At 42.9% G+C, this 57671-nt stretch carries 39 protein-coding genes (1 of these 39 running past the window's edge); 9 read left to right on the forward strand and 30 right to left on the reverse strand.

Going from position 1 to position 57671, the window contains the following annotated elements; translation table 11 throughout:
• Window positions 1–462: 462 nt before the first annotated feature.
• From B050_RS0119750 to B050_RS0119830, 15 genes are all read right to left on the reverse strand, one after another.
• Window positions 463–1986: a sulfatase family protein gene (locus tag B050_RS0119750; RefSeq protein ID WP_229802482.1), complete on the reverse strand. Its 1524-nt coding sequence runs from the start codon at window positions 1984–1986 to the stop codon at window positions 463–465.
• Window positions 1987–1989: 3 nt separating this feature from the next.
• On the reverse strand, window positions 1990–3327 hold the full coding sequence (locus B050_RS0119755) for a sulfatase (RefSeq protein WP_018475691.1): 1338 nt from the start codon (window positions 3325–3327) through the stop codon (window positions 1990–1992).
• A 54-nt stretch (window positions 3328–3381) separates the two neighbouring features.
• Entirely contained in the window at window positions 3382–4908 is a 1527-nt protein-coding gene (locus B050_RS0119760; protein ID WP_018475692.1) for a sulfatase family protein, read from the reverse strand.
• A 29-nt stretch (window positions 4909–4937) separates the two neighbouring features.
• A complete protein-coding gene (locus tag B050_RS0119765; protein ID WP_018475693.1) occupies window positions 4938–8009 on the reverse strand; it encodes a glycoside hydrolase family 2 TIM barrel-domain containing protein in 3072 nt (1023 codons plus the stop codon).
• 15 nt (window positions 8010–8024) lie between these two features.
• On the reverse strand, window positions 8025–9461 hold the full coding sequence (locus tag B050_RS0119770; RefSeq protein ID WP_157492912.1) for an arylsulfatase: 1437 nt from the start codon (window positions 9459–9461) through the stop codon (window positions 8025–8027).
• An 860-nt stretch (window positions 9462–10321) separates the two neighbouring features.
• Entirely contained in the window at window positions 10322–11773 is a 1452-nt protein-coding gene (locus B050_RS0119775; RefSeq protein ID WP_018475695.1) for a sulfatase family protein, read from the reverse strand.
• 152 nt (window positions 11774–11925) lie between these two features.
• A complete protein-coding gene (locus B050_RS0119780; protein WP_018475696.1) occupies window positions 11926–13437 on the reverse strand; it encodes a sulfatase in 1512 nt (503 codons plus the stop codon).
• Between the two features lie 27 nt (window positions 13438–13464).
• The gene (locus B050_RS0119785) at window positions 13465–14583 is read right to left on the reverse strand and encodes a hypothetical protein (RefSeq protein WP_018475697.1); all 1119 of its coding nucleotides are present in this window, start codon (window positions 14581–14583) and stop codon (window positions 13465–13467) included.
• Window positions 14571–16496 (reverse strand): FAD-dependent oxidoreductase, encoded by a 1926-nt coding sequence (locus B050_RS0119790; protein ID WP_018475698.1) that lies wholly within the window; start codon window positions 16494–16496, stop codon window positions 14571–14573. Before B050_RS0119790 ends, B050_RS0119785 begins: the two co-directional genes overlap by 13 nt.
• A 96-nt stretch (window positions 16497–16592) precedes the next feature.
• A complete protein-coding gene (locus B050_RS0119795; protein WP_026236040.1) occupies window positions 16593–17060 on the reverse strand; it encodes a DUF5018-related domain-containing protein in 468 nt (155 codons plus the stop codon).
• 12 nt (window positions 17061–17072) lie between these two features.
• The gene (locus tag B050_RS0119800; RefSeq protein WP_044203115.1) at window positions 17073–18869 is read right to left on the reverse strand and encodes a RagB/SusD family nutrient uptake outer membrane protein; all 1797 of its coding nucleotides are present in this window, start codon (window positions 18867–18869) and stop codon (window positions 17073–17075) included.
• A gap of 17 nt (window positions 18870–18886) precedes the next feature.
• Window positions 18887–21982 carry a SusC/RagA family TonB-linked outer membrane protein gene (locus B050_RS22710; RefSeq protein WP_044203117.1) on the reverse strand — a complete coding sequence of 1032 codons (3096 nt, stop codon included), beginning with the start codon at window positions 21980–21982 and terminating at the stop codon, window positions 18887–18889.
• Between the two features lie 754 nt (window positions 21983–22736).
• Window positions 22737–24203 carry a RagB/SusD family nutrient uptake outer membrane protein gene (locus tag B050_RS0119820; RefSeq protein ID WP_018475703.1) on the reverse strand — a complete coding sequence of 489 codons (1467 nt, stop codon included), beginning with the start codon at window positions 24201–24203 and terminating at the stop codon, window positions 22737–22739.
• Window positions 24204–24227: 24 nt separating this feature from the next.
• Complete coding sequence (locus B050_RS0119825) at window positions 24228–27359, reverse strand: SusC/RagA family TonB-linked outer membrane protein (RefSeq protein WP_018475704.1); 3132 nt, start codon at window positions 27357–27359, stop codon at window positions 24228–24230.
• 285 nt (window positions 27360–27644) lie between these two features.
• Entirely contained in the window at window positions 27645–28829 is a 1185-nt protein-coding gene (locus B050_RS0119830) for a polysaccharide pyruvyl transferase family protein (protein WP_018475705.1), read from the reverse strand.
• 410 nt (window positions 28830–29239) lie between these two features.
• Between B050_RS0119830 and B050_RS0119835 the strand changes: the two genes are divergently transcribed.
• The 9 genes from B050_RS0119835 to B050_RS0119875 all read left to right on the forward strand — a co-directional run bounded on the left by B050_RS0119835 (window position 29240) and on the right by B050_RS0119875 (window position 39748).
• The gene (locus tag B050_RS0119835; RefSeq protein WP_018475706.1) at window positions 29240–30769 is read left to right on the forward strand and encodes a lipopolysaccharide biosynthesis protein; all 1530 of its coding nucleotides are present in this window, start codon (window positions 29240–29242) and stop codon (window positions 30767–30769) included.
• A 2-nt stretch (window positions 30770–30771) separates the two neighbouring features.
• On the forward strand, window positions 30772–31734 hold the full coding sequence (locus tag B050_RS0119840; RefSeq protein WP_018475707.1) for a glycosyltransferase family 2 protein: 963 nt from the start codon (window positions 30772–30774) through the stop codon (window positions 31732–31734).
• Window positions 31735–31744: 10 nt separating this feature from the next.
• Window positions 31745–32809, forward strand: coding sequence for a glycosyltransferase (locus tag B050_RS0119845; protein WP_018475708.1), 1065 nt, complete (start codon window positions 31745–31747; stop codon window positions 32807–32809).
• Between the two features lie 29 nt (window positions 32810–32838).
• Entirely contained in the window at window positions 32839–34047 is a 1209-nt protein-coding gene (locus B050_RS0119850; RefSeq protein ID WP_018475709.1) for a glycosyltransferase family 4 protein, read from the forward strand.
• A complete protein-coding gene (locus B050_RS0119855; protein ID WP_018475710.1) occupies window positions 34047–35255 on the forward strand; it encodes an O-antigen ligase family protein in 1209 nt (402 codons plus the stop codon). Before B050_RS0119850 ends, B050_RS0119855 begins: the two co-directional genes overlap by 1 nt.
• Window positions 35252–36241 (forward strand): glycosyltransferase family 4 protein, encoded by a 990-nt coding sequence (locus B050_RS0119860; protein WP_018475711.1) that lies wholly within the window; start codon window positions 35252–35254, stop codon window positions 36239–36241. The genes B050_RS0119855 and B050_RS0119860 overlap by 4 nt, the downstream gene beginning before the upstream one ends.
• 12 nt (window positions 36242–36253) lie before the next feature.
• Window positions 36254–37981, forward strand: coding sequence for a right-handed parallel beta-helix repeat-containing protein (locus tag B050_RS0119865; RefSeq protein ID WP_157492914.1), 1728 nt, complete (start codon window positions 36254–36256; stop codon window positions 37979–37981).
• Entirely contained in the window at window positions 37971–38891 is a 921-nt protein-coding gene (locus tag B050_RS0119870; RefSeq protein WP_018475713.1) for a glycosyltransferase family 2 protein, read from the forward strand. The genes B050_RS0119865 and B050_RS0119870 overlap by 11 nt, the downstream gene beginning before the upstream one ends.
• A 137-nt stretch (window positions 38892–39028) precedes the next feature.
• The gene (locus B050_RS0119875; RefSeq protein WP_018475714.1) at window positions 39029–39748 is read left to right on the forward strand and encodes a sugar transferase; all 720 of its coding nucleotides are present in this window, start codon (window positions 39029–39031) and stop codon (window positions 39746–39748) included.
• Window positions 39749–39913: 165 nt separating this feature from the next.
• Here the strand turns inward: B050_RS0119875 and B050_RS0119880 are convergent, their stop codons facing one another.
• From B050_RS0119880 to B050_RS22720, 15 genes are all read right to left on the reverse strand, one after another.
• A complete protein-coding gene (locus tag B050_RS0119880) occupies window positions 39914–41485 on the reverse strand; it encodes a family 43 glycosylhydrolase (RefSeq protein WP_018475715.1) in 1572 nt (523 codons plus the stop codon).
• A gap of 527 nt (window positions 41486–42012) precedes the next feature.
• Entirely contained in the window at window positions 42013–42933 is a 921-nt protein-coding gene (locus B050_RS0119885; RefSeq protein ID WP_018475716.1) for a hypothetical protein, read from the reverse strand.
• A gap of 9 nt (window positions 42934–42942) precedes the next feature.
• On the reverse strand, window positions 42943–44394 hold the full coding sequence (locus B050_RS0119890) for an MBOAT family O-acyltransferase (RefSeq protein ID WP_018475717.1): 1452 nt from the start codon (window positions 44392–44394) through the stop codon (window positions 42943–42945).
• A 392-nt stretch (window positions 44395–44786) separates the two neighbouring features.
• Entirely contained in the window at window positions 44787–45716 is a 930-nt protein-coding gene (locus tag B050_RS0119895) for a nucleotidyltransferase family protein (RefSeq protein ID WP_083923309.1), read from the reverse strand.
• 81 nt (window positions 45717–45797) lie between these two features.
• Window positions 45798–47522 carry a capsule assembly Wzi family protein gene (locus B050_RS0119900; protein ID WP_018475719.1) on the reverse strand — a complete coding sequence of 575 codons (1725 nt, stop codon included), beginning with the start codon at window positions 47520–47522 and terminating at the stop codon, window positions 45798–45800.
• Window positions 47523–47732: 210 nt separating this feature from the next.
• On the reverse strand, window positions 47733–48605 hold the full coding sequence (rfbD, locus tag B050_RS0119905; RefSeq protein WP_018475720.1) for a dTDP-4-dehydrorhamnose reductase: 873 nt from the start codon (window positions 48603–48605) through the stop codon (window positions 47733–47735).
• A gap of 161 nt (window positions 48606–48766) precedes the next feature.
• On the reverse strand, window positions 48767–49042 hold the full coding sequence (locus B050_RS23825) for a dTDP-4-dehydrorhamnose 3,5-epimerase (RefSeq protein WP_205745010.1): 276 nt from the start codon (window positions 49040–49042) through the stop codon (window positions 48767–48769).
• Between the two features lie 127 nt (window positions 49043–49169).
• Window positions 49170–50057 (reverse strand): glucose-1-phosphate thymidylyltransferase RfbA, encoded by an 888-nt coding sequence (gene rfbA / locus B050_RS0119915; RefSeq protein WP_026236042.1) that lies wholly within the window; start codon window positions 50055–50057, stop codon window positions 49170–49172.
• Entirely contained in the window at window positions 50054–51136 is a 1083-nt protein-coding gene (locus tag B050_RS0119920; RefSeq protein WP_018475722.1) for a DUF1972 domain-containing protein, read from the reverse strand. Before B050_RS0119920 ends, rfbA begins: the two co-directional genes overlap by 4 nt.
• Window positions 51129–52727: a glycoside hydrolase domain-containing protein gene (locus B050_RS0119925; RefSeq protein ID WP_018475723.1), complete on the reverse strand. Its 1599-nt coding sequence runs from the start codon at window positions 52725–52727 to the stop codon at window positions 51129–51131. Before B050_RS0119925 ends, B050_RS0119920 begins: the two co-directional genes overlap by 8 nt.
• Before the next feature lie 46 nt (window positions 52728–52773).
• Window positions 52774–53898 (reverse strand): glycosyltransferase family 4 protein, encoded by a 1125-nt coding sequence (locus tag B050_RS0119930; RefSeq protein WP_018475724.1) that lies wholly within the window; start codon window positions 53896–53898, stop codon window positions 52774–52776.
• Complete coding sequence (locus B050_RS0119935; protein WP_157492915.1) at window positions 53867–54994, reverse strand: hypothetical protein; 1128 nt, start codon at window positions 54992–54994, stop codon at window positions 53867–53869. Before B050_RS0119935 ends, B050_RS0119930 begins: the two co-directional genes overlap by 32 nt.
• 18 nt (window positions 54995–55012) lie before the next feature.
• A complete protein-coding gene (locus B050_RS0119940) occupies window positions 55013–56296 on the reverse strand; it encodes a glycosyltransferase family protein (RefSeq protein WP_018475726.1) in 1284 nt (427 codons plus the stop codon).
• 8 nt (window positions 56297–56304) lie between these two features.
• On the reverse strand, window positions 56305–57435 hold the full coding sequence (locus B050_RS0119945; protein WP_018475727.1) for a glycosyltransferase family protein: 1131 nt from the start codon (window positions 57433–57435) through the stop codon (window positions 56305–56307).
• A gap of 76 nt (window positions 57436–57511) precedes the next feature.
• Window positions 57512–57671 carry the 3' end of a lipopolysaccharide biosynthesis protein gene (locus B050_RS22720; protein ID WP_044203120.1) on the reverse strand. The gene runs 1106 nt beyond the window's last position, so the window shows 160 of its 1266 coding nt (coding positions 1107–1266); its start codon lies beyond the right edge, outside the window; it ends in the stop codon at window positions 57512–57514.

Raw genomic sequence — 57671 nt, forward strand, 5'->3', positions numbered from 1 at the left:
CTTGCGACCACTTGATGAGAGTCGGACATTTTTGATTAGTTCTTCGATCATTTTGTTCCTAGTTTAGGCAACAAAACCAGTCCAGTTATTTAAGCAGTTAGGAACAAATCCTTCAACGCTGAATGATCTTTCTTTCGAATAATTTGTGAAACCAATCTAATACTACCAATGAGGAACATGTGATTTTGGCCCAAACTCAAAGGAACTATTTTGGGCAAAAAGTATAACCCCCTCCTATTTCTCACCTGATACCCCTATTATAAACTATCAATTACCTACCTGTTGACGGGGGCTTTCATCATCTAAAAGCGCTTTCCCTGCCCTTGATTACTGGCATTTATAATAAGCGCTGCCCTAGTTTTTGGGGCGAAAGGTAAAAAAATGAATCTAGGATAAGTGTCAGAAAAAATCGCCCCACAGATATGAATTTGGGAAGAATCCATCTCATCAATAGTCACCTCGCTATTTCATTTCTTTCCTTTTCTGAGCTTTATAGAGACTGGTATATTTCTTAAAGCCTACTTCCTCACCGGCTTGCATTCGGGCATAGACCTCTGGCTCTGACGCTTTGATCCATGCCAGGACGTCCACCGCCCCGGGATGTTCTATCTCCAAGGTGGTGTCATTGGATTGGTATTGCGTTTCCAAAGTCTTTAATTCCTGCCGCATCTTCTCCTTTACCGCTTGATAATCGGGCATCAAGGCCAGATTATTCATTTCGAAAGGATCATTTTCGAGGTCATATAATTCTTCCGGAGGCTTGGACTCTGCAAAGAACACCCCTTGTCCGGCGCTGAGCTGTCCTTCAGTTTTGAGGCTTCTCATGATATGTACTGCCGGACGATAAAACTCTAAATAGGCCTGCCCTGCATCATAAGGAACCTCAGGCTTGTCATTTCTGATGTACTTCCATTTGCCGGAGCTTATAGCCCTGGACTTCTCCATCACCTCATCCCAAAGATCCCTGGAGGAATACACCTGTGCACGATCAAAATCCTCTCTAAATATAGGCTGGCCGCTAAGGTAATCAGGGAGGCTAATACCGGCATAGTCCAGGACCGTGGCGGTAATATCGGTGGCGCTGACCAGCTGCTGATTCACTTTTTGCTGCTTGACCCGAGGATCATAGATGATCAGCGGGATATGCACTCCTGCCTCAAATAGGTATCCTTTACCCCGTATATTGCAGCGGCCATTATCTCCGATAAAAATGATTATGGTATTATCCGCCATACCTTTCTCCTCCAATTCCCTGCGGATCATCCCCACCTCAGCATCGATAAATTCCATTTGGTCCAGGTACTTAGCCCAATCCAATCGAATCACAGGGTCATCCGCCATATAAGGAGGCAAAACCACCTCATCAGGATCCACGGGGTCTGAAGATTGCTCACGCACCTCATCCCACCAGTCGCCACGATGGGTAGCCTTCAGCTGTATCTGGGCAAAGAATGGCTGGGCAGATACCTGAAGTGAGTCGTATTGGTCAAAGATTCCAAACTGCGATTCCCCATCCCAAGGTCCGATCGCCTCATGCTTAAAGTTCACATCAATCTTCCGCCCCTGATCCATCACGCCATGATGCCCGAGAATGGTGGTATATCCAGCCTCCCGCAGCCAATAGGTAAAAGGCTTAAAGCTGCTGTCCAATGGAATATTGCGATTACTTCGATGATGTTGGGTATTGGTTTGGTTTTGATGCACGCCCACCATCATGGCCGACCTGCTCGGTGAACAAATCGAATTGGTCACGTAGGCATTTTCAAATTTCACCCCATGCTCTGCCAGCCAGTTTAAATTGGGAGTCTGTACGCCAGCAGTCCCGTAGCATTCCAGATCCGTACTGATATCCTCGGCCATGAGCCAAATGATATTTGGACGGTCCTCCTTCACCTTCTCCTCTGGGGAGCTGCAGGAAAATGTGCTGAGTCCAGCTACCAGGCTCATCATCAGTGCGGGACAGGCTATTATTTTGTTAATCCACATAAATTATTGGTTAAAAGGTACCGCATCGGCTTCCCAGGCTGACAAAGCCTCCCCTAATGAGGTGGCCATCTCCCTATTACTTTCCATCAGATCAGTCTGCTCACTGATGTCTTCTTCGATATTATAAAGCTCCATTTTTCCTGATCTATACTTTTTCAGCTTCCATGGTCCACGGATGATAGCGGCATATTGGTCTTCGTAGGCTCTGTAGAAGAACAGGTTCCTTTCGGGAAGAACTCCTCCCTTCATGGCCGGCAGCAGGCTGATGCCATTGTATTGGGAGGCAGGTTTTCCTTTGATTCCTGCGAGCTCCATCAGCGTAGGATATACATCTATGGTCTGTATAGGTTCATCATAGACCGCTCCAGCCTTGATCATCTGGGGGTACCAAGCGATAAAAGGCACCCTAGCCCCTCCTTCTCCCAAGGTATCTCCGCCACGTTTGCCGCCTGACAGGGGAGCATTGGAAAACAATCCTCCCTGATCGGATATCAGTAAAATCACGGTATTATCGGCAAGGCCATTTTGCTCCACCGCCTGCCTGATACGGCCGACGGAGGCATCCATCGCCTCCACCATGGCGGCATAATTGGCCTCTGCTTTTGGTAATCCCTGATCCAGGTACTTCTGTAGCAGCTCCTTGGGGCCCTCATGAGGTCCATGGACATTATAGTACCAAAATGACAATTGAAAGGGCTTCTCCTGATCATAATTCTCCAGAAAGTCCACCGCCTTATCCGTAAGGATATCCGTCAGATAACTATCCTCAGGAGCATCGACCAGCACGGATGAATTTTTGAAATAAGGGGGATAATAGCTTTTGGGATGTCCAAAATTACTGGTACCATATTGCTCCAAAAATCCTTGGTGAATCGGATGAAATGGCTCATGTCCCAGGTGCCATTTGCCTATTAAATAATTGGAATACCCACCATCACGGAGGCTTTCGGCATAAGTAACTTCCTCCAGAGGCAGCCAGTTGATGGAAGGAGTCTGGGAGGGGTCGGTCTCCCAATAGCTGTATTTGGAGGTGTTTGAGCCATCAGGATTTTCGTTGGGGATATGCCGAGGCATTTCCAGTCTGATCGCCTCCTTGCCCGTCAGTAAGGAAGCTCGGCTAGGACTGCAAGTGGGAGTGGGTACATAGGCGCGCGTAAACTCCATCCCCTCGGCCTTTAGCTGGTTTAGGTTTGGAGTCTGAAAGTGACTATTCCTATACCCCACATCGGACCATCCATAGTCATCGATGAATAGAATGATAATATTAGGCTTGCTTGTTTCACTGGCTTGGCTGCATGCTAAGCAGCTTACTAGCAAATAAAGGCTCAGTAGGTATTTCATAATTTTTTCTTTTTTGGCACTATATAAACAGACTTTTAGAAATCCGCAGGTTTCTTAATTACTCATAAATTGATGGTATTCAGGGTTTACATCCTGGCCTTTGAACTGCGGTCTGTCTTTCCACAACTCATATACCGCCTTCAGTTGGCCGGCATCTTCGGGGTATTGTCCCTGATCATCGGTGTCCTTCACCCAGTTTTCCAGCACATTTCTATGCTCCTCGAGTATCTTTTGGTACTCAGGATTTTCGGCCAGATTATTGATTTCATGGGGATCCTCAGATAGTAAATAGAGCTCTTCCTTTGGCCGCTGGCCAAACCAAAATTCTTCCTGATAAGCCGTCAATTCTCCCCTCTCATGTAGGATCTTCATATCCTTCACGATGGGTTTATTGTCCCTATAGCCGGGCTGCATCATGGTTCTTTCCGGGAAATAATTTCTGATGTATCGGTATTTATCAGAGCGTACCGTTCTGATCCGATCTATGGTAAAATCACACCGGTCTCTGGCCCCGATCACATAGTCTCTCGCCTGATACTCCTCGCCAAACAGGGACTGTCCATCCAGATAATCCGGCAAGGTCACCCCGCCCATGGCCAAGGTAGTGGCGGCCACATCAAGTAGCGATACCAAGTCGGTATTTCTGCTTCCCTTTGCTATCTGCGGATGGTCTCCACTGATGATCAATGGCACCTGCATTCCCCCCTCATAGCAGAACTGCTTATGACGAAGGGAGGTATTGCTGCCATGATCGGAGAAAAAGTAAATGATGGTATTTGCGAGTTCGTCATCGGCTTCCAACTGCTGTAGGATGGCCTCCACCCTAGCGTCTGTGCCCCGATTGGCATTATAATGATTGGTCCAGGCCTCCTGCTGTGAGGCCACTTCAGGAAAATAGGGAGGCAAAGGCACTGCATCATCAGCCAACAGTTCCCCTTTTCGAACATGTTTATTTCCAGCCTTGCCTCCCATTAATTCTATCTGCCCAAACCAAGGTTGGTCCTTTTCAGTTCGGGCGTTCCAGGTATCCTCAGTGATAGACAAGGTATGCTCAGCGGTATTACCCTGCCAGCCATTCATCCCTACTTTATAGCTTGGATCGGTCCCCACCGTGTAAAGAGCCCTTCGATCATAGTGAAAGTTATAATCATCCTTGCCGCTATTGAAGGTAAAGTAGCCCGCATCTCGCATCAGTTCCGGGATGGTCTTTAGGGCCTGCGGCAATTTTATTTTCAGGCTATCGGGAACCACTATGCCTTCATCCGCACGACTGGATCGGTGATTATGCAGACCTAGGCTGCTCTGCATCCGGCCGGTGATGATAGCAGATCGGCTGGCTGAGCAGACGGGTGCAGAAGCATAAGCCCGCTCATAAAGCACCCCATTGGCTGCTAAGCCATCAATTATCGGCGTATGGCCCGCATTGATGGTGTCTCCATAGCAGCCCATAAAGGGGGAAAGGTCCTCCACAAATATCCATAAAATATTAGGCTTCCTCGGCGCCTCCTCCTGCTTCGGTGAAGAGGAGCAGCCCATCATGCCCACTATAAGCACGATCCAGATTAATGTTAATTTTTTCATTATTTGCTATTAAAGGGTTTTTTCTTTTATCAATTGACCTTCAGCTGATCGATGGCAAAACCATCATCATCCATAGGAATAAATCGGATGGTATTAGCACCAGCACCGAGCTGCACGGTTATTTTCTCCACCGCCCAGTCGGTGCGGTAGTTGGCGGTGGCTGGCAGAAGCAGATTCTTCTCCATCCCATTGACCATCAGCCTGACACGATACTGGTCCCGAATCTTTGGCGAGGCGCTGTACCTGAGCTCCAGGGTAAACTCACCGGCACTGCCATCATTTTCCTGGTACCAGTCCACATATCCCCCAGCATTCCTTCCAAAGTCCAGATAGCCCTCTCCCGAATATCCTTTTCCATCCGCAGAAACGATGGCCTGCACATAGCTCGCGTCCTCTGCCTGATCTCCTGCCAGTATCTTAGCCGGTGCTTTGGAGTCCCAGACCATGCCTTCTCCTGTGCCGAAGCTTTCTTCAAGATGTACTACTGGCATCCCGTCCAGGGTCACCAATGCCCGGACAGTAGTCCCTTTTTCCACCTCAAATGGCTGCTGATAACGGGAGCTTCCTTGACTTGGATTCCTGCCATTGGTGGTATAATATACCTCTATCCTTGGAGAAATCACCTTGCCCCGCAATCCTAACACCTTTACGTCAATCGCAACTTTCCTGGAAGTGATCTGTCGTTTTTCTCCCAATATGGAAGCGGCCACCACACTTATATCCCCTTCCGAGGCAGTGGATTCTATATAGGCTCTAGTCAGACCAAAAAATGCACTCCTGCTGCTGGCCTCCACATGATTGGCGGTATCGATGGGGCTGCCGTTGTCCAGTGCCTTTATTTTCCCTGGACCCAGTACCACAAAGGATGTTTTATTTTCACCATAGGGATAAAATTCCCCCTTGGCATCCCTGCTACTAATGCGGATCTGAGCAATATCCCCCTTTTTGGCTTGCAGTGCTTCACCATCCACGCTAATGGAAAGCTGTGAAGGAGCCTCTGCGGTGCGAATTGTTTCACGGGTCATCTCCTTGCCCTCCTTATAGCCGATCGCCTGCAAGCTACCCGGAAGATAAGGCACCATCCACTGGCATTGCATCTGGTCCCATGATTTGCTAGGGGACTTCTTCCCAAGGGATTTTCCATTATGGAGCAGCTCCACCTCATCACAATTACTATAAACCCATACAGGAACCAGGCTGCCCTCGGCCAAGGTGGGATGGGTCCAATGTGGCAAAATATGAACCATAGGATCGGTAGTCCACTGGCTTTGGTAGAGGTAAAAAAGGTCCTTCTCGAAGTTGGCGAGGTCTATCGCTCCCCCCATAAAGGCCTTAAAAGGCCATCCCCCATGCACATAGGTAGCCTCTCCTATATAGTCATGACCCGTCCAGCGGAAGGTCCCCGCGTAGTTTGGAATATCTCGCAATAGCTCGATGCTCTGACGGGAATTGAGCCGCACCATGGCATTATCATAGCTGGAGTTAAAGACTTGCTTATAGTGATTTTTGCCCGCTGCATCGGTCCAATCATAGGTAAAAAGCTCCTCCTCAGTAAGATCAGGGTAGTCATAGGGCTGCTGACGCTGATTGGGATAGCCATCCCTATACCAGGTTTTGGTACGATAAAAGCCCCTCACCTGCCAGGTATGGGTATTCTCTGTACCAATAAACACCCGGTCAGTAGGCATCTCATCAAACCACCCCTTCTTTTCGCTAGCACCATTTACCCCTAGTACATCCATATATTGAGATTCGGAATGCCCGGAGGTCAGCGGCCTGCTTGGGTCTAGCGCATGGCATTTGGCCACCAAATCCTTGGCTATCTCCCCATGCGTTTCATTGCCCAGGCTATAAATGATAATGCTGGGATGATTACGATCTCTCTTGATCCAATCGCTAAGGTCTCGCTCCCACCACTCCTGAAAAAAACGGGCGCCATAATCCTGATCAGCCTTCTGCTCCCAACCATCAAAAATCTCATCCATCACGAGCATCCCCATCTCGTCGCACATATCATAAAACTGCGGAGTCTGGGGATTATGAGCCGTCCGAATGGCATTTACACCCATATCCTTCAACTGTCTGATGCGATATCGGAGGATCTTATCGGGCACGGCAGCCCCCAGGGCCCCAGCGTCCTGATGATTGCAGACTCCTCGTAACTTAATATTCTCTCCATTTATCCATATCCCCGTCTGAGGCTTCCACTCCACCTCCCTAATGCCAAACCTCACCGTATCTCGATGATAGACCTTATTCCCATGGGAAAGATCTATCACCTGGCGGTAAAGATAGGGCTGGTCTGGTGACCATTTGTTGGCGCCAGCCACTTCCATTTCCTCCAGAATCTCCACTGTCTGTCCTCCCACAAGCTGGATATCCTGCGATCTAGTGGATACCACTTCATCCTCTTCGTTCAGGATGCGGCTGGTCACCTTTACCTTCTCGCTCCTGCTGCCTTCATTCTTTACCAAGGCCTGAACTTTCACCGTATTGCCATCCGTGCGGATGAAGGTTTCATTGGGGACAATATGTATATCCTCGGTGAGAAATAGCCAGGTATTCGCATAAATACCACTTCCAGTGTACCACCGAGCTGCTGGCTGAGGAGTATTGTCCACTTTTACCAATACCGTCAGGGTAGAATCAGGCTTCACCAGGGGACTTATATCATAGGAAAATGAAATCCATCCATAGGGCCTATTGCCAAGTTTCTTTCCATTTACCCAGACGGTGCTATTCATGAATACCCCATCAAAACCGATGGCAACTTGCTTGCCTATCATGGCTTTGGTCACCGGGATCTGCTTCCAATACCATCCTATCCCAGCCGGCAGGTATCCCGCACGCCCACCCATGGGAGCATCCTTATCATAATCCCCCTCTATGCTCCAGTCATGGGGCACATCCAGCGTGCGCCAGTGGACAGGCGAAAAACCCTCCTCCAATGCCTCTGGATGGTCTCCAAGCATAAACTTCCAATCATCATTGATCGAAATCCTCTCCTGGCCATAAGAAGAAACCCTGCCTGCCAAAAGAAAAACCAGCAGCAGTACGCCCTTTATTAGCTTAGGAAATTGATTTATATAGGTATGATTCATTTGGTCCCTGATTTATCACTGATTTTTAGTGGCTTCGCCAAAGTATTTCTTCAACTCCTGGATCAAGCCGGGTTTGGAGGCCGCGAGGTTTTGCGTTTCAAAGGGATCAGTGGCCAGATCATACAATTCATAAATGGGGCTAGCCCCTGATTTTTCTGGATTGAGATAGAGAAGTTTCCATTTATCTACGCGGATGGCCTGCATATTCTCCCATTCCCAATAGAGGTAATCATGCTTGGTCTGCTTGGACTCCTCTCCGAGGAAAGTCGGTAATAAGCTTAGGCCATCCGTATCTCTGGGGCTCTCAATACCAGCCAGATCACAGGCTGTGGGTAAGAAATCCCAAAAAGCAGATGGCAAATCACTGACCGTCCCAGGCTGAATCTGCCCTTCCCACTGCACTATAAATGGGGAGCGGATGCCACCTTCATAGATATCTCGCTTACGTCCTCTCAGCCCTGCCGTGCTATTAAAAAAGGCCAGGTTATTTCCACCCGAATCATCCGGGCCATTATCACTGGCAAACATAATGATGGTATTTTCATCTAATCCCAGCTCACTGATCAGTTCGCGGATCGCTCCGATGTCGCGATCCATCCTAGACATCATTCCAGCATAGGTGGCATTGGGATGCGATTGGGCGCAGTAACCGCCATGATACTGACTACCAAAGCCCTCATTGCCGTGGACTCCTCCTCCACCCCCTTCTTTCTTCTTCCTTTCGGGCCAGCCTAGCGCCAGATAGGGATCTAGAGAATCCTCAGGCACCGTCATCTCTGCATGAGGAATGGTATAAGGCAGATACAGAAAAAATGGCTTTTCTTTATTTTCTTCAATAAACCAAAGAGCCTCTCTGGTGAATTCATCATGGGAGTAAGTCCCCTTGCCGGGAATATAAGCTCCCGTTTCGTCCCTGCTATTGAGGTTTTTAGGATATTCTACCTTCTCTTGGTTCCTGTACATATATTCAGGATAATAAAAATGAGCAAAACCCTGATTTTCATAGCCAAACCAATGGTCAAACCCCTGTGAGTTTGCGCTATTTGGGGTATCCACTCCTTTTGACAGGCCCCATTTGCCAATGGCAGCGGTGGTATATCCGGCGGTTTTTAGGAGTTCGGCCACCGTCACCTCCTCTGGATCCAGCAGTTCCCCATTACGCTTCACGGAGGAATTGCCCATATGCTTGCCCGTCATAAGGGAGCATCTTGAGGGGGAGCAGACCGTTTGGCCGGAGTAATGGTCGGTAAATTTCATTCCCGAGGCAGCCATCGCATCTAGATTGGGCGTCTGAATCTTATCCTGTCCATAACAGCCCAAGTCACCATAGCCCATATCGTCCGCCAGGATATAGATGATATTTGGCTTTTTGCCAGTAGTGCTTTGCTGCGCAATTCCTGTCCCAACTAAGAACAGCATTAGGAAAAATAGCGTGTAAAATTTGTGAGTCATTTTAGCATTTATTTTGAGTTTACTAAACCAAATATCCTAATAAGGCCATTCTGAGTTGTTTGTAAGCGTTTTTATTATGTAGCCCATAGTACATTCAGCAGGCTTTAGCCACCTGATCCTTCTCTNATAGTAATCAGCTTATAGGTTTTCTTTTATGGAGATAAAAATAAGGGTACAGCTGAAAGTGCCTTGCTTTCTCCGCCTCAGTGCAGGGGAAATAGTAAGACGGTATAACAATGAATAAGCGAATAAGCCAAGGCGGTCTTCAGTAAAAAAAGTGAGAAGCGTTTTTATTATGTAGCCCATAGTACATTCAGCAGGCTTTAGCCACCTAATCCTTCTCTAATAGTAATCAGCTTATAGGTTATCTTTTATGGAGATAAAAATAAGGGTACAGCTGAAAGTGCCTTGCTTTCTCCGCCTCAGTGCAGGGGAAATAGTAAGACGGTATAACAAAGAATAAGCGAATAAGCCAAGGCGGGCTTCAGTAAAAAAAGTGAGAAGCGTTTTTATTATGTAGCCCATAGTACATTCAGCAGGCTTTAGCCACCTGATCCTTCTCTAATAGTAATCAGCTTATAGGTTTTCTTTTATGGAGATAAAAATAAGGGTACAGCTGAAAGTGCCTTGCTTTCTCCGCCTCAGTGCAGGGGAAATAGTAAGACGGTGTAACAAAGAATAAGCGAATAAGCCAAGGCGGTCTTCAGTAAAAAAAGTGAGAAATATAGCCTGGCAGCCAGGAGAATGAGTAGTAGGAAGCCAGGAGGAAACCTTCCACGGTCCTCCGATTTTCTAAATCCCCCATGCCTCAATTATGAGCTTGCGGCTCTTTGGCCTCTGTAGAAGGAGGATGCCTCGATTTATAAACCTACGCCAGTTCCCTGGACCGCGGTATCATGATCCCACATGATCACCCAGGGGTCTTTGGTTTGTACCTGATAGTTTCTGAGTTTATCCTTTAGGCGATGGAGGGTGGAGCCATAGCCTTCCTGTCCTGCCAGGTTCCTGAGTTCCTGAGGATCAGTGCTCAGGTCATACAGCTCAAATTCCGCACGCTGGATATAGGCCTCTCTGAGTCTGGGACCAAAATTCAATTGCTGCTCTCTTTCACTTTCCTGCCAGCTGGAAGACCACCATAGGTCTGAGGCAAAGGGATAAGGCAACTGGTAAGCGAGGTTCCAAATCAACTTCATATCCCCTTCGATCACCGCTCTCATGGGGTAGTACATGGTGATCTCATGAAAAGTATGAGAGGCATAGATGTCTTTTTCATACACAGAGGAAGGCTGCTCTATCGCATTGCGAAAGGATCGGCCATGAAATTGCTCTGGGGAGAAAGGAATTTCTGCCAGGTCCAAAATGGTGGGCATCAGGTCCACCCAGGAGATCGGCGAATGGCTTAGGCTAGAAGGAGCGATTTGGGCGGGATATTTGATGATGCAGGGCAATTTTATTCCTGCTTGGTAAAGGGTGGTTTTTGCTCCGGGAAAGGCTATTCCATTGTCCGAGATATAAATGATGATGGTGTTTTCCGTCTTGCCAGCTTCATCCAGGTACTGCATCAGGCGTCCCAGACCTTGATCCAGTCGGGAGACACTTTGGTAATATTGCGCCAGCTCCTCCCTGACGACCTGGGTATTAGGCAGAAAATCCGGTACCAAAACCTCCTCGGCCTTATACTTCACCTCTTGCACCCCGGGATAGGGATTGGGTTTATTACCAAAATTATTGGGGTCAGACCATTTCTCAGGCTTGAAGGGGCTACCACGATGGGGATCGCCAGGGCAGAAATACAAGAAAAATGGCTCCTCTCCCTCTATCACCGCTTTGCTTTGATCGGCCATCTCCACGGTACTCCTCTCATCAGCATCCAATACCGTATCAAAAGCATACACCTGCTCAGGGGCAAGATGATATTTGCCCACCCGGGCAGTCTTATACCCATGCTGGCTTAAGGCCACAGGAAGGGAAAGTACCCCCTCATAAGTGCTGAAATGATGGTAATCATGCGTATGACCGTAAGATCCTGTAGCATGGCCATAGTGTCCTGTCAAGATCACCGACCTGCTGGCAGCACAGCTGGCGCTGGTACAGTAAGCATCCGTAAACCTCGTACCCTCCTTAGCCAATTGGTCAAGGTGAGGAGTGCGAATCACCGGATTGCCATAGGCTCCTAAGGCATCGGTGCCGTGGTCATCCGATACGATCAGGATAATATTGGGCTTGGAGGACAACTGCTGTGCCCTCCCCTGCGAACTCATAAATCCTGCCCACAAGGCCAGGAAAAGTGTTATTTGAGATAAATTATGCATGACACGAATAGGTTTTTTGGGTAATGAACTTGGCTGATTTTCCTTCGATTATTTACAAATCCCTCAGATTTTAGAGGCCTAGACTGGCAATATAAAATCATTTGGGGATAGTAACACCACCAGTCTTCGGGTAAGTCGGGCGGCCCCGGATTTTAAAATTCTAAGATGGAATTTGGTGGTAAGGGCACTTGATTTTCCTGCCGCCATTGCAGGAGGCTTTGCAGAAGTTCCTCCCGGATTTCGGTTTTTGTCTCTGCAATATTTTTTGTTTCCAGAGGATCCTGCTCCAAATCATATAATTCTATTTGGCCATCCTTGAGAAATTGTATCAATTTATACTTCCCGACCAATACGGCGGAGCAGGTCCCGTGCTTATTGATGCTTGCGAGATGCCAGAAGATTGGGCGTTCTTTCAGTTGCTCCACCTCTTCCTTAAAGATCGGCTTCAGGGAAATACCATCCTCGGAGGTTTTTGGGCCCAGGCCAGCCACATCCAGGAAAGTTGGGTAATAATCTACCACCTGAATGGGGATTTCAGACCTTCGCGCCTGGATTTTGCCCGGCCAGTTGAAGAATGTTGGCACGCGCACTCCGCCTTCGTATATCTCTCCTTTGGCGCCTCGAAGGGCGTGGTTGCTGCTTTGACCACCGTTATAGCCATTGTCTGAGCTGAATACTATGAGGGTATTTTCTCTCAAACCCTCCTCGTCGAGGTACTGGAGGATACGACCGATATTCTCATCCAAGGAAGCGATCATCGTGGCATAGGCGGCCATAGTTTCCTTTCCCTTGCCCATTCCCTGCCCCGAAGCGGGGTCTCCCGATTTGTCCATAAAGTGCTTATATAGCGTCTCATTGCGGGATTTGATAGGTCTATGAACAGTGTAATAGTGTAAATTCACAAAAAACGGCCCCTCTTTATTCCGCTTCATATGGCTAATGGCCTCATTGGTAAGGCGGTCGGTTAGCCATTCATCATTGGGTTTTGGATCGATGAAGGGATTGCTGAATGGTGCTCGGTAGCCGCCATTTTCGCTGGAATACCCACCCTTCTCGAAAGCAGGATCCCCACGGAAGGTCCCCCCGACATTCTTCTCAAAACCTCTTCCCTCCGGATAATAGGCTCTGACCTCGGCAGACTTATGGTTTGCGACCCAGGAGAAATCCCCCGGATCGGGCTGGCTAAGCTTATGATCGATAGGCCATTCCATCGCCAATTCGGCCTGAGGATATGGCCCCACAATATGCCATTTCCCCAAATGAATGCTCTGATAACCCAATCCCTGCAATGCTTCAGAATAGATGGGATGCTCCCTGGAAAGGGTCCATCTGGAAAACACATTCTCCTCCGCATCGCCTTTTTCCAGCACTGGGACGGTATATACCCCCGTCCGGAAACTCTGTTTGCCCGTAAACAGGGCCGTTCTGGAGGGAGAACAGGTCGGATACATATAGGATTTATCAAAAATTAGACTTTCACTGGCCAGCTGGTCTATATTTGGGGTTTCATAGTATTGGGATCCGTTGAAACCCACATCGCCGTAGCCCAGATCATCTACCAGAATAAAAATGATATTCGGCTTCTGGGTCGGTTGACTATTAGCACATCCAAACTGGAGGAGCACTATACCAAGCAATGAAAAAAGAGAGGATAATTTTATCATTATATTTCGTTTTGCTACGTTGGTTTACTATAAATAATGGGAATTTTGACGATAGAAATCATCCATCACTGATTGTTGGCTGGCTGATAATTTTTGGTTTTGCAAAAAGTAAAACAGCCGACGGGTGATCAGCAAATCTTTCTCTTTTAGGATTTCTTGCATCGCATCCACCTCAGTGGACATTAGTGGGCCATATCTCCCCAAGATATTAAGGACCTTGTCTGCCTCAGGTAAAGAGCTGATAGTCTCGAGATGATCAAATAATAGAGGTTTAAATTCCTCCTCCTGTTCATTCTTATCTATGGTTTCCAAACTTATCAGCCTCACCGCTTCTGCGGGATTGGTGAGCAGCGATTGGGATAGCTGCACCCGAAAATCTAGGGGCCACTTCGCTTGTGCAGTGCAGATGATTCTAGCCTCCTCCAAGGTCAATCGGGGCGCCTGAGCAAGCAGGGCCCACTCTGTATCCTCCTCCAGATCTTCCCGATACGCAAGTGATTCATAAGCAAACAATTTCATTTCCTCCTCCTTAGAGTCTAACATTTCTCTGAGCTGGCGCTGCTCCAGCGTAAGTGCATAAGCCTCTCTGATCTTGTTTTTCATCTCCCCATGCACCCAGTGCCAAAGCGTAAAGCAGGTCCAGGTGGCACCTTCTATTGATTCCTGATCAGAAAGGATGAGAGCGGTGGCTCCAGACATGGCGTCCACCTCTCCATGCACTTTGGTCTGAGTGATGTCGGCGTAGGATAGCTCCCGCAAGGCCGATTCCTCATTGGCCAGGATCCGGTCCAGCTGCTCATAATCCTCCTTCTCAAAAGGTAATCCCTCGCCCTTCTCCAGCTCCACCCCTGGCTCCAATTCATAGCGCTTATACCGACCATAATTATCCCAAAACAATCGCACGGGGACCACCTTGCATATATGATCGGCACAAAGGACGGACTCCACCTCCAGGAAGAAATAGGAGGATGCGCCCCCTTCAAACACCTGCCTCAGGCTCATCTCCTCAGGGCCATCCTCCAGGGCAGGATGATCCACTGTCACGGCGATCGTCTTGATATCAGGCCCAGCAGCATCGGTCCATTGCCCTGGTGCTGAGCCCCAGAATGAAATTATAACTAAAATGACGGATCTTATGAATAGCATCTTACCTCGTATATCTTGACTTGGTCAGCACCCCAGGTGTCCTTAAATTTTATGCGCAGGGCGCTGGTCTGCACGGGTGCAAAGGACAGCTTTATCATCCTCCTGCGGTTATCGCTAAGCTGTGCGATTTCCTTCCAGGCCCCAGCGACCCTAGCTTCCAGCACTAGTTCCCTTACCAATTCTGGTGGGACGGCAAGGATCTGTTCCTCATTTTTATCTGGGTTTTTATGCATCATTATTTTCCGCTGCAGGTTGGTATCCGCCTTGATCAGCACCTCACTTATTGGTTGAGCTTCGAGCCATTCCAATTGCAGCTGAGCCGGCTTGGACGAGGAGCTCCAGTGGTGTATCTGGTCGATCTCATCCCGAGATATTCCGTCCAGCAGTAGTTTGGCATCTCCGGTGGCGGTGCTATCGCCAAAGATCACCTGACATTGGCGAGCCAGGTCCTTAGGGTCACGCGAAGGGCGGTTGGGAATATAGACATCGTCTCGTAGCAGCTGCTCTTGTAGGAGGTCGATATTATTTTGCGCCAGCATCCTAGGGCTAAGCTGATGACTCAGACATAAGGCTGCTGCGGTGCCCACCGCCTGGCCCATCAGTGCGCAGGTGCCCTGGATCCGTGTGGAGCTCAGCGCAATATGCGTCACACTCACATTCCGCCCTGCAAACATTAGATTTTTGATGTTTTTGCTGTATAAACTCCTGAAAGGCACCTCATAGGGCTTATTAAAGCGATCATGAAAATAACTAGGTGGCTCGCTGAGGTTTTCTATTCCTCCGGGATTGTGCTCATCCAGAGACCATCCACCATATCCGATGGCATCTTCGAAATGCTTATAAGTCTCCATGTCTTTTTGGGTAAGAATATAGTCACCCATAAATCGGCGCGACTCCCTTCTACCGGGCAGGGATCCTACCCAGTCCAGCACCAGGTTATCGGCTTCAGGAAATTCCCCTGAATTCTTGATATAATTCCATACTCCATGCATATAGCCCATGAGCTTATGGCGATTGGTTTCCTGATCTGCGATGATGTCATCATCACTGCCCAGCTCCACCCACCAGTATCCTTCTTTGAACTGGTTGATTTTACGATCATGGGCTTTTTCTGCCTGATAAGGGATCATAAATGAGGGAGGATAATAAGGCATGGGTTTTTCCATATCCTTGGTGATCATCATCAGGGTGGCTCCCATCTGCCAGCCATCGGCCACTTCCGGAGCAAAGGACTCATCAAACTCTGATCTAGCCTCTCTGCCGGTGCGGTATTCGGCACCCGCAGTGGCGGCGAGCAAGCCATCCCCTGAGCAGTCGATGAAGTATTTGGCATTTATGGTAAAGGCCGTCTCGGTGGTCAGCTGCCAGCAGATGGCACTTTTGATCGTTCCCGAATCATGCATCACCGCATCTATCGCCTGAGTATTGAGCATAATATCCAAATTGGACTGCTGGCTGACATAATCATAGACCACATGGTCCCATACAGGATAGCTTTCCTGGGGGTTGAAGTACCAATTGTCAATGAGCATCTCCTCGATGATCCCTGTTTCTCTTTCCACACGATGCTTGTTTTGCAGGGATTGCACACCATTTACGGTCACCCGGATTTCGCTACTTGCATTTCCCCCCAGCACGGGCCGATCATTGATGAGGACCGTTTTGGCACCATTCCTTGCGGAGGCCACAGCAGCACTGATTCCTGCCATGCCAGCCCCGATTACGGCCACATCATATTGGACGGTCTTTTGTCTTTTGGGAATGCCTATTTTGCCCTTGCCCATCTGCTCCCAGTGGTCATTGCTTCGCTTTCCCAGGTTTACAGGATCATCATTTACACGGATGCTGAGTGGCAAAAGACCGGATAGCAATCCTGCCCCGGCAGTTTGCTTAAAAAACTTTCTTCTTTTCATGGTACAATTGTGCTAAGGTCTATTTTGGATTTGGAGAGGGTGAGAATAAAGGCCGCCTTCCCGGAAGGGAGCGGCGGCCTTACAGCACCAAAAGAATTACTTGGTGAAACTGGTAATTTCCAGCGTCCAGATTTTTTTGCTTCCATTGGCGGCGGTGATTTCATACTGGTAAGGACCGGCAGAAAAATCAGCGATTTCTCCCAATTTGGGACTTCCCTCGATCGGCCTGATCGTGGCTGCAGTTGATATATCTGCAAAACCCGCCAGACTGGTCAGGCTAACCTGATTTCTGATCGCTTCGGGAAAATCCTGATTTGCCGCAGGCACCGTCAATACGCAGGCCATGGTCCCGGCCTCCACATCAATGGATAGCTTCGTATCTATTCCTTCTACATTCAGCTGAGGATAATTTCCCTCCGCATTGATCCATCGGTATTCAAACCTAAAATTATTGATATCCGCCTCCTCAAAAGAAGGGAGTTCCTCCAGGCCTGCTTCCAGACAAGAGGAGAAGGCCATAGATATGGCACAAAATAGGCTAATGTATATTATAAGATTTCTCATGTCTATAGTGGTTTACCATCCAGGGTTTTGATCCAAATTTTGATTTAGCACTCTCTCATTTTCTGGCACAGGAAATAAATACCTTCTAGGAGAAAAGCGTTTTTTGTGATTGGCGGCGTTGAGGAATACATTTTTGATTTCGAAGGCTTTGCCATCTTCAGAGATTTCAAAGAACTTATATTGCTTATCATTCAATTCAGGGATCACATTTCCTCCTTCTTCCAGTCCCCAACGGAGCAGGGACCAGTAGCGGTCATTCTCGAAGAAGAGCTCCACCCTTCTTTCGATTTTATAATACTCCCAGGCTTCTTCCAGAGAGATCCCGGCAGATAAGGCTGGCAGGCCACCATGCTCCACACGTGTTTTATTTATATATTCCACCGCGGTGGCAATGTCATTTAGTCTGAGCATCACCTCTGCATAATTCAGGTAAGACCTCCCCAGCCTGGCAAGGGCCTGAGCGTAAGAAGAATGCAGGTCAGCCTTAAAGCCGGGAATATCATAGATGAATTTCTTCATAAAATACCCTGAAGGGGTGGACCTGTTGGTTCCTTTGGTACTTTCGGTATAGTAGAGATTCCCCCCTACCCTGGTGGTGACTAGATTGGAAAACAGGTACGTGGAATCATAGAGGATGGATGCCTCAAAGCGATCGTCTCGTGCTTCATTATAGATTGCCTCAGAAAGGTACCCTCCATTGGACTGAAAGTCCTGGAAATAGGAAGTTTCATCCCATCGCTTGGCTGTACCGTCCACATCTGCCACGAGGTAATCGGCAATGAGGTCATGGGTGGGCCATATTTCTGTCCATCCCAAAAAGGACTCCTTCAGGCCGGGATTCCCGGTGGTGGCAGACACCTCCATATTAGGCACCAAACCCTGCATCAGGGTCTGCTGACACCAGGTAGCATTGATATTCTTAAACTGGCCAAGGATAATTTCCTCCGAGGCAAAAGCATGGTCAAAATCATTGAATAAGGCATCATAATCAGCGTCCAGGGCATAGCCAAGACCGAAGAGATCTTCACTGGCCTGCTTAGCGATCTGGTAATATTCCTGCTGGCCTGTCTCTATATAGGCGGCTCCATGTAAGGCCACCTCAGCGAGCATCGCATAGGCAGCACCTTGCGTCAGCTGTCCTTTCTCGGCCGCTCCTGCTGATGGCAGGTCCACCGCCGCTTCCTGCAGGTCATTGACGATAAAATCATAAGTATCCTTGATCGTCGCAGACCTGGGTAGCTCCAGATCATCCTCTGGTGTCAGCACCTTATCCACAATGATATATTTACCAAATATCCTCGCTTTGGAGAAATACATCAATGCGCGCAGCATCTTACCCTGGGCTATTAGGCCCGGCTTGAGGTTTGCAGGGATCCCTTCGGAAGCCTGCACCTGCTCGATGATCAGATTACAATCTCTGATGACCTCAAAGGAATTTTGCTTCACGGGCGCCTTGTTTCCCAGTGGGGCCTTGCCGAAGAAATAATAAGAATTATTGGTGGACCATCCCGCATCAAAATACTTATCGATGAGGTCCTTGGCGATATTATTGGACTGACGAGTCAGTACATTATCGGTAAAGTCATCATTGCCAATTCCTCCAAACCGAGACTGGGGGTCGCCAGGGTTGACCATCAATTCAGGTATCACCGAGGCATAGGTATTATAAATGAAACCTTGAGCAAGGTTGACATCATTCCACACATCGAGCTCCGTGTATTTGTCCAGAGGCTTGGTATCCAACAAATCGTCATTGCAGCTGCTAAAGCAGATGGCCGACAAAAACAGTACTATTATATATCTAGTCATTTTGATCTATTTATTTATTAAAACCCTACATTAAGACCTACCGCGAAGGTTCTCTGCACCGGATAGCCATAAGTCTGCACGCCACTTCCCGTCTCTGCCTGCTCTGGATCGAAGTAATCCATTACTGGAGAAATGGTGAATAAATTGGTGCCATTGACGAATATCCGGCAGTTGGAAACCCAGTCCACCCCGTCTAGCAAAGAATGCTTAAGGTCATAGCCAACCTGAAGATTTCTCAATCGGAAATACTTGGCATTCTTCAGGTAGTAGTCTGAGGGATAGGTAGCATTACTATTATTTCCCCCGTTGATCTGCTCGATATGGGAGACTCTGGGAAATAAGGAATTGGGATTATCCTCTGTCCAATAGTCCTGTTGGAACTGGTAAGTCCGGCGTTTGGCTTCCACAATCATAAAATTATCAAAGGCCAGGTAGCGGTCGCCAGTGCCTTGGAAGAGGCCGTTCATAGACCATCCCTTATACTTCAAGGAGAAGTTTAGCCCATAGGTGCCATGAGGTAAGGAAGGCAGGCCTACGGTGCGCTTGTCCTGCTCATCGATTTTCCCATCACCATTGGCGTCAGTATATTTGATATCTCCCTGCTGGGTGGCGGTGGAACTGAGCAGGCGTGGATTATTTAGGATTTCCTCCTCGGTCTGATAGAGCCCTTCCGTCACTAATACCGCTCCTCCACCCCAGTAATCTGTACGGTGTGTTTCTCTGATATAGGGATTCATGAGGGTCGCTTCATTCTCGGTATCCAACTGCTCCCAGAGCTGATTGAAATAGGAGTAATTACCACCAATCTCATATTTCAGCGCTCCCAGCTGTCCACGGTAATTCATCGACAGCTCAAACCCTGCTCTTCGTTGTGCGGAGTTTGACTTGATCTGCGGCAGATCTTTTCCCAATGGCAGGGCATAGATATCTTTTGGGCTTACCAGAAATCCTGTGGTGCGGTAATAAAAATATTCAAAGGTACCGGTCAATTTTCCTCCCAGGGAGGAGAAGTCCACACCATAATTCAGGGACCTTCTGGTGTACCAGGTGAGTTCCAGCGGATTTACCAAATCTCCTTCAGAATAGCCATTTACCAGGTTTCCTCCGATGTTATAGGCATTGGGTTCAAGGTTATAGACCGGGATATAGCCAAATCTATTGACGCCCTGGGTGATTCCTGTTTCCCCATAAGACACTCGCAGTTTGAGGTCATTCACAATATTTCTATTGCTAAGGTTTTTCATAAAGGGCTCATCGGTCACATTCCAAGCGGCGGATAAGGCGGGGAAAAAGCCCCATCTTTGTTCAGGCGCAAAATTATCATTGCCATCATACCGGCCACTAAACTCCAGGATATACTTATAGTTGAAGTCATATTTTACACGCATCACATAGCCGGCATTGGCCCCTTCGGCTTCTGTACCGTTATTATCCTTGCCATCGGCAGGACCGGCAAAGAGCTGATCCACCGCGCCAGAAAGGTAGCCCCTTCTGAAAGCAGACATATCCTCCATGCGATTGGTATTGAGGTTATAGACGAAAGTGGCATCCACCCCATGCAGCCCAAAGGTACGCTGATAATTGGCGCTGGTCTCGAAATACACCCGTTGGTTATAGTAAGAAGCCACGGTGAGCTGCGGAGGAGGCTGATTCATGACCGAGCCATCCTGCATATATAGTGGCACATTCTTTTCCCAAAGTTTACCCCATCCATCGCCATTACGATAATTGGCCATGGCACCAAACTTCAGGCCTTCCACCTGGGGCACGGCCCAATTCAGCGAAAGCTGGGTATTGATAAACTTATCTCTGTTTTTATTATACCCCGCATCAGGGCTGGTGAGCGCCAGAGGATGATCTCCATTCCCTCCACCGGCAAGGGTGCCGTCTTCATTATAGGCACGGTACATTGGGTTGGTATTTTGATTTACCGCTCGCCAGATGCTGTACATTCCTGCGGAAGGTTCCTGGTAATTCTCAAAACTAGCATTGATATTCATCCCTACTTCAAGACCTATCTCCTCAAACTTAGAGACCACATTCGACCTGATATTGAGACGGTTATAGTTGACCACATCTTCTTTCAGGATCCCCCCCTGGTCGGCATATCCCAGCGATACGAAGTAGTTGGTACGCTTGCTGCCGCCATTAAGCGATAGATTATGTCGCTGCTCAGGAGCAAAATTCTTAAGCGTCAGATCGGGCCAGTTATTATCCGGATAAGTATCGAGGTCGCCATGGTTGCGGATGATTTCCAGCTGCTCACTGGTGTACGTCGCGGGCGTTCCATCATAGGCGTTGGCTTGATTTTGTATTAAGGCATACTCGTAAGAATTCAACATTCCCGGTAATACGGTAGGCTGACTCATCTGATAATTATAGGAATAATTGACATTTATTTTACCTTCCTGACCCCTTCTAGTGGTGACCAGGACGATGCCATTACCCGCCTTGGATCCATATACCGCGGTGGCGGCTGCATCCTTCAGGAAGCTGATGGTTTCTATATCATTGGAGTTTAGGGTATTGAAATCCTGCTCGGTGGTGATGACCCCATCGATCACATATAAGGGACTTCCTGCCCCCCTAATGGATATATTGGGGCTGCTTCCCGGGCCTCCACCGTTATTCTGCACCACCAACCCCGGCACCTGGCCCTGGAGGGAGGAACCTACATTATAGAAGGGCGTTTCTTCCAATTTTTCTTTTCCCAGACTGGACACCGCACCCACCATTTTGGCCTTGGTGGTGGTGCCATAGCCGATCACGACCACCTCATCCAGCCCGATATCCTCGGCTTGCATGATCACATCGATCACCGATGCATTGGCCACACGGCTGATTGGCTGCATGCCGAGATAGCTAAACATCAGGGTGTCTCCCTGCTCCGCAGCAATGGTATATTTACCATCAATATCAGACACCGTCCCCGTGGAAGTCCCCTTCCTCAATACGCTCACTCCAGGAATCAACTCCTCCGTGGTCCCATCTTTGATGGTCCCGGAAATCTGCATCTGCTGCGCCATGGCCGGAAGGATATAGCTATATCCCAGAACGAAGCACAGTAGCAATCCCCGCAATGGGGTCCTTACTTTAGTAATTATTTGTTTCATGAAAATAGGTTTATGTTAACTATTAGGTAATTCGCTTAGTATGATTTGATGAATGAAGAAAATGAACTCCTCCACTAGCTAGACTTGTACAGTATATAGGATAAGCGCCCAGGCTTAGGCCAAAAAAATCCATCCCTACGACACCAAAAAAATTCATATTCTCTGCTAATATTCGCAGCGATGCTAGCCAGTAATAGGGTGAAAGTTATGCTTGATAATTTGCTTTGAATCCTGTTTTTCATGGTCATCCTGGGTTAGATTTCAGGAGGCTAATTTATCCGCATGGGTGCTGAGGGGTGTGTTTAGGGGTAAAAAGGATGTATCTCAGGATAATTTTCAGCAAAATCCGCCTCTTCCTTGCTGGTATTCGGTGTATATGGAGAGGGACAATCAAAATCACCTGGGCAAATCGCTCATGGAAATGGCGATAGTGAATTTCAGGAAGGAATACTATTCACCCAAAATCGAATTTTCCCAATACCGCATTTAAATAAAAATCTTCCTCCAGAGAGAAAATCTGGAAGGCTGGGAGACCCATCCGCCTTGGGAAACGAGTGGAGGTCTGAATTGAACACAGAAAAAAGTCACTTTCAATTCTCGCCCCCTCTATAAGCAGAGATTAGTTCCTGAGAAATAAATTTCATTCGATATAGTATACTACTAGCGACAACTTTACGGCAGCCTCAAAAAAAAAAGGAGCTTATCGCTCCTTTTTACTCTACTCTATTTATACTTTGACTGCCTCCGCCAATCATCAGTATCCTGGATTTTGATCGGTATCGTCCATGGCTTGGTTATAGTTCAATTCATCCTGAGGGATGGGCCACAGGTAATGCTTTTCGGCAATGGTGATTCCTTTATTTTTTCCTATAAATTCCTGAGCTCTTCCCGTCCTCTTGAGGTCTAGCCACCTTTTTCCCTCAAACTGTAGCTCATAGGCTTTCTGCTGAAGGATCAAATCGTAAAACTCGTCAAGCCCCAACAGGCTTCCAACGATATCTCTGTCAGAAGCGATGGTAGGGTCAAGGCCATAAGCTCTGCGCAGCACCTGATTATACGCTTCTGCGGCCTCGGGAGAAATGGCCATAGTGGCTCTCGCTTCCGCCTCTGCAAAGATCAGCAGCACTTCAGCATATCGATAAATGGGCAGATCATTTCCGGCTCCGGTATTATCCACGGCGTTGGGTTCCACATATTTGCCATTCACCAGCGTGGTACTTCCGAGACCAAAATCCACCTGTTGCCATAGCTGCTTCCGCAGATCTCCCTCTTCCCACTCACCGTAGAATGGGTTGGCTGCGTCTCCATAATGAGCATAAGCTCCGCCAAAATTATATAATCCCGTGCTTGGATGATTCATGATCCATGGCAGTCCATTTCCTTGTCCAGTCTGTCGGGTAAACTTAAAGGAGAAGACCTCCTCCGGGCTACTTACCAAATCTGGCCCAAACAGCTTCCACTGCAGGTCCTCCACGCTGGTGATTTTCACTAGTGAAAACTGAGTGGAATTCATTATTTCCTGTGCCTTTGTGGCTGCCAAAGCGTAATTTTCCAGTTCTAGATAGACATCTGCCAATAGGGCCTTGGCGGCCCAGACGCTGGGTTTTCCAGCAATCGCCGCAGTTTCAGGCAGCTGCTGCTCGGCAAGCTCAAGGTCTGCAAGGATCTGCTCATAGACCTGCTCCTCTGTGGCTCGGCTGACATTTACCTCTTCCATATTTTCAGTGATTCTCAGGGGCACTCCTCCCCAGTTTCTCACCAAGTCAAAATAGGTCAAGGCTCTCAGGAAATATGCCTCCCCCATTAGTTCTTGTACCTTTACCTCAGAATCCAGCCCATTGGCGACGCTATAGAAGAGCACCAAATTGGCATTTCTGATCCCCTCATAAAACTGTCTCCATCGCTGTGCGGCGGCATTGGCATTGGTGGCATTGAGCCCATTGAAGTCATTGTACTGGGCACGGCTGCCACGTCCATATCCCCAGTCCGTGTGCGCACTTAGCACTGCCACCTGCTCCGACCTTACCGATCGTAGCGGACTATAGATAGCATTGGTGGCGGTCTCTATCTCATCCACCGTCTGGTAATAGTTTTCTGCGACCACCGTCTTTGGCTGCTCCTCCAGCCTATCGTCACAGCTGGTAAATAATACTCCGGAAGTGAGGGCAGCGAGCGCTAAGAGCCCGGCGCTCTTTATATAGTGTTGATTGAATTTTTTCATGATTATCAGTTCTTTAGGTGAGTATCAAAAAGTGGCTCTAATGCCCACAGTATAGGATTTTGGGATGGGGTAAGTATAGTGGTCTATCCCCATGCTGGTATCGCCTCCTTTACTATTGACCTCTGGATCCCACCAGCTATAGTTGGTGAAGGTCAGTAGGTTTTGACCACTTATATACAGCTTGAGATTGCTGATCCAAGTGGACTGTGGAAACATAAAGTCATAGGCCAGCTGGATATTTTTCAACCTAACATATGATCCATCCTCCACAAACCTGTCCGAAACTCTCACATCTGTATTTCTACTGATCTGCGGGTATTTTGCATTGGTATTCTGCGGAGTCCAGTGATTGTCCAGCACCTCCACGGGCATATTGAGCCCCTGACCGTAATCCATGGTACTGGTGATCGAACTCACATTGAAAATATCATTCCCCTTAGAACCTTGAAAAAACACGTCCAAAGTGAAGTTTTTATAGCTCATATTTGAGTTGATGCCGAAGTAATAGTCAGGATTGGGATCTCCAATGGCCATCTTATCCGCTTCGGAGATTTGCCCATCATTATTTACATCCACATACTGGATATTGCCCTCATCTGTATATCCATCTTCCTTATATCCCCAAAACTGCCCAATAGGCCGACCCTCCTCGAGGATGGAGAAATTATCCGCCACGGTGACCACATTGATATAATTGGTCAAAATGGACTCATCTCCATACAGAGAAACCACCTCATTGCGGTTGAAGGATATATTCCCCTTCATGGTCCAATAAAAGTCCTTATTGAGAATAATCGCATCCAAGCTATATTCCATCCCTTTGTTCTGAACTTCTCCCACATTGGCGATGGTGCTGGTATATCCATAGGAACTCGGCAGCCTCACGGTGCTCAGAAGATCCTTGGTGTTCTTGATATAAAAGTCAGCCCCAAGCATGATCCTCCCCTGCAAGAGACCGATGTCCAGTCCTACATCATACTGCTCTGTGGTTTCCCATTTTAGGTCGCCAGGTAATAGGGAGCTGGGGGCAAAAGTGCTGAAAAGCTCATCCCCAAATACGGTATAGCCGGGGAATAGTCGGTTTAAGGTACTATAAGGATCGATGGCTTGGCTTCCTGTTAGGCCCCAACTGGTACGAATCTTTAGCTCGGAGATCGCGGATTGGTTCTGCATAAACCCTTCCTGCGAAACCCTCCAGGCTAGGGCAGCAGAGGGGAAATGTCCCCATTTATTGCCTTCACTGTAGCGGGAAGAGCCATCAGCCCTATAGGTAGCGGTAAAAAAGTACTTATCAGCAAAATTATAATTTGCCCTGCCCAGATAAGATATCAAGGCCGACTTCGCATAGCCTGAGCTGGGTATGCCGGGGGTATTGGCGGCACCTAAATTATCCGTTTCAAATAAATCAGAGGAAAAACCCGTCCCGCCACCAGCCAGGAAGCGAGTCGTAAAATCCTGATAGGTCATCCCCGCCAGGACTTCAAATTTATGCTTCTCATTTACCGTGTCACTATAGGTAATCGTATTTTCATTGAGTAATGAGGTATATTGACGGGTGTTGACCGTGGCCTGCCCATTACTATTCAGAAAACGGGTGGTATAGTAATTATCTGTTCGGTCATCTCTATTCTCCACCCCACCAGATATTTTAATGCTTAATTTCGAAATTGGCTTATACTCCACTGCGGCATTGGCTAGGACGATATTAGCATTGACCTCATTATATTGCTCCTGGATATAGTTTAGCGGATTTATAATATCAGGAGATACGAAGGGGAAATCCTGAGAAAGAATACTGAGAGAACCGTCACTTTGGTAAGGGCTAGAAAGCGGTGAAGCTACCAATGCCGCGCCTATCATCGAATTTCCTCTGGCACCCCCATCACTATCCCGCCGATTGGTGGTTAATTTCGTCATATTGGTGTTAAAGTCCACACTTATCTTATCGCTGAGGGCATGGTGAATGGAAGACTGGAAGGCATATCGCTTATAATCACTTCCCTCGATGATCCCCTGCTGATCAAACATGCTACCACCTAATGAAAACCGGGTCGTTTCGTTACCTCCTGATACCCGAACTGAGTTGGAGAGTATGGGAGCCTTTCTGAATACCTGATCCTGCCAGTCTGTTCCCGCGCCAAATCCTGCAATATCGGCATCGCTGAAGTAAGGCGCCAGGCCATCATTTTCGGCTTGGAGGTTCATCATTTGGGCATATTGCCGGCCATTCATTAGTGGAAGTTTTTTCCGTAATTCCTGGCTGCTATAATAGCTCTCGATCTCCACGGTGGTGGGAGACGGTACGCCGCCCTTGGTGGTAATCAGCACCACTCCATTGGCTCCCCGCGAACCGTATATAGCCGTGGCAGAGGCGTCTTTTAGCACCTCGATGCTGGCAATATCCGCATTATTGAGGTTGGTAGGACTTCCAGAATAGGGGAATCCATCTATCACATAGAGTGGATCATTATTCCCCTGAATGGAATTACTCCCCCTAATCCTCACCGAAATACCTCCGCCAGGAGCGCCATCACCCTGGACCACCTGCACCCCCGAAGCCCTTCCAGAAAGCGCCTGAGCGATATTTGTGGTGGGATAGGCATTTAGCTCCTCGGTGCTTACCTGGGCTATGGAGCCAGTCAGGTCCGCCTTCCGAGCAGAGCCATAACCAATCACCACTATCTCCTCCAGCTCCTCTTCTGAGCTGGCCATGGTGATCTCGACAGAACTCTTGTTTCCCAGAGGAACCTCTTTTTCATCAAAACCAATAAAAGATACGGTCAATATTGGCTTGGCCATTCCCTCAGGAATACTCAGGGTGAACTTGCCATTTTCATCGGTAATGGTTCCCTGGTCTTGTCCCTTCAGCTTAATGGTGGCCCCGGGAAGGCTAGCTCCTTCCTGATCTAGCACCGTCCCTGTCACCGTCTTATCGGCTTTTTCGGCCTGCTCCATCACTGGAGCAGCGAGCTTGGGCTTGGGAAGACTGTCCGCAGGGATGGTATCCTGTCTGGTGCGAGCGCTTTCTTCTAAAAGCTGCTGATGGCTGATCTTGCCCGTTCCAAAAATCGGGGCTAATGGACTTGCTTCTGCTTCCACGGTATGAACCAAAAAGAGTAAGCTGCCAAATAATAGTGGTTTGGTTAATGTTTTCATAGGCTGTGGGTTAAAATATGTTGACCCTTATATACAAGTGCTCAAGCCTATTCAAAACTTATACCATTATTAACTGGTATTATTGCAATTTTTACCAAACAGGTATTTTAATACTAAAAATTTAATGGAATAATTATAAAATATAAGAAAAGAAGTAAAAAGGCTGAGGCAGAAAAAAAAGAGGGCAAAGAAACCATACTAGGTTCTTTACCCTCCATCTGTAGAATATTTTACCATACTGGGGAAAGCAGCTCTCTTACAGATCCAGTACTTTCTCCCTTAGGATTATTTATAAATAATAGTCTCGATAGCCTCAAATGCTTGATTGATTTTGGCAATTTGATATAATCTTGCCTGCTCATAAACCACCGGATCAATGGCTGTTGCCTGTTGAAATTGATGGGAAAGTCGGTCAAAATCCACCCCAAAATTATTTCCATCCACCCCCCAGGTACCCAGGTAGGCATTCAGTTTTTCGACTTTCAGCCCTACATGAGGCACGGCATAGCTCATGGCGGTGATGGCGCCATGCAGACTGGTTCCGGCGTAGCATCGGGCATTGGCGATGAGGTACATGATATCCCAGATGGAATCGGCATCGAAATACTGACTCTCGCTTTTCAATAGGCCACGAACTTCCGCTAGGGCGATATGATCATCATGATCCAGTGCCTTACCGATCGGACAGAGGCATAATTCCGTCTCCTGGGCTATTTGGTCCAGCTCACGGGCGATCAACGCCTCCTTGCCCAGCGTATTTTTTCGGTTGATCTGGAAGTAAAGATAATTACCACGGTGCTTTGCCACGTACTCTCTCACCTCCGGGCTTACCCTTTGCTCCAAAACCTTGTTTGGATAAAACTCCGACATCAGTATGGCGCAGTCCGGAAAAAGACTGGCTTCCAGACCATTATCTTTTAGGTTATCCACGGTCACCTGGTCCCTTACCGCCAAATAATCCACCTCTTGGAGCTTTTGCTTCGCAAAGGTATAGGTATCGAAAAACTCAGCTTTGATTCCTGAGCCTCCGAGAGAATTAAGAATGACCGAATCAACAGCGGGAAAATCCTGCTTGGAAAATAAAAATGGAAGCGTGGTTTTACCTTTTAGCATCATTTTGCCAAAGGCATTTAAATCAAATATCCTTGATAAGCGGAAACGGTACCGATGTATTTTTTGGTAAGACTTATTGAGAGCAGCTAGCAAAGAATGCCAGGTCACCCCTAGGGCTTCCCCTCCAGCCACGATCACATGATTCCGTCCCGATTTATTTTCGCAGGCCTCATAGAAAGCCTTAATATCCTCTGTAGGCAGTCCCCCCACCTCGGAAAGGTCACTAGACACTAGTCCAAAAAAGCGAAAATTCAGCTGGGGGTTCTTTTGGGCAAGTTTTTCCTTCAAAATAATTGGAAAAAGTAGGTCACCATAATTGTACCTGTCGAATGCCCCTATAATTAGTATATTTTCCATGTTTGGGTTCTTATCAAAAAACTTACCTATTTTTATTAATAGATCAAATAAACGTATTTTTTCTTGAAAAAACGATCAGGTATTTAGGGACTATTACCAAAAATATGAATTTTTAGCACTATGATTGCTAAGCCTAAAACAAGCTTTGTCAAAGTGTATTTTTAGAGCTTAGCGAGACCGCCTATTGCCATATTGGGGAAGGAAATTTGACCCGAATGATGTTTTAGGGAGGGAGTGATAGCAGAGAAATGAGATTTTAAGTCGTTATAAGACTTTGATCGAATAGGACAAGGTACAATTGCCCGGAATATTAAACCTGAATTTACAGTCTCCACCTTCTCCTGCTGGATTCCAGCATGGGAGGTGCATAGGAAAAATTTGAACGTTAAAACAGACTTTATTCAAAAGTAATGGCAGAACAGTCATCGGTAAAAAAGATATTTTCAGGTTCCGTTTGGGGCATATTGGCCAAGGTGATCGATGCGGTGGCAAAATTTGTGACCATCCCTATGCTGGTGGGCTATTACGGCAAGGCCGACTATGGACTTATCGCCCTGGCCTTCTCCCTGAATGCCTACTTAAGATTAATGGATCTGGGCATGAATGTGGGCTCCGTTAGGTTCTTTGCCCAATGGGAATCCAAAGGAAAGCATGAGAAAATTGCTTCTGCCTCCCGCTCCAGCATGGTATTTTATGGACTGATAGGGCTGGTCAATACGCTAGTCTTTGTCCTCATGGCAGATTACGGCCCCCAGTTTTTCAATATCCGCGCAGATCAGGTGGACACCTATAGGATCATGATGTATGTGCTCGCTGCGAGCACCATATTCAACTGGCTGTCCAATGTGGTGGTCCAGCTCCTAAGCGCTAAGGATGAGCTGGGCTATGTAAATCGCGTCACGGTCATCAGCAGCATTCTGAACTTTGTATTTGCATTTGCCGCCATTCAGCTGAAGTGGTCATTGGAGATTTACTTCTTATTTTATACCCTTTCTTTGATGGCTGTCATTCCCTTTTATGTATGGAAGCTGAAAGTCTATCCGCTACCAAGAAAGGAATTACTTTGGCCTAGGTGGGATGGCAAAGCCTTTAGGCAGATTTTACATTATAGTATCGCGATATTTGCCATGGGTTTATTTCAGTTTTCTGCTAAGGAGCTGCGTCCCATCCTTCTGGCCAAATATGCCTCAGGCATAGATGTGCTCACCGACTACCGGGTCATCCAGACGATTGCTAATCTCATCATGTCCTTTGGAAGTATCTTCCTACAGGTATTATTACCTTCCGCCTCCAAGGCGCATGCCGACAATGACCTCGAGAAAATGGATAAACTGGTATTTGAAGCCACCCGATATATCTCCATTTTCCTGTCCTTAGTCGTATTCCTACTGATCATCAATGCGGATGGATTGCTCACCTTATATATGGGACCTGAATATTCCGCATTGACCCTATGGCTAATTATATGGCTGCTGACCGTCCTATTGTCCATGCATAATACCCCGGTGGCCAGTATGGTTTTGTCCTCCGGCAAGACCAAGGTGCTTGTGATCTCCGCGGCTTTGGGCTGTTTGATCTCTCTCCCCTACACCGCCATATATGCAGAGGAATTGGGTGTGGGTGCGGCCGTCATCGGCTACCTTATCTATATGCTTATCCAGATGGCTTTCTTCTATTTCTATTATATCCCTAAGGTGCTAAAACTAAATAGCGTCCGCATCTTCTTCAGGGGCTTTGTTCCCTCTTTGATGGGAGCCCTGGTCGGCAGTGCTGGCGTCTGGGGACTTCAGATGGTTTATTCTCCTGAAAGTATCCTGATAGGAATTATTATAAATTCCGCAGTATTTATACTACTATATTTAGTCTTTTTGAGAATTGTAGTAATAAATGGTAAGGATATTGCTTTTTTAAAAACCAAACTACTGAAGAAAACCAACTAACCATGGCCAGCCAACAAGCAATTCGATTTTCCATTTGCATACCCGCATATAAGAGTCAGCATCTGCAGGCTTGCATTCAGAGCATTCTGGATCAGACCGTGGAGGACTTCGAATTAATCCTCCTCAATGATCGCTCTCCACAGCCTGTGGAGGAGGTGGTGAAGGGATTTTCGGATCCACGAATAAGGTACTTTTGCAATGAAAAAAATGTGGGCGCTTATCACTTGGTGCAAAACTGGAATAAGTGCATGGATCTTTCCCAAGGGGAGTATTTGGTCATCATGGGCGATGATGATTTATTAGAGCCCAATTATTTAGAGGAATTTTTGAGGCTTATCGAGCGGTATCCTGACCTCAACGTGTACCATTGCCGAAGCCAGATCATCGATGAGGAGGGCAATACCCATCTGCTCACGCCTTCATGTCCGAGTTTCGAAACGGTCTATGATAGCATTTGGCATCGATTAAATCAATTGCGCTCCAACTATATCTCTGACTATGTCTATAGACGCGAGGCCTTAATCAAACAAGGAGGGTTTTATGATCTGCCACTGGCATGGGGCTCGGATGATATTACAGCCTTTATCGCCTCTGCAGAGCGAGGCATAGCTCATAGTAACGAACCAGTATTCAAATACAGGAGCCATGGAATGTCCATCAGCTCCACCACCAGCAATGGTCTGGTGAAATTGGAGGCTGATTTGGGCTATGAAAACTGGCTGGAAAACTTCCTTCAGACGCCCCCCGAGTCGAGCAGGAATTCGGTAATTTATAGTCACTTGCATCGTCAGCAGAAGCAGTATATGAAACAGAGAAAACTCTATAGCATCACCAAGATTTTGGCTTCGCAAGCCATTCCCAACCCACTTCCCTGGCTGAAGGAAAGAGAAAAATTCCATTTGACAGCGAGGGATATTTTTGTTGCCAGCATCAAAAGCAGGGCATTACGTAATAAGAACCACTAAGGATTTTGATATGAAGCATATAATTTTTAATCCCTCTAACAATCCCGAAAATCAGTACATCAGCCTATTAGTAAATGGCATTAGACGTCATCGCTTCTATGTGCATGACCTGAATTCGATATTCGCCAGTTGGGACCATTTCAAAAAGATAGAACTCGTTCACCTTAATTGGTTTGAAAATATAGATGATAGCTCCTCAAAAAAGGGACTCATCAGTTATTTCCGCAAAATGCTGGTGCTCCGCATCATCCGACTGAGCGGAAAAAAACTCGTGTGGACCATGCATAACCGCGAGTCGCATGAGAAAAAAACAGGAAAAATGGCCAATAAAATCACGAAGCTATTGGTAAAATGGTCGGATGCTATTGTGATTCATAGTAAAATGAGCCGGGATCTGCTTCTGGAAAACCACGCTATTTCTCCTGATAAAATACACCATATCCCCCATCCCAACTTCATTGGTGTGTATGGATCACCCCTTCCTAAGACCAGTCCTATAAGTCCGAGCCTAAAGCTACTATTCGTAGGAGCGGTAAAGCCCTATAAAAATATTGAGTTACTCATAAAAACGGTGGGGGAAATTCAGGGAAATGTAGAACTATTGATTGCTGGCAAGGCCAGAGACAAGGCTTATGCGGAGCATCTAATAGAATTGGCGAAGCCCTATCCCTGGATCACCCTAAGGTTACAGTTTATCCCCGACGGATTATTACCCGAACTTATCGGGAAGAGCGATGCCTTGGTTCTTCCTTATGACCTAGGAAGCAGCCTTAATTCTGGCACGGTGATATTAGCTTTTTCCTATAAAAAAACGGTGATATGCCCTAATATTGGCACATTATGTGATATGGAGGAGGTCGAAGAACAGTTTTTTGGTTATTCTTACCAGTCGCCGGAAGAGCATGAAGCGGTGCTTAAGGAGTCTATATTAAAGGCTGCAGCCCTGAAGAATGCCCAACCAGAGGCCATCTATGCGATGGGCTTGAGGATGCAAGAGTATATCGATCATACCCATGGACAGCATGAAGCTGCCAATAAATTAGTAAACCTGTATCAGGGTTTATTACAGAATTAAAGGCCCCTTCGCCACCATCAAAAGCTATTATGAAAATACTCTATATCAACAGTTTATACGCACCGGACATTCGAGGAGGGGCGGAATTATCCTTAAAGATCCTCGTGGAAGGAATGCAATCTCGAGGCCATGAGGTGCTCGTGCTCTGTCTCCAAAAAGAAGCGGGCTTAAAAGAAGAAACTGTTGATGGGGTAAAAGTATATCGAGCGGGCTTAGAAAATCATTATTGGCCCTATGATAGTGATAGGCCGGGAGCTGCTACACGGATACTGTGGCACCTGAAGGACCGTGATAATGGGCAAATGGGAGGCTATATAAGTGAAATTCTCCAAGCCGAAAAGCCAGATATTGTTTCCTGTCACAACCTTGCGGGATGGTCAATTGCTGCCTGGGAAAGCATCCAAAAGGCCTCCATTCCCATCGTCCAGGTATTGCATGATCTCTATCTACTTTGCCCAAACAGCAATATGTTTAAAGGAGAGCAGCCCTGCGGCAATCAATGCTTCAGTTGCAAGCTCCTGCGCAGCAGGCATCTTTCCCAATCTCAAAATATCAATGCGGTGGTGGGGATCAGTAATAGCATTTTAAGCAAATTTACCCAGCATGACTATTTTCAAAATGCTCTTCAGGCGAGAATTTTCAATACTCGAAATATTCCTGACAAGGGAAACAGGCCTCATTGGATTAAGGGAAAACCCTTAAAATTTGGTTATTTAGGCACTTTATCCCAGATCAAAGGACTAGAATGGCTAATGGAATCCTTTAAGGAAATGAGTTTCCCCGCAGAGCTCCTGATTGCAGGCAGTGGTAAGGAGGAATATGTCAATCAGCTGAAATCCTTGGCCACGGATCAGATACAATTTGTGGGGTATGTAAATCCCGCAGAATTTCTTCAGGAGATTGATGTACTGGTAGTTCCTTCCCTATGGGAGGAGCCCTTAGGAATGGTGGCTATTGAGGCCCTAGCCTATCATCGGCCGGTGATCGCGCATAAGTCGGGGGGCCTGCAAGAGACGGTGAAAGATAAGGAGAATGGACTTTATTGCTACGCCAATCATCCGGAATCCCTTACTGAAGCGATGAATCTCCTCGCAAAAGACCAATCGTTATTTGAGACTTTGAGTAGCTCAGCAAGGGCTTCGGTATCCCATATTTTGAATCAGGACCGTATGCTGGATGAGTATGAGGAAGTCATGAATAAAACAGTATCAAGTCATCACCCTAAAAAAGCCCTTTAATGCTCAGCATCAGTCAGCAGCGCCCCATCAGCCTCCGACCGCCCTTTGGTGGGCAAATAGCCTGGACGGAAATCCTTTTTTGCCTCGCCCTACTCAGCACCAATTTTCCCATAAAAGTCTATCCCGTATTATTCATACTGTCCGGAGTCCTCAGTTTATTGGAATGCCGCCGTATTAGCTTTCCGCTATGGGCCTGGGGATTAGTGGGATTTGCCGGCTATGCTGTAGGAAGTTATTTGCTCGTGGAGCATCCCAGCGGCTCGCATCTGAGCAGTATGCTGAAGTTATGTGTCAACTTCTTTTTCCTATTTGCCAGCACGCAGTGGCTCCTTCAGCGCGAAAATAGTATCCTGCTAAAATGGTTGGATTATACCCTTCATTTGAGTTTTATCCTGTTTTTTGCCCAGTTGCTTCTCTATCATGAGGCGCTAGGTTTCCGCTTATTATTGGGCAGCTCCTCCTCAGGACAGGCGAGTATGCTTTATAGTGAGCGATTGTACTTTTGGGGTCTGGCAGACAAGAATATGTTTGGCGCTCGAATCGCATTGTTGGGACTTATTTATATGCTTATTCCCACTGTAAGATGGAGCAGGTTTTCGATCTGGCGAATGCTTCTAGTCTTCTTCCTAGCCTATATATCCTTATCCCGTACTCCAGTGGTCGCCTTATTGATCGGCGTGCTGATCATTCTATGGACCTTATCCACCAAATGGATAAGGGTGGGGATCATCGTCCTCATACTGGGGATTAGTCCCTTCTTAATGGAGAAAGTCCTCAGAGTGGATCAGCTCACCGCCAGCAATGATGGCATGGGCGTACGTTTGACATATTATAAAGCTTTTTTTGAAAATATTGGCGATATACCCCTTTGGGGAATGGGTTTTATGAATGCCCCGGAATTTCTGAAAGAGCAGGCTGAATATTATCATGGAGAGCCACATATCCATAATACCTTCCTAAGTAGCTATTTAGAGCTAGGAATTGTTGGGCTAGTGACCTTTATGGTTTTTCTAGTATTTTACCTTAGGCAGGCATTTTATACTTTTCGTGACCCCGTGTTTTGGCTTAGCTGCTTTCTACCCTTGATCGCCATCATGAGCATCTTATACTCCGGATATGACAATGACCCCATTCTTTACCTGATACTGGTATTTTTATTGATAAAAGAAAAGGGAACAATGCTGAAAGAATGCAAACTAAGCTTATGACAAATAAAAAGGTGCTGATCGATAGTCGATGGGCCGGGGATACCGGGATCGGGCGATTATATAAGGAAGTAATGAATAGAAAGCCTATGGGGCTGGACTGCGAATATATCCCTGAGGGTATGGGGCTGGGAAGCCCACTATCTCCGCTAGGCTTGGGCTCTGCTGCCCGCAAATCCTCAGCGGAGGTATTTTATAGCCCCTCCTTTATGCCGCCATTTGCTCCCAAAATGCCCTTTATATTTACGGTTCATGATTTAATGCATTTGTTTTATTATAGTAAAATGCACCAGCTGTATTATAAAACGGTCATTAGCTGGCTTTCCAGACGGGCTAAGAAAATTATCACCGTTTCCCACTATAGTAAGGGACAGTTGGTGGAACTGATGGGTATCCCCGAGCAGCTTATCGAGGTCATATATAATGGTGTGGAAGATAGCTTCTTGGAAAACAAAGAGGCCAAAAATCTTGGAAGACCTTATTTCTTATATGTGGGTAACCGCAGGGTAAATAAAAATCTACCCAATATGCTCAGGGCCTTTGCCACGGCGTCCTTGCCTGAGGATTTTATCTTTGCCTTGAGTGGCAAAAGCGATCCTGAATTAGATGCGCTTATTCGGGATTTGGGGATCGGGGATCGGGTAAAATTTTTAGGGTTTATCCCCGAGGCAGAGTTGCCAGCCTATTACCGAGGAGCTTTTGCCACGATGTTTGTATCCTTGATGGAGGGATTTGGTCTTCCAGTATTGGAGTCTATGGCCTCCGAGACCCCTGTGATCACCTCCACGGTCAGCTCCCTGCCCGAAATCGCAGGAGGTGCGGCTGCCTGCGTGGCGCCGGATTCCCCGGAGGCCATCGCCAAGGCGATGAGCAAGCTGGTGGATGACTCTCGGTATTATGCAGACCTTCAGCAAAAAGGCCTAGTACAGGCCCGTAAATTTCCTTGGGAGAAAACTGCCCAATCTACCTGGAACGAAATTTTATCTTAAATCTCATTCTTTATGCTTCTTAATCGACAAATATCATTTGTATCCTTATGCTGTTTGCTTTTCCTTCTTTCCCCTGCCCTACCCTCCTGGGCGCAGCAGGCCAAGGTATGGAATGTCGCCGAATACCAGGCGCAAGGCGATGGCAGCACCGATGATACTGAAGCTATTCAGTCCGTCATCCGCAAGGCTCAGCCTGGAGACACCGTATATATCCCCGAAGGCAAATACCGCATAAGCACCCTTGGGCTCCGATCGGGAGTTCACCTTAAAGCTGATGGACTGCTACTCCAAAACCTCCCCGATAAGGAGGAGTTTACCACCAAAAAGCAAAATTCATCCTTCCCCCTTATCCGTGGCAAGGATGTGTCTGACATTCACCTCCAGCTGAATGGCCTTTCCCAGAATGAGGCTATTTATTTGACCGGGTCAAAGAATATCCATATTGATGACAGTAAATTTTCAGGAGACAGCACCAAGCTTCGGTCCTTTGCAGGGATACTGCTATACCAATGCGAAGAAGTGAAAATCACCAATTCGACTATTAAGAACTTTGGGACCTCAAGAGAATCGGCGGAATACTACCAGCCGGGAACAGGCATACGAATATTGGAAAGTAAAGGGGTGACGATTGAGAAATGTCTAATTTCCAAAAATGGGCAAAATGGGGTCTTTGTTCATAGCAGTCCTGACATCAGCGTTCATCACTGTACCATCATTGACAATGGCATGAGTGCCATTCAGGTGGCTTTTGGTAGTACACGCACTGAGATCGGGTATTATTTCAGTCATAATTATATGGCGAATAATGCCGGGGATGCGATCGACATCAATAATCGGGGAACAGGCAGCCCTCTCGATATAGAGGCGCTGATTGAGCATAATGAAAGTTTGGCCAATGGCTTTGTAGGTAAAGAAAGTACACCAGATGGATCAGGAATCGCCACCCTCATCAATGTATCAGGAGTACAACTAATAAAAAACACTGCGGCAAAGAACAATAGGCCCGCAGTATATTTGGAGGATTGTGGAAATATAATTATTGATGGAAATGAAGCTGATAATCAGGTGGAAATCGTAAAAAACTTGCAGCAAGTCTCCATGATTAATAATGTATTTGACCATATCACCTTCATTCATAATGTAAAAGCCGGCTATCTCTGCATCGAAAATAATGAGTTTAGAACAATCTATTTCCCCAATGGGATCACCTTAAATAAGGCCGACTTTCTCAATAATAGTTTCAGCAATGGCAGTTTTAACCTAAACCTCAGTGGAAAGGTAAACTTCCAGGGCAACCAAATCACCAATCTCGGCAAAACCCCAACCTTCCTGATCGCCTCGGCTGCTAAAGTCACTTTGGTAAACAATGAAATAAGCAGTGAAAAGGCTCCGGGAATACTCCTAAAATCAAAAGCAAAAGGGGTGCTCCTTCAGGGAAATGTGGTCAATGCTTTGAACTATTGTATCCAGGATGAGGGAGCCACCGGTACTCGACTGATTCATAATCGGCTAGAGGTACTGCCGAGCAGCAACCGCTATTTCACCATTCATAGTAAAAACCCCAAGCAAATGTATATGGAAGAAAATATCCATCTGGGCAAAGATGGGGTGACGGCTGTATGGATGGAGGGAAGCGGACTGGTGGAAATCTACGAGGAAAAAATCCTAGCAGGTAACGTAAGCACCAATGAGGTGAAAATCATAACCTTGAACCAAGCTAAGCCAAACGATGAAAATTAATCTCTTTATACCTACTCTCAATGCAGGCAAAACCTGGCATCAAACCTTGGAGCGCTTAGCAGAACAAACCATCCAATTTCACCGAAAAATCATCGTGGACTCTGGCTCTACCGATGGCACCTTAAAGGATCCATTAGTGGGGGATTTTGAGGTGATCTCTATTGATAAGAGGGATTTTGACCATGGGGGCACGCGTCAGATGGCGGTAGAGGCCTATCCTGATGCAGATATTTATCTTTTCATGACTCAGGACGCTATTCCTGCGAATGAGCATACGGTAAGTCGCCTCATTCAGGCATTTGTCGCTGATCCGGAGCTAGGGATGGCATATGGTCGCCAGCTGCCTCATCTCAATGCCAAAACACTGGAATCGCATGCACGCTTATTTAATTATCCCGAGGCCACCGAAATCCGAGGCCTAGCGGATGCCCCAAAGTACGGAATCAAAACCATCTCCTGCTCCAACTCCTTTGCGGCCTACCGAAAAGAGGCTTTTGAGCAAGCAGGGGGATTTCCACGGGGATTGATCTTGGGGGAGGATGTATATATCGCTGGCAAGATGCTGCTGAAAGGTTGGAAGATGGCTTATGTCGGAGAGGCAGAGGTTCATCATTCTCATGATTATACCGTAAAGGAGGAGTTTAAGCGGTACTTTGATATTGGGGTATTTCACGCCGAAAGCAGCTGGATTTTCGATCATTTCGGTCGGGCAGAAAGCCGCGGTGCTCAATATGCCAAATCCGAAATCTCCTATGCTATGCGCAAAAACCCACTTACAGTCCCCAAATCGGTAGCCTCACTTTTTGCAAAATGGCTAGGATACAAACTGGGATTGAAGCATAAAGGTCTATCTGTGGATCAAAAGCGGAAATTATCTATGCATGCCAGATTCTGGCATTCCACAGAGTGAGTAAGCGTTCCTCACTTTTTGGCCAAAATAAAGTAAAAAAAGCCCTTTAAACATTATTTTGAGCCATAAACAGGGACTGGCACAAGGTTAGCTATTTACTATATGGGTTTATTAACTGAATTAAAACTGATAAAAAAATGGCTAATCATAATCAAGAAATTATCTACAACAGGACTTTTCAAAATCAAACAGCAGTTCCTGATTTATTTTCTCTGTCAGACTTTATTAATAGAGACAGCCTTCAGTCTGGTATCTTTAACTGGCAGATCGACAGCAGTACAAAAGCGATGAAAAGAGCATTTGATGTTGCTTTTTCAAGTATGGTTTTACTTTTAGGAGCTCCAATTTATTTGATGCTAATCCTCATCACCAAAATGAGTTCTGCAGGACCAGTATTTTACAAGCAAGAGCGAATTGGCGAGAATGGTAAACCATTCAATATCTATAAGTTCAGAAGTATGTTTGTGGATGCCGAGAAGAATGGTCCACAGCTAGCCTCCGGACATGATCCAAGGGTAACCAAATGGGGTGGATTTATGCGTAAAACTCACCTTGATGAGCTTCCTCAGTTTTGGAATGTGCTTAAAGGCGATATGGCCATTGTTGGTCCTAGACCTGAGAGACAGCACTTTATTGACCAGATCCTGAGTGTTTCTCCATCTTATAAAAAACTACAGGGAATCAAGCCAGGAATTACCTCAATCGGTCAGGTATATTACGGATATGCAGAGTCTGTGCAGGAAATGGTAGAAAGAACTAAATATGACTTACTGTATCTTACTGGAGTAAGTCTTAAAACAGATGTTTATATCATCTACCAAACCGTGAAAACAATGGTTCACGGTAAAGGACAATAATTACTACTAAACCAACCACTATACCACAGTGAAAGCCGGCATTCCTCAGAGTGCCGGCTTTGCTGCTTTTTAGAAGAAATTCAGAAGTATTCTTCCGCAACTAATTCCCAAAAATCACTTTCAGGGAAAGGCTATTTTATCAAATATAGTCAGTTTAACACTAGCTCAATTGGCAGGTTCTGAGCTTGGAGTATAGCTCAGGGAAAAATCATAAAATTCGGCCACTCCCGATCCTTGAACGAATAGGCCAGGTTTTACTCCCCACTGCCAAAACTCCAGAAAGTCCCCTTTTATCCTTATTACATCACCGGAGGGATGTTTTAAGGAGGTCCACCCATGGTTTGTTTTGAGGTAAAACTCCGCAATATGCCCCATCTCCACTTGTATACGAAGCTCAGTGGAAGCCCCCTCCAGTACATAATTATCCGATAAAGGGATATTCTGATAGTCGCCTTGCAAGACTTGATATACAACGAGATTACCGGATTTCACGCCCAGTCCGAGGTTATTCGAGGCGGTTCCATACAGGCAAAGTCCCTTGAAGCTTTCCCCCTGGGTTGGTAGAGTGACGCTGATATGATAAGACGGATTCTCAGGAATAATTGCCAATACCACCGGCGAGGTGGGAGCAGCATCCAAAGCGCTAAGTTGTAGCCTTCCTTTGGAAATTTCCATCTGTGGACTGTATTCAGTTCCATTCCAGCGCCATTCTTTCTTCAGGTGATCCCCCTCAAAGGAATCATGAAAGTCTAAAGGGGAATATGGGCTGGCGCTGGAATCTCCCTCCTTGGCTTTGAAATAAGGCCATGAGCTTTGGTCATCCCAATAAAATGGATCTATTAATGCTGCGCGTCCCATAAATGGGAAGCCCTCTGAGGGGTAAGCATGGTAAATATAATACCATTGCTCTTCATGGGCAATAGGTGTACCGTGGCCAGGGCACTTCCAGGAGCCGTAGTCAGACATAATAGGGTTTTCTGGGAATTTTTCCCAAGGCCCCAGCATGGTCCGGGACCTTGCCACCCCAAGCTTATAATCACATTCTCCTCCACAGCAAGCTGCCCCAGAATAGTACAAGTATAAGAAGTCATTCTTTTGAATAATCGATTGTCCTTCGATCCCACCGCGCTCCCAATTATTGGCATCAGCAGTCAAGATGGGAAATACCTCTCCTTCCAGAGCCAGACCATTTGCACTCAGCCTGGAGCCCAAAATCTGTATAGGCTTATCAGCATCCAGTCCATATGCCTTCCAGGAAATATACAATTGGTCGTCCACCACATTGACAAAAGCATCTATACTCTCCTTGCCCCAACTGATTATCGGGCCATTATCCTCAAATCCTGCTGCTATCGAAGTGCTGGTGGCTACACCAATACGGGAAACTCCAGACTTATCCTTTGCGGTATAATAGCAAAAGAAAGTGCCGTTTCTATAAAACAGTTCTGGAGCCCAAAAACCTGCGGAGGTCCATGAGGGAGCTTCAGGGAAAACGTAGGAAACAAGCTCCCAATGCATCAAATCCACCGATGAATATATGGGATAAAGAGGCGCCCAGTCATTAGAGGTGCCACAGGCATAAAAAACCCCGTCCACCTCAATGACCGAAGGGTCAGGAAACTCCCCACTAATAATGGGATTGGAAGGCAATATAGCGGCTATATTCTCTTCAGCATTTCGATTTGCGGAACAGCCCAGCAGCCACAGGACCAGTAAAAACAGTAGAGGCTTATTCACAAGTTTATCGATTTGATGAGTAATATAATTAATCTTCAGCTCAATGTTTCAATGGAAACAAAAAAGCCATCCGAAGGGAATGGCTTTTATAGATGTATCAATGGGGACGGGCTTTAGTATTTAATAAATAAACCTAATCTTGTGCTGTAAGGGATAAATAACTAATGTGATTTATCCTTCGTAGCCATGCGACGAACCCAGTTACCTTTATATTGGATTTTATCAGGGGAAGGATTGTAAGTGGTTTGAGAAAGTATTCAAGATCTGAAAGAAGTAGGCGATAAAAATCATTTTGCTTGTGACTCAGAATTCTATCAAGGGAGTCCTTCAGTATTGCATATAAAAAATAGACATGTCAAGAAGCTATAATTTTTCGGATAATTCAAGTCCAAACCATCAAACTTACTAATTGTTTTTTTTGAGAACTAGGCAGATTTAAAATTTTGGCGATTTCCAAAAATGCCAAAGCATTTGTATTAGCACCTACCTTCGTCATTTTTTTATATGGAACGTGGTGTGTAAGTGAATTATTTTTGATTCAATATCTCAATCAGCTTTTCATTAAATAAATTAACTCCATTTTGATTCAAGTGATGTGAATCCTGAAAATGCAATGAATCATCTAAAGATATAATTTCGTTAAAATTATAATACTCTGAATACCTGCTCATTAAACTATCAAAATAGCCAGTATTTATATAACTATCATAGTTGACTTTTGGAATTGGTGCATACACTAGGATTAATTCAATATTCTTATTTTCAACTAATTGTACTATTTCAGAGAAATTTTCAAGTTGATAATCTAAAATAGAGATTTCCTTTTTTTCTAATTCTGATGGTTGATAAAAGCCTATTTCCTTCTCTACGTAACCGCCAGGAACATATTTATCACTCCCTTTAACTGCAGATTCAGAAAAAGATTTATTAAATCCGAATAAATCATTCATAAAAGCATAAACTAGAGTATTATATGTCTTTATATTATTGATTTTCAATGCCATTTTCAATGATTCTGAATCATTTTTATCATTAGCAATTATATCAAGAGATGATTCAACACCGTCTAAAGTAAATATCGTTGGATAAACTTCATAAATAACTAACTTCGGATTTAACCTTTCGAAATACCTATTAAGTAATACTTTTGTTTGAGCAGGTGTTTGAGAACTAGATCCTAAATTAAATGATTTGTATCCATTTTTTTGAAAAACCCTAGTATCAAAACCCCTATATGCATGAGAAGATCCTAAAAATAAAATATCTACATCTCCATAATTTTTAACCTCAGAGAGTCTTGAGTACAAATGTCCCTGTGAGCCTAAATGATAACTTATAGTTGGTTTAAATATTGTAGGCGCGTAACGCCCCCACAAAAATAGCAATGTCAAATAAAATAGGGATGTAAATAAAATAAATAAAATAGTATTGGAAATGTATTTTTTCATTGCTAATCCTTAAAATTGAAAATAGATAAAAGGGGATTCAACAGAGGGCATAAACATTCCTATTGCAAAAATAATTAATGAATAAAATGTCCATCTTAATGATCTATGCCATCTTTGCCCGATGTGCGAAATGGCAAAATGTCCTTCTCTTCCTTTCCACTCAACTAAGACAAAAATTGCAATAAGAATTATCGTCATTAAGGCTCTTGACATATCAGTAAATTTAGGTATTGAAAAAATAGAAGGTGATAATATTTCAGAAATGTAACTTATTGCATGTCCCATATTTTCGGCTCTAAAAAATATCCAGGCAAAAACAGTTAAGCCAAAGGTTATCAACATAAAAGAGAATTCTTTTATACTCGGAAAGAACTTGCCTTGAGCAATTGTTTCTAAGTTATTTCTATTATTATTGGTCAATAAAAGTGGTAAGAAATAAATTGCGTTTAATATTCCCCAAACAATATATGTCCAATTGGCGCCATGCCAAAACCCACTTACTATAAAAATGATGAAAGTATTCCTAACTTTCATCCATGTACCACCTCGACTTCCACCTAACGGAATATATAAATAATCTCGAAACCATGTAGATAATGAAATATGCCAGCGTCTCCAAAATTCAGCTATGTCTCTTGAAAAATATGGGAAGTTGAAGTTTTGCATTAAGTCAAATCCAAAAAGCCGTGATGTCCCAATTGCTATATCAGAATAGCCTGAAAAATCACCATAGATTTGAAAAGTGAAAAATATGGCGCCAAGAACCAATGTACTTCCGTTTAGCTCAGCTGAATTATTGAATATTTGGTTTGCAAATTCTGCACAATTGTCTGCTATAACAATTTTCTTAAATAGGCCCCAAAGTATTTGTCGCATTCCATCTACTGCTTTGGAATATTCAAAAGTGCGCTTTTTATAAAATTGTGGAAGTAAATGGGTTGCTCTTTCAATAGGCCCGGCAACTAATTGAGGAAAGAAACTAACAAATGCAGAAAAAGCTATGAAGTCTTTGGTTGGTTCTAGTTTCCTTTTATATACATCAATTGAATAACTTAAAGTTTGAAAAGTATAGAAGCTAATACCCACTGGTAAAATAATATTCAAGGAACTGGCCTTTATTTCAGTTCCAAAAAACGAAAAGGCAGTAACAAAATTATCAAGAAAGAAGTTATAATATTTGAAAAATCCCAAAAATCCAAGATTAACCAAGATACTTGCCCAAAGTAAAATTTTTCTTCTATTTTGATTTTCTTCTACACTAAGTTTTCGACCGATAGTGTAATCAACAAGAGTACTAAATAAAATCAGTGATAAAAATCTCCAATCCCACCATCCGTAAAACAAATAACTCGCTGCGACAATAAGCAAGTTTTGCAGTCTTAGGCTTTTATTTGTTACAAACCAATAAAGTATAAAAACTATCGGCAAGAAAATTGCAAAGTCAATTGAGTTAAACAGCATTCTTTATTTTTAAACTTAATTGTTGATTTTGATTACAATTGTTTTCATAGCAAAGAGCATATTGATCAAACAATGCTTTCTATGTTTGATTTTAGTTACAATGAAACCTCATATACCTGTATAGCAAAATTAAAGATTTTGTAGCCATGATTGGGGAATACAAATCTAAGGTACCATGAAGTATTAAATCTAAGCGAGTATTGTAATTAGTGTCTTTATTTTAATTAATTAATAATTTCAATAATTCGAAAATTGGAGAGTGAAAATCAGTATTATTCACAGGCATATCCTATAAGTGAGTAATACAATTAATCTTCAGTTTATTCTAAATACGCATCCAAAAAGCCATCCGAAGGAGATGGCTTTTATAGATGTATCAATGGGGACGGGCTTTAGTTACTCACCTTCACTTCTTCCCATAAATGTTGAGGGTATATATTATTTTGATGCAGGCTTTTCAAGGCCTCGATCACAAATTCCTTATCTTCAGGATAAGTCACACCAAACCATGTTTTACCACCTTCCAGGATTTTCACTGCTGCTTTGCCTTGGGCGATGAGATCATTTACGACGGTAGGGATATAAAATTCCGATTTGATATTTCCTGTATTTTCTTCCAAAAATTTAAGCCAACGCTTTTCGGTTTCTTCGAAAAAATCAGGTTGAAATCCCCAGCAATTCATAGAAACGGGCGTATTCTCATCAATTTCAAGGACATCCGCACCCATTCTACTGATAACTTTATCGCCTTCTCTGGAGATTTTCTCACGTTCTTTCATGCCAGTAAGTTCGCCATCTTCATTATACGAGCAGACGCCACGATTTACGGTACCATGATCCGAAAGGACATTCTTCAGGGCATAGCCTACCATACAGTGCTGGTTACTTCGTTGAGATTGGCTGAGGAAGGTCCCCAGTTGTGCTATGGCTTCTTTCCCATAAAAATCGTCCGCGTTGATCACGGCAAAAGGTTCATGGATAACATCTTTGGCGCATAAAACCGCATGGGCTGTGCCGTAAGGTTTGGTTCTATCCGGATTTTGAAAGGCTGTGGGCACCTGGTTTTGAAGGGATTGAATCACAAATTCCACTTGAATCTGTTGGTCAATTTTATCCAAAAATCGGTCTTTTACCAAGTCTAAGATTTCCTCTCTGACGATAAAAACCACCTTGCCAAAGCCCGCCTGAATGGCGTCATAAATAGCATACTCCAATATGGTCTCATTGTTAGGGCCAAAGCCATCAATCTGCTTATTGCCTCCATACCTAGATCCCATACCTGCTGCTAAGATAAGTAATGTTGGTTTTGTAGTTGCTTGCATTATATATGTGTGTTTATTAGGGTCTCGTTAATATGGCCCAGTACAATGACCAGGCGGCCCAAAAAAGCTAATTAATAGTACTTATTTTTTCTTACCTATGAGATAGATCAAATTAGCCTGAGCAAAAACGCTAAACTTATCCTTTCCCACAGGATACTCCTCAGTACTCTCAGGAGCCAGCTGCCACTGATAGTTCATCCCATCAATAAATTGAAGTTTCGAACTCAACATAAACCGGTCCCACTGATAATCAAACAAAAGCCCCAAGGACAAATCAACCCAGGGCTGGTTTTCTGGCAAATCCCTTTCAAATGCTCGATTATAGAAATCCTGATGATTAGCAAGGCGCTCAAAGACAATACCGAATTTATTCAATTTCTCAATTAAGGAAATCTCAATGGTTTGTATATTGGATCCTGCATTTCCAATACCTACTCCCATAGACTCGCCATAATTAGTAAATCCTCGAACCTGATAATGGGCATGCCAGCTAGTATTATTGTCAGCCAAATAGAAATATCGGAGATTTTTATTAACTGATTCCTGCTGGTGCGTCATTTCACCTCTCACTTGAATATATTTTTCTTGGGTACTTAATTGAAAGATCTTATTAAAGCCTAAAAGAAAAGCTCTAGCATGCTCTGGATTTAATACAAACTCTCTAATGGTATAAGCATGGTCTCGTCTTCCATACTCAAAGTAAATCTCTGCATTAGCTTTCTGAAAAATATACCTGCCAAAAAGAGAGACCTGTTGATCCTGAGCTTTAGAATCATACTGGACAGAATTCCCATTTGTAAATAAATCCTTTTTAGTAAATGCCTCAAAGATGGGAAACAGATCACCGAATGAATTTGTCCTATTTTCTCTATACTGTTGGAATGTTCTATTGATTCCTAAAAACAAACCAGGGACCCATTTTGGTTGATAAGAAATAGTCATACCATTGAGGTAACGCCAATCGGTAGATAAATTTCTAAAATAATTATTATTAAGGAAATCAAACTGACTAGGTTCTAAATTTGAAGATTCCAACCTTCCCATTATAATCTGACCTTCGAATGAACCGATAATGGTATTTGCGGGCTTGGTCGTATTGAAGGTTAAATGAGGAAATCCTGCCGCATTATTTGAAATTATAAGCGCATTAAATTGACCAGGTCCCCACCAGATATTTTCTGTGGAGGCTCCTATTTCAAATGCACCATAGTTCAATGAAATTTTTGATTGTCCAGGAAGGAGCTTGCTATAAGGTCCATCACCAAATCTTTCAGGATTATCGCCATGATTCCAGTAATGAAATTTCGCTTTAATTACAGACTCTTGAAAAGTATCAGAAAAACCAGAATAACTCTTATTTTGGGCCCACACATATTCTGGAGCAAACTGAATATTAAGAAAATGAAACTTTGCAGCAAATCCCGCACTAATCTTGTTTTGGAAACCGACATTAGGAATCATTGCACCATTCCCAAAGCCGTAAGGGCGACCAGTATTAAAAGTACTAGAATTTTGTAAAGGTAAGAGGGTGAAACTTTTAGACTTCTTTACTCCTCTATTGATGCTTTTTGAATTATTTACCTCAAAAAAACTAAAATCATTATATATCTGGGCAGAATAAATAGTATTTGCCTGAATAGGCCTGAGATTAAAACTGAGGGTAGAATCTAACTGCCCTAATAGTTGTTTCCGTCTCACAGCTTCTTCAAATACAGGCATTCCAGCACTGATAGTCTGTGACCAAACAGAAGTAAGTGGAATGATAAATCCAATTATTGTGAATATGATTTTATATAAATTATTCATTTATCTACTATTTTAATTCAGATAACCTTTTCTTAGATCATTTGATTCAAATACACTCTAAATATTTGTGAGTTCATAATCTTACATGCATGCAGCCTCAATACTCACCTTGCTTTAAAGGTTTTTCAGGTTACGATATATAAAATATTAAGAATAATTATAATGGATTTATTTTTGTTGGAGAGAAATCCAGATTATTTATTATAGAGATCAAGCGGAGTCTTCATTTTTCAATAACAGAATGCATTCTTTTAATGCATCCCGCCAATAGGGAATTTCAATATTGAATTTTTCCTTTATTTTATATTTACTCATTACGGAAAAGTGAGGTCTTTTGGCTGGAGTAGGATAATTTTCAGTTAATTGAGGTAACACATTACAATCAATATCCCCAAACTCCATTATAGATTTTGCAAAATCATACCAAGTACATACACCTTCGTTGGTATAATGATATATTTCTACCCCAGTATGATTAAGATTTGGTAAAATATCTAAAATAGCTTTTGCTAAGTCTCTAGCATAAGTTGGACTACCTATCTGATCATCAATGACCTTGAGCTGATCATTCTTCCTGCCTAATTTCAACATAGTTTTGACAAAATTACTACCGAAAGAAGAATAAACCCAGCTAGTTCGTATGATTAAAGAGTTATCAGGATTAATATTACACATGGCTCTCTCTCCTGCTGCTTTGGATTTTCCATAGATATTTTTAGGATTGGTTAAAGCGTCCTCTAAATATGGCTGATATGCAATTCCTTCAAAAACGTAATCAGTAGAAACATGAATTAATTTAATGTCAAACGATTGAGCAGCTTTAGCAATGGACTGGACAGCTAGATGGTTTACCAAGTTAGCTTGTTCTTCTTCGGTTTCTGCCCTATCAACAGCAGTATAAGCGGCACAATTGATAATAACATCAACTTTTTTAGCATTAAGATATTGATTAATGTTTTCTAAACTCGAAATATCAAGCTCTTTTCGAGTTGTAAAAAGAAATTGAAAAGGATAACCGTGGGATAGCGATCGAATTTCTGCTCCGAGTTGCCCATTGGAACCAATTACTAAAATATTAAGCATACAAATTTATATTATAGTCAAATAACTCCGCATCACTTAAGAGTGGTTGTTTAAGGTCTTTAGGAGAAAGAATTAATTCATCTACGTTCATTTTCCAATTAATGTTTTGAGAGGGATCATTCTATACGATACCTCGATCATATTCTGTGCTATTTAAATCATCAACTTAAGAGGCAATACCGCTTGATCGCTTTGAACAATAAATCCATTTGAAAACCTCTAGGAATAAAAAGTTGTTTTTTATTTTCACTGGAAAGTAGCATCGAAATATGTTTTCCAAAAGTAGGTAACCCATTTCTAATATCTACTGTAACATCTAATCTCTCCCCATGCAATGCTATCACTAATTTAGTTTGAGCACAAGGATTCCTTTGGTAATGAAAGCCTCTCAGGGCACCTTTACTTAATTTTGATTCATTATCTTGGCAGAAATTCAATGGAAACCCTAAAAATTTTTCCCATAAATCTTATCGGAATGTCTCTGAAAAATATCCCCGTGAATCTCCATTAATATCCGGGACCCTAATAATTCCGTCTGGGATACTCGTTCTAAAAAACTCCATCCTATTTGGTCTTTCTTTTATTAGCTTTCCTTATGAGGTACTGGCCGTACTCATTCTTTTTTAAAGGCTCAGCTAATGCCATTAATTGGTCGCTATTGATATAACCCATTTCATAGGCAATTTCTTCAAGGCAAGCTACTTTTAGACCTTGTCTTTTTTCGATTGTATGAATGAAGTTTGAAGCTTCTAACATTGACTCATGAGTACCAGTATCTAACCAGGCATAGCCTCTTCCCATTAATTCAACTTTTAAATCTCCCTGCTCTAAAAAAGTTTGGTTAACCGATGTGATTTCAAGTTCTCCCCTATGCGAGGGTTTGGTTTGTTTGGCAACCTCGATGACTGAATTTGGATAAAAATATAGCCCAACTACAGCATAATTGGATTGAGGAAACTCTGGTTTTTCCTCTAAACTAAGAACATTTCCTTCCTCATCAAATTCAGCCACACCATATCGTTCCGGGTCTTGCACATAATATCCAAAAACTGTAGCTTTTTTTTCTTCCTGAACATTATAAACAGATTGTTTTAATAAACCAGTAAAGCCATGACCATAAAAGATATTATCTCCTAGCACTAAACACACATCATCTTTGCCAATAAAAGATTCTCCAATTAAAAAGGCCTGGGCTAAACCATCGGGGCTTGGCTGTTCTGCATAAGACAGTGATATGCCTAATTCATGACCGTCTCCTAATAATTTTTGAAAATTAGGCAAGTCCTCTGGGGTAGAGATTACCAAAATTTCCTTAATCCCTGCAAGCATTAAAACTGAAAGTGGATAATAAACCATAGGTTTATCATAAATAGCCAGTAGCTGTTTTGATGTCCCTTTAGTAATAGGATATAAACGAGTCCCTGACCCACCTGCTAATATTATACCTTTCATATGAATAATTTATTATATTTGGCACAAATCAATTCCCAAGTATAATTTTCCTCCGCCAATAATCTCATTTTAGCCTTAAGTTTTATTCTCTCAATCGCATATATATTTTTAAAGATCTTTACTAATTCAGCTTGCGAATCGAAATAAACTGCAGAATCAAAGGTACTCGCACGATTATATGAAACCCCATATGCTATTACTGGTAATTCTAAATACATAGCCTCTACCAAGGAAGGGTTTGTTCCTCCTGCACTATGTCCATGTAAATAAAAGAAACAATTAGATCTAAATTGGTCAAGGATATTTTGATCATAAATAGGGTCTTGCAAAATTAGGCCTTTTACATCCTTGAATTTTTCTCTAAACTCAATTCCATATTTACTGGAGTTAAAATTACCAATTATCAAATAGGGATAATCAACTTTTGATTCATTATAGGCCAAAACCATCAGGTCAAGATTATTCTCAGGCTCAATTCGACAAACGGTAAAAAAATATTTTTCCTTTTCAAGTCCATATTGTAACCCTACACTAAATTCTGTAACCGTATGTACATGATTACCCCCATACCCAATTAAGACTGATTGCTTATTATATTCATGCAAAACATATTTCTGAATATGACGATTATCGGCCACTATTACATCTGAAAACTGAGTGGCAAGGCTCTCTGAAAACTTTAAAAATTTCTTGGCAAAAAAATTCCATTTATCCCTCTTCCATTCCAGTCCATCGATATTAATAATTATCTTTCCCTTAAAGAAGGGTTTAATAAGTGGAAGAACAATTGATCCAGACACACCAAGTATAAGGAGTACATCAAATTTCCTAAAGGACTTGAGAATAGAAATTACATCATATAAAATACTTGAAACCCCATTTGCTCCAATATTTATGTAATTCAGGTTTGCATCTTTATAGGTGGCTATTTTATTAGAATAGGCTGAACTTTGGCAAAACACAGTAACCTCCAAATCTTCAGGAAAATGGTCTAATAAATTCTCTACAAGGGTCTCAAAGCCACCATAACTTGAGGGAACTCCAACTGTACCAATTACGGCAAGCTTTTTATTATTCATTTAATTTCCTTTTAATCTTTTCAATATTTTGGATTCTCAAACTCTCAGATTGAAGAAGAGATGGATCAAGAACTTTATCAAAACCAGTTACCTGTGACCGCTTTTGCTCCAATTGTTCAATCTTTAATATTTCCTCTAACCCATCTTTGATTAAAAAATATCTTAATGAAGGTTGATTATATGGATAGACAAAATGAGCATCCCCTGAGGGTACATCTGAATATATTGCGTTATTCATAATTTTAGAACCCCATAAATTAAATGCCCACCTTAACATACCATTATACCCCTTTGCTTTTGCTAACATCATCAGATAGCTGGTATCTATAGTACCAGAAGTCATAAGCATATTGGCTCCCTTATCAAAACAAGCAGTATATAGGGTTGTTTGAAATCCTTTCTTTTGCCTTTGCTTAAGGGTTTTAGAGTTAATGGTAATATTGGAAGGAACTGAATAATCATAAACATACGGAGATAATTTCTCATGAAATGCCCCTGCGTAGCCTACTTTATAATCTGAATTTATACCTTTTATAAACTTAGCTAATTCAATAGTAATATCAGGATTTCGTTCATCTACATAGAACATAAGCTTATCAAACCATCCCTTACCTACCAAATAGCGTTCAAAGTCCTTTAAAAAAGGTGTCCAAAATTCATGATGTTCTGCTGAATTGGGCATTGCCTTTTTAGTAACAATTTTTCCACTCGCTTCATCATAGTAAAAATAAAAATTATTCCAAGGATATAAATTATGCAGGGCTATTTGATCGGTGATACCCTTGGACATAGCAATTTCAACATACCTTTCGAAATTACTATAATCATAACTATAGTTTCCATCTTTGCTTTTTGAAACCTGAATCATCATTTGTGATTGATGTCTGATTTTGGAATTATAGGGATCCCAAAAGACGGTAGCGGTAATAACCTTTTGATTGATCCCAGCCAACTGCTCAAACATTTTCTCTAAATAATTAAAATGCTCCGTAGACCATGGCTTTATTTTATAATAATCAGCAACAGACATTGGAAACTGCCAAAAATCAATCTTATAATCTGATGATGAAATAGGTGGCAAGGATTTGTTTAAAACCTCAATATTAACATTTATATTAGAAACATTGCCTTTTTGCTTAAGCTCCACTTGAATAGGCACTATTCCTGAATTCTCGGTTTTTCCAATACTTACATCCAAAAAAACAAAACTAATCGTACTATCAGGTTTAAATTTATTCGCTTCGATTAGCTGTGCTCTATCAGGGATCTTTGAAATTTCAAATTCCCCCTTGGTTTTTTGGGATCCACAATATCCAGCTGAATGATCAGCCAATACATATGCCATATAATACGGCTTTATCGTAGTATTCTTAGACTCAGAAGTAATGTTAAATTCCACATTCTCCATGGAATTAGATTTAACCTTAACTATCAACGGTAACATTTCCCCTTTCCAACCCTTAATAGTAAAATTGGGAGCGAACTTTTTATCAAAATCATTGATATCAACAAACTCTGCTTCTAAACCCTGCTGGGCTTGAACAAAACTATTTATAAAAACAAGAAGAAATAAAAAACCAATTTTATTCATAACTAATTCAAAATTTAAATTAAAAACATAATGCCAAATAAAAAATTCATAAACTAAGTCTATTCGAAATATAGACCTGCAAATTATCAACATAAGAATTAATTGAAAAATTGTTTAAATACCTTTGTCTAGCATTTATTCCAAGTTTATCCCTTAATTCTGAATCAATAATAAGTTTATCTAAAAGGGTAGAAAATATCTGAGGCTCATCCTTTGGAATGAGATAACCGGTTTCTCCATCTATAATTGCTTCCACTGCTCCACCTGTATTAGTAGCTATTACTAACTTACCACAACTCATACCCTCAAGAACAGTTGTAGGAAAAGGGTCTTTCATAATGGAGGGAACTACCAAAATATCAGTTTCATTCAAATAGCGTGATACATTAGGCGTAAAATCAATAAACTCAATCTTTACTTTACTTTTGGCTATATCTTCCTTTAATTTATCAATATATTTCTCACCAAAAGGTGCAGCCCCTCCGATTATTCGGATTATTATATTATCCTGATTCTCTAAAAGATTGATAGCCTCTAAGAAATACCAAATTCCTTTCTCAGGCTTAATTCGAGCTATTAATGTAATTATACAGGTATCATTTTTTCTTTCCAGGGGTTGGAATAAATCAGGTATTCCATTGTGTATTACTTCCACTTTATTATCATAAGCAGGACCACTTACCAATAAATTTTTCTTAACTGCATTAGAAACTGCTAAAACTGAAGTACTCCATTGAAGGGAGTATTTATTTATGACTCTACTTATAAATTTAGGAGACTCTAGTATTTCATGGACATGAACTATAGTATTGATGTTAAGAATATGGGCAATAGGCAAGACTAAAAAATTACTTAAAGTATTTATGTAAATTAGATCAATGCCTTGCTTACTATTTTCAGAACGAAGAAATTTTTTGAACTTCAGTAATAACTTTACTGCTTGTATAAACCCTACCGGAGAAAACATCTTCCGTTGAATAATCGGTAACGAATCACATTCTATTATCGATACATTAGGGTTTTCATCCTCAATATGTTTTATTAATGGACCCTTGATTTCAGGAAGCAACAAATCGATTTTAGCTTGCTTAGGAAAAGCCCTGAGAGCAAGCGATAGAATCCTGTTCGCACCATATAAATCAGTTGTTGCATTGACAACTACTATTCTCATTTTTAAAATAAATTAGTGAAAATATTGAAGCTATAAAGAGATAATAAATATTAGTAACAAACTCTTGAGTAAAAAACTGAGTAATAAATAAATAGTAAAATAAAGCAATAGTTAATTTATATGCTTTTTTATAAAAGAAGGAATTTATAAGAAACAAAATGGAACAAGTAAAATAACCAAATAATCCTATAAAACCATAAGTATGAAGTAGCATTGCATAACCATTCTCAATATCTGGTCGGTGATCCCATTTCACCATGGCTACAATTTCAGGAGAATAAAAATTATTACCATTGCCAAATAAATATCCTAAAAGGCTATTATCATTCCAATAGGATAAGTAGAACCCTTGAAGCAACTCAGATCTCGATTGTAGTGTGCCCATATTTAGTAAAAAATCAGATATTTGCTCAAAAAAAGCAATGAAACCTAATACCATAAAAACAGATACAGCCCACAGGAATTTCCGATTATAGATAGCTAGTATTATAAAAGAAAATAAGTACGACGAGCGATTAAATGTTAGAAAAATAGTTAAAATAACGATTACAAAATTCCATCCATATTTGTTGTCTGCTAACTCAAAATTCAAAATCAACCATAAGACGCATAAGCTACCAAATGACTGAACAGTAGAATTGAGACCTTTAAAAGGCAAAATAAAAGGTAATCCTTTATCGGCAAGAGAAGTGACTCCAATATTGGGCTCTATTAGGTATGCCAAAACACCCAATAAGAAACATAGATAAATATAAACTAATAACGTTTTTGCAAAAGTTCGGATCCAGTCTATGCGATTAATACTAAATATAAAAATCAATCCAAAAACCGGATAAAAGATCATGGGTTTAAGCGTAACATTATACATGCTACTTGCAAATGCAGCAAATAGCCAAAAATATATAATAGCTAAACTAATTAAACTAAACTGAATCTGGAAAAATGTAAAAAAAAATAGATACCCCAGAAGGGTCACCATAAACAGTTTATCAATAGGAAATCCAACACCATTGATTAATAAGAAGAACAATAAGACAGTTATAACACACTCTGATAAGTAGTCCTTAAACTTATATGTGAGGCTAATATTTGACAAAGTCTCTAATGTTAAGCTTTATTTATCTAAAAGATCCCCTATTCTAGACATTTGATTGAATCTTGAATATTTTCTGATTTTAGGAAGACAGTCTATTTCTAATTGAGAAATTTCCCCTGAGGAATATAGGCTTCTGATTTTATCTATTTCAATTAGGCAAGAATCTATATCATTTGCAAAAAATCCTAAACCTACTTCATTCAAAATCTGCTCCATAATATCTTGATCACTGGGGCATAAAAGAACTGGCTTTTTTAAGCCAATATATTCATATAATTTGCTTGAAGGAATTCCTTTAAGGTCTTGATAGGCAACTCCTAATACAACGTGGGCCTTTTGAAGGTAGATTAATGCCTCACTTCTAGGAATTCTATCAGTGATTTTTACAAAACGTTCAAGTTCAGAATCAACTTTTTCATTAATTCGATTCGTTACCTTAATATCGAAACCTGCACCTAAAAAAACCAAATTGAAAGGGCGGCCAATTTTAATAGACTTTTTTAATGCCCCCAAAATAATAGAAACGTCTTGAGATGGATATAAAGTACCGCTATATACTACAGTAAAAACATCAAACTTGGATTGATATGGAATTTCAAGCAGGCTTTCTTCAAAACCATTTTCAATGGTAACACCTTTAATTCCCAGAAAATTTGACAATCTATCAGTATATAGGTCAGAAACAGAAATTATCGCATCTGAAGTGGAAACCCATTTTTTTTCGTACATGCTTTCAATTCTAAAAAGTATTTCTCTAATTATTCCATTAGATTTAATCCTTTGAAGTTCATTAGTCGTCCAATCATCACGATAATCTGCTATCCACCTTAACCCCATCTTCTTTTTAATAATATACCCAATCTTAAATAAATAAAATGGCTCACCTGAGATCAGTAAAAACTGAAATTTATTAGCCTTTACCAGCTTCGATATAAATGGAAGAAATCCTTTAAAGGAAGTGAATTTAAGAGTAAAATTTACTAAGATAACGTCTAAAAATTTAATTAGATAGAATAAAATCCTCAATGAAGATTCACCCCATTTTAAATACGATTTATCTAAAATACCAGGGTGAAATGGAAGGTAATATACCTCAAATTCTTCATGTTTTTCATACCGTACTTGCTTTCCCAAAGGTCTTTTGGTATCAAAATGAGATTTAACATCCTCATTCCATTCACGTGTAATAATGGTAGGGAAATATCCTAACCGCGATAAATTTTTACCCCAATAGGTTATTCGTTGAGAAGGAGTTAAGGTACATGGTGTGAAATAATAAGAAAGAATTAATACTTTTTTCATTAGGAGAATTATTGAAACAATGTCTTAAAAACTTCCTGATTTTGTAAACTGGAATATCTTTGAGCAGAATGATCTGAATTTATTTTAAATTGCATTACTTCGTTCGTGGTTAATGAGTTTAAACTTCGCGCTAGCGAAATTTCTTCAAAATCCTCTGAAACTACCCCCATATTATTTTGTTCAACAATTGTTTTCATCTCTTTAGAAGGACCAATTGCTATACCAAGCCTTCCTTGAATAAATTCAAAAAACTTATTAGGCAAAGCGTTTTCGTAATTGAAATTGATTGGCTCTAATAAGAATAATCCTAAATCAAACCTATTTATATAAGTAGAAATATCTGTAGTTGGAACAGGGTCTAAAAAATAAATTTTCTTACCCTGTGACAGCTCTTTAAGATGTTTTAGATACTTAAGGTCTGTGGGTACTAGCATCAAATATAACTCAAACCTTGAATCTAAGTGATCCATCAAACGGATCATTTTCTCAAGTTTTCTACTTCGATTTGCAATACCATGGTGAATTAATTTTATTTTATTTTCCTCTAATGCCACAGGTTTAATACTGTCTTCAAAATCGGGACTATTAAAAACTACATGGCAATTTTTATGAAAACGAGCTTTATACTCCCTTGCTAATCCATCTGCCACAGTAATAATCTCATCAGTCATTGGAATATATTGATCACATACAAAATTATAATAGGATGCATGCATAATTCTCCAAATCAAATTATCTTCAAAATGTCGTGGATAATACTCATGAGCATCTAATATTATTTTAGCATTTGAACAAACTTTCTTTAACTGAAAGGCAACGGGCCATGTTTCCAAATCATTTGCTAGTATATAATCTATCTTATTATCACTGCAAAGTTTTTGTAATTTGGATACATTGACTAGTTTAAGAAACCGTTTTTCCTTAAGCTTATTAAATCTGAATATATTTGTAAATAGTAAGCCAATTTTTTCTAATAACGTTCTCTGCCTATTTAAAAGAGGTATAAAAGGTTCTTTCCCCAAATAGTCCAGGCCACTTAAATATAAATTATTAGTACCATTTGATCTCACAAAATCAATTTGCCTAAGGACCCTAGGATCTCTACTAATATTGGAAAATGAAAGTATTAGGATATTCATACTCCTTAAATATTCTGGTTAATTATCATAATTATAAAAAACATTCCTACTATTATTTGGAAATTGACAATTCTTGTCAAATATCTTTCCTAAAACATCCTGCCAAAAAAGCACCAAAAAGAAGATGTATCATATAATACACTATATATACAATGGAAATATTTTCCACAACCTCTATATGGCTTTCCGCAAACGAAAAACTTAAAACCATGCCTAAGGCAAGAAAAATCATAATT

The sequence above is a fragment of the Echinicola pacifica DSM 19836 genome, from assembly GCF_000373245.1.
In the GTDB taxonomy this organism is placed as follows: domain Bacteria; phylum Bacteroidota; class Bacteroidia; order Cytophagales; family Cyclobacteriaceae; genus Echinicola; species Echinicola pacifica.

Excerpts from the sequence above, each read along its gene's own strand:
- B050_RS0119750 (WP_229802482.1), bottom strand. The coding sequence starts at position 1,986 with ATGTGGATTAACAAAATAATAGCCTGTCCCGCACTGATGATGAGCCTG.
- B050_RS0119755 (WP_018475691.1), bottom strand. The coding sequence starts at position 3,327 with ATGAAATACCTACTGAGCCTTTATTTGCTAGTAAGCTGCTTAGCATGC.
- B050_RS0119760 (WP_018475692.1), bottom strand. The coding sequence starts at position 4,908 with ATGAAAAAATTAACATTAATCTGGATCGTGCTTATAGTGGGCATGATG.
- B050_RS0119765 (WP_018475693.1), bottom strand. The coding sequence starts at position 8,009 with ATGAATCATACCTATATAAATCAATTTCCTAAGCTAATAAAGGGCGTA.
- B050_RS0119770 (WP_157492912.1), bottom strand. The coding sequence starts at position 9,461 with ATGACTCACAAATTTTACACGCTATTTTTCCTAATGCTGTTCTTAGTT.
- B050_RS0119775 (WP_018475695.1), bottom strand. The coding sequence starts at position 11,773 with ATGCATAATTTATCTCAAATAACACTTTTCCTGGCCTTGTGGGCAGGA.
- B050_RS0119780 (WP_018475696.1), bottom strand. The coding sequence starts at position 13,437 with ATGATAAAATTATCCTCTCTTTTTTCATTGCTTGGTATAGTGCTCCTC.
- B050_RS0119785 (WP_018475697.1), bottom strand. The coding sequence starts at position 14,583 with ATGCTATTCATAAGATCCGTCATTTTAGTTATAATTTCATTCTGGGGC.
- B050_RS0119790 (WP_018475698.1), bottom strand. The coding sequence starts at position 16,496 with ATGAAAAGAAGAAAGTTTTTTAAGCAAACTGCCGGGGCAGGATTGCTA.
- B050_RS0119795 (WP_026236040.1), bottom strand. The coding sequence starts at position 17,060 with ATGAGAAATCTTATAATATACATTAGCCTATTTTGTGCCATATCTATG.
- B050_RS0119800 (WP_044203115.1), bottom strand. The coding sequence starts at position 18,869 with ATGACTAGATATATAATAGTACTGTTTTTGTCGGCCATCTGCTTTAGC.
- B050_RS22710 (WP_044203117.1), bottom strand. The coding sequence starts at position 21,982 with ATGAAACAAATAATTACTAAAGTAAGGACCCCATTGCGGGGATTGCTA.
- B050_RS0119820 (WP_018475703.1), bottom strand. The coding sequence starts at position 24,203 with ATGAAAAAATTCAATCAACACTATATAAAGAGCGCCGGGCTCTTAGCG.
- B050_RS0119825 (WP_018475704.1), bottom strand. The coding sequence starts at position 27,359 with ATGAAAACATTAACCAAACCACTATTATTTGGCAGCTTACTCTTTTTG.
- B050_RS0119830 (WP_018475705.1), bottom strand. The coding sequence starts at position 28,829 with ATGGAAAATATACTAATTATAGGGGCATTCGACAGGTACAATTATGGT.
- B050_RS0119835 (WP_018475706.1), top strand. The coding sequence starts at position 29,240 with ATGGCAGAACAGTCATCGGTAAAAAAGATATTTTCAGGTTCCGTTTGG.
- B050_RS0119840 (WP_018475707.1), top strand. The coding sequence starts at position 30,772 with ATGGCCAGCCAACAAGCAATTCGATTTTCCATTTGCATACCCGCATAT.
- B050_RS0119845 (WP_018475708.1), top strand. The coding sequence starts at position 31,745 with ATGAAGCATATAATTTTTAATCCCTCTAACAATCCCGAAAATCAGTAC.
- B050_RS0119850 (WP_018475709.1), top strand. The coding sequence starts at position 32,839 with ATGAAAATACTCTATATCAACAGTTTATACGCACCGGACATTCGAGGA.
- B050_RS0119855 (WP_018475710.1), top strand. The coding sequence starts at position 34,047 with ATGCTCAGCATCAGTCAGCAGCGCCCCATCAGCCTCCGACCGCCCTTT.
- B050_RS0119860 (WP_018475711.1), top strand. The coding sequence starts at position 35,252 with ATGACAAATAAAAAGGTGCTGATCGATAGTCGATGGGCCGGGGATACC.
- B050_RS0119865 (WP_157492914.1), top strand. The coding sequence starts at position 36,254 with ATGCTTCTTAATCGACAAATATCATTTGTATCCTTATGCTGTTTGCTT.
- B050_RS0119870 (WP_018475713.1), top strand. The coding sequence starts at position 37,971 with ATGAAAATTAATCTCTTTATACCTACTCTCAATGCAGGCAAAACCTGG.
- B050_RS0119875 (WP_018475714.1), top strand. The coding sequence starts at position 39,029 with ATGGCTAATCATAATCAAGAAATTATCTACAACAGGACTTTTCAAAAT.
- B050_RS0119885 (WP_018475716.1), bottom strand. The coding sequence starts at position 42,933 with ATGAAAAAATACATTTCCAATACTATTTTATTTATTTTATTTACATCC.
- B050_RS0119890 (WP_018475717.1), bottom strand. The coding sequence starts at position 44,394 with ATGCTGTTTAACTCAATTGACTTTGCAATTTTCTTGCCGATAGTTTTT.
- B050_RS0119895 (WP_083923309.1), bottom strand. The coding sequence starts at position 45,716 with ATGCAAGCAACTACAAAACCAACATTACTTATCTTAGCAGCAGGTATG.
- B050_RS0119900 (WP_018475719.1), bottom strand. The coding sequence starts at position 47,522 with ATGAATAATTTATATAAAATCATATTCACAATAATTGGATTTATCATT.
- rfbD (WP_018475720.1), bottom strand. The coding sequence starts at position 48,605 with ATGCTTAATATTTTAGTAATTGGTTCCAATGGGCAACTCGGAGCAGAA.
- rfbA (WP_026236042.1), bottom strand. The coding sequence starts at position 50,057 with ATGAAAGGTATAATATTAGCAGGTGGGTCAGGGACTCGTTTATATCCT.
- B050_RS0119920 (WP_018475722.1), bottom strand. The coding sequence starts at position 51,136 with ATGAATAATAAAAAGCTTGCCGTAATTGGTACAGTTGGAGTTCCCTCA.
- B050_RS0119925 (WP_018475723.1), bottom strand. The coding sequence starts at position 52,727 with ATGAATAAAATTGGTTTTTTATTTCTTCTTGTTTTTATAAATAGTTTT.
- B050_RS0119930 (WP_018475724.1), bottom strand. The coding sequence starts at position 53,898 with ATGAGAATAGTAGTTGTCAATGCAACAACTGATTTATATGGTGCGAAC.
- B050_RS0119940 (WP_018475726.1), bottom strand. The coding sequence starts at position 56,296 with ATGAAAAAAGTATTAATTCTTTCTTATTATTTCACACCATGTACCTTA.
- B050_RS0119945 (WP_018475727.1), bottom strand. The coding sequence starts at position 57,435 with ATGAATATCCTAATACTTTCATTTTCCAATATTAGTAGAGATCCTAGG.